This is a genomic window from Photobacterium angustum, assembly GCF_003026365.1.
Classification (GTDB): Bacteria; Pseudomonadota; Gammaproteobacteria; order Enterobacterales; family Vibrionaceae; genus Photobacterium; species Photobacterium angustum.
The window spans coordinates 1-57671 of record NZ_PYOM01000020.1; the positions used below are offsets into that span (position 1 = coordinate 1).

Annotated in this window: 49 protein-coding genes and 1 riboswitch; of the genes, 16 read left to right on the plus strand and 33 right to left on the minus strand. The window is 42.1% G+C overall.

From position 1 onward, the window contains the following. Window positions 1–553: 553 nt before the first annotated feature. A complete protein-coding gene (locus tag CTN01_RS18090; RefSeq protein WP_045128881.1) occupies window positions 554–1024 on the plus strand; it encodes an RNA recognition motif domain-containing protein in 471 nt (156 codons plus the stop codon). Here the strand turns inward: CTN01_RS18090 and murI are convergent. Next, window positions 987–1799: a glutamate racemase gene (gene murI / locus CTN01_RS18095; RefSeq protein ID WP_045150021.1), complete on the minus strand. Its 813-nt coding sequence runs from the start codon at window positions 1797–1799 to the stop codon at window positions 987–989. The two genes, CTN01_RS18090 and murI, sit on opposite strands and share 38 nt — an antisense overlap. A 240-nt stretch (window positions 1800–2039) precedes the next feature. Beyond that, window positions 2040–3884, minus strand: coding sequence for a TonB-dependent vitamin B12 receptor (gene btuB, locus CTN01_RS18100; RefSeq protein ID WP_045150022.1), 1845 nt, complete (start codon window positions 3882–3884; stop codon window positions 2040–2042). Window positions 3885–3916: 32 nt separating this feature from the next. After that, window positions 3917–4157, minus strand: a riboswitch (cobalamin riboswitch). A 147-nt stretch (window positions 4158–4304) separates the two neighbouring features. Between btuB and trmA the strand changes: the two genes are divergently transcribed. Continuing rightward, window positions 4305–5411, plus strand: a complete 1107-nt coding sequence (trmA, locus tag CTN01_RS18105) for a tRNA (uridine(54)-C5)-methyltransferase TrmA (RefSeq protein ID WP_045150023.1) — start codon at window positions 4305–4307, stop codon at window positions 5409–5411. Window positions 5412–5478: 67 nt separating this feature from the next. On the opposite strand, the gene CTN01_RS18110 is transcribed toward trmA, so the two are convergent. Then, a complete protein-coding gene (locus CTN01_RS18110) occupies window positions 5479–5859 on the minus strand; it encodes a YijD family membrane protein (protein ID WP_005372564.1) in 381 nt (126 codons plus the stop codon). A 27-nt stretch (window positions 5860–5886) separates the two neighbouring features. Then, window positions 5887–6519 carry an HTH-type transcriptional repressor FabR gene (gene fabR / locus CTN01_RS18115; protein WP_005372563.1) on the minus strand — a complete coding sequence of 211 codons (633 nt, stop codon included), beginning with the start codon at window positions 6517–6519 and terminating at the stop codon, window positions 5887–5889. A 305-nt stretch (window positions 6520–6824) separates the two neighbouring features. Between fabR and sthA the strand changes: the two genes are divergently transcribed. Beyond that, complete coding sequence (sthA, locus tag CTN01_RS18120) at window positions 6825–8240, plus strand: Si-specific NAD(P)(+) transhydrogenase (protein ID WP_045150024.1); 1416 nt, start codon at window positions 6825–6827, stop codon at window positions 8238–8240. Window positions 8241–8304: 64 nt separating this feature from the next. Here the strand turns inward: sthA and cysQ are convergent, their stop codons facing one another. From cysQ to gspC, 14 genes are all read right to left on the minus strand, one after another. After that, window positions 8305–9138, minus strand: coding sequence for a 3'(2'),5'-bisphosphate nucleotidase CysQ (gene cysQ / locus CTN01_RS18125; RefSeq protein WP_045150025.1), 834 nt, complete (start codon window positions 9136–9138; stop codon window positions 8305–8307). Window positions 9139–9141: 3 nt separating this feature from the next. Beyond that, the gene (gene nudE, locus CTN01_RS18130) at window positions 9142–9699 is read right to left on the minus strand and encodes an ADP compounds hydrolase NudE (RefSeq protein WP_005372560.1); all 558 of its coding nucleotides are present in this window, start codon (window positions 9697–9699) and stop codon (window positions 9142–9144) included. A 160-nt stretch (window positions 9700–9859) separates the two neighbouring features. Then, window positions 9860–10618, minus strand: a complete 759-nt coding sequence (locus CTN01_RS18135; RefSeq protein WP_045150026.1) for a type II secretion system protein N — start codon at window positions 10616–10618, stop codon at window positions 9860–9862. Between the two features lie 2 nt (window positions 10619–10620). After that, on the minus strand, window positions 10621–11103 hold the full coding sequence (locus CTN01_RS18140) for a type II secretion system protein M (RefSeq protein WP_045150027.1): 483 nt from the start codon (window positions 11101–11103) through the stop codon (window positions 10621–10623). Further along, entirely contained in the window at window positions 11103–12398 is a 1296-nt protein-coding gene (gene gspL / locus CTN01_RS18145; protein ID WP_244156099.1) for a type II secretion system protein GspL, read from the minus strand. Before gspL ends, CTN01_RS18140 begins: the two co-directional genes overlap by 1 nt. Continuing rightward, a complete protein-coding gene (gene gspK / locus CTN01_RS18150; RefSeq protein ID WP_045150029.1) occupies window positions 12367–13380 on the minus strand; it encodes a type II secretion system minor pseudopilin GspK in 1014 nt (337 codons plus the stop codon). The genes gspL and gspK overlap by 32 nt, the downstream gene beginning before the upstream one ends. Beyond that, entirely contained in the window at window positions 13377–14027 is a 651-nt protein-coding gene (gspJ, locus tag CTN01_RS18155; protein WP_045150030.1) for a type II secretion system minor pseudopilin GspJ, read from the minus strand. The genes gspK and gspJ overlap by 4 nt, the downstream gene beginning before the upstream one ends. Further along, window positions 14014–14373 (minus strand): type II secretion system minor pseudopilin GspI, encoded by a 360-nt coding sequence (gene gspI, locus CTN01_RS18160; protein ID WP_045150031.1) that lies wholly within the window; start codon window positions 14371–14373, stop codon window positions 14014–14016. Before gspI ends, gspJ begins: the two co-directional genes overlap by 14 nt. Then, window positions 14363–14950, minus strand: coding sequence for a type II secretion system minor pseudopilin GspH (gene gspH, locus CTN01_RS18165; RefSeq protein ID WP_005372552.1), 588 nt, complete (start codon window positions 14948–14950; stop codon window positions 14363–14365). The genes gspI and gspH overlap by 11 nt, the downstream gene beginning before the upstream one ends. Window positions 14951–14959: 9 nt before the next feature. Next, window positions 14960–15403 (minus strand): type II secretion system major pseudopilin GspG, encoded by a 444-nt coding sequence (gene gspG / locus CTN01_RS18170; protein ID WP_005372551.1) that lies wholly within the window; start codon window positions 15401–15403, stop codon window positions 14960–14962. Between the two features lie 19 nt (window positions 15404–15422). Next, window positions 15423–16649, minus strand: a complete 1227-nt coding sequence (gspF, locus tag CTN01_RS18175) for a type II secretion system inner membrane protein GspF (protein WP_045150032.1) — start codon at window positions 16647–16649, stop codon at window positions 15423–15425. Further along, complete coding sequence (gspE, locus tag CTN01_RS18180) at window positions 16649–18151, minus strand: type II secretion system ATPase GspE (RefSeq protein WP_045150033.1); 1503 nt, start codon at window positions 18149–18151, stop codon at window positions 16649–16651. Before gspE ends, gspF begins: the two co-directional genes overlap by 1 nt. Then, window positions 18151–20178, minus strand: coding sequence for a type II secretion system secretin GspD (gene gspD, locus CTN01_RS18185; RefSeq protein ID WP_045186340.1), 2028 nt, complete (start codon window positions 20176–20178; stop codon window positions 18151–18153). The genes gspE and gspD overlap by 1 nt, the downstream gene beginning before the upstream one ends. 47 nt (window positions 20179–20225) lie before the next feature. Further along, window positions 20226–21113, minus strand: coding sequence for a type II secretion system protein GspC (gene gspC / locus CTN01_RS18190; protein WP_045150034.1), 888 nt, complete (start codon window positions 21111–21113; stop codon window positions 20226–20228). 281 nt (window positions 21114–21394) lie between these two features. On the opposite strand from gspC, the gene hslR reads away from it, so the two are divergent. The 4 genes from hslR (at window position 21395) to CTN01_RS18210 (ending at window position 26981) form a co-directional block, all read left to right on the plus strand. Next, window positions 21395–21805, plus strand: coding sequence for a ribosome-associated heat shock protein Hsp15 (gene hslR, locus CTN01_RS18195; protein ID WP_005372542.1), 411 nt, complete (start codon window positions 21395–21397; stop codon window positions 21803–21805). Window positions 21806–21973: 168 nt separating this feature from the next. Then, a complete protein-coding gene (gene hslO / locus CTN01_RS18200; RefSeq protein ID WP_045150035.1) occupies window positions 21974–22852 on the plus strand; it encodes an Hsp33 family molecular chaperone HslO in 879 nt (292 codons plus the stop codon). A gap of 315 nt (window positions 22853–23167) precedes the next feature. After that, the gene (pckA, locus tag CTN01_RS18205) at window positions 23168–24799 is read left to right on the plus strand and encodes a phosphoenolpyruvate carboxykinase (ATP) (RefSeq protein WP_045150036.1); all 1632 of its coding nucleotides are present in this window, start codon (window positions 23168–23170) and stop codon (window positions 24797–24799) included. A 184-nt stretch (window positions 24800–24983) separates the two neighbouring features. Continuing rightward, window positions 24984–26981 (plus strand): AsmA family protein, encoded by a 1998-nt coding sequence (locus tag CTN01_RS18210; RefSeq protein WP_045150037.1) that lies wholly within the window; start codon window positions 24984–24986, stop codon window positions 26979–26981. Here CTN01_RS18210 and CTN01_RS18215 read toward each other — a convergent pair. From CTN01_RS18215 to CTN01_RS18225, 3 genes are read right to left on the minus strand one after another with little or no spacing between them, the layout of a single operon-like run. After that, window positions 26933–27856, minus strand: a complete 924-nt coding sequence (locus CTN01_RS18215) for a bifunctional GNAT family N-acetyltransferase/hotdog fold thioesterase (RefSeq protein WP_005372529.1) — start codon at window positions 27854–27856, stop codon at window positions 26933–26935. The genes CTN01_RS18210 and CTN01_RS18215 overlap by 49 nt on opposite strands. A 58-nt stretch (window positions 27857–27914) precedes the next feature. Then, complete coding sequence (dtd, locus tag CTN01_RS18220; RefSeq protein ID WP_045084559.1) at window positions 27915–28352, minus strand: D-aminoacyl-tRNA deacylase; 438 nt, start codon at window positions 28350–28352, stop codon at window positions 27915–27917. Continuing rightward, the gene (locus CTN01_RS18225) at window positions 28349–29260 is read right to left on the minus strand and encodes a virulence factor BrkB family protein (RefSeq protein ID WP_045128865.1); all 912 of its coding nucleotides are present in this window, start codon (window positions 29258–29260) and stop codon (window positions 28349–28351) included. Before CTN01_RS18225 ends, dtd begins: the two co-directional genes overlap by 4 nt. A gap of 177 nt (window positions 29261–29437) precedes the next feature. Here CTN01_RS18225 and CTN01_RS18230 point away from each other — a divergent pair, with 177 nt between their 5' ends. Next, window positions 29438–30076 (plus strand): DUF2959 domain-containing protein, encoded by a 639-nt coding sequence (locus CTN01_RS18230; protein WP_005372513.1) that lies wholly within the window; start codon window positions 29438–29440, stop codon window positions 30074–30076. A 172-nt stretch (window positions 30077–30248) separates the two neighbouring features. Here the strand turns inward: CTN01_RS18230 and typA are convergent, their stop codons facing one another. Beyond that, entirely contained in the window at window positions 30249–32075 is a 1827-nt protein-coding gene (typA, locus tag CTN01_RS18235) for a translational GTPase TypA (RefSeq protein ID WP_005372512.1), read from the minus strand. 579 nt (window positions 32076–32654) lie between these two features. On the opposite strand from typA, the gene glnA reads away from it, so the two are divergent. The 5 genes from glnA (at window position 32655) to add (ending at window position 38525) form a co-directional block, all read left to right on the plus strand. Then, the gene (glnA, locus tag CTN01_RS18240) at window positions 32655–34064 is read left to right on the plus strand and encodes a glutamate--ammonia ligase (RefSeq protein ID WP_005372511.1); all 1410 of its coding nucleotides are present in this window, start codon (window positions 32655–32657) and stop codon (window positions 34062–34064) included. Window positions 34065–34210: 146 nt separating this feature from the next. Further along, on the plus strand, window positions 34211–34792 hold the full coding sequence (locus tag CTN01_RS18245; protein WP_045150038.1) for a DUF4124 domain-containing protein: 582 nt from the start codon (window positions 34211–34213) through the stop codon (window positions 34790–34792). 126 nt (window positions 34793–34918) lie between these two features. After that, window positions 34919–35968 carry a nitrogen regulation protein NR(II) gene (gene glnL / locus CTN01_RS18250; protein ID WP_080896233.1) on the plus strand — a complete coding sequence of 350 codons (1050 nt, stop codon included), beginning with the start codon at window positions 34919–34921 and terminating at the stop codon, window positions 35966–35968. Window positions 35969–35988: 20 nt separating this feature from the next. Beyond that, window positions 35989–37404, plus strand: coding sequence for a nitrogen regulation protein NR(I) (gene glnG / locus CTN01_RS18255; RefSeq protein WP_045150039.1), 1416 nt, complete (start codon window positions 35989–35991; stop codon window positions 37402–37404). A 116-nt stretch (window positions 37405–37520) separates the two neighbouring features. Beyond that, window positions 37521–38525, plus strand: a complete 1005-nt coding sequence (add, locus tag CTN01_RS18260) for an adenosine deaminase (RefSeq protein WP_045128862.1) — start codon at window positions 37521–37523, stop codon at window positions 38523–38525. Between the two features lie 83 nt (window positions 38526–38608). On the opposite strand, the gene hemN is transcribed toward add, so the two are convergent. From hemN to CTN01_RS18290, 5 genes are all read right to left on the minus strand, one after another. Then, a complete protein-coding gene (hemN, locus tag CTN01_RS18265) occupies window positions 38609–39982 on the minus strand; it encodes an oxygen-independent coproporphyrinogen III oxidase (protein ID WP_045150040.1) in 1374 nt (457 codons plus the stop codon). Window positions 39983–40122: 140 nt separating this feature from the next. Next, a complete protein-coding gene (locus CTN01_RS18270) occupies window positions 40123–40602 on the minus strand; it encodes a DUF2489 domain-containing protein (protein WP_005372498.1) in 480 nt (159 codons plus the stop codon). A 3-nt stretch (window positions 40603–40605) separates the two neighbouring features. Further along, complete coding sequence (yihI, locus tag CTN01_RS18275) at window positions 40606–41151, minus strand: Der GTPase-activating protein YihI (RefSeq protein ID WP_045084567.1); 546 nt, start codon at window positions 41149–41151, stop codon at window positions 40606–40608. Next, window positions 41151–41792, minus strand: coding sequence for a class I SAM-dependent methyltransferase (locus CTN01_RS18280; RefSeq protein ID WP_045150041.1), 642 nt, complete (start codon window positions 41790–41792; stop codon window positions 41151–41153). Before CTN01_RS18280 ends, yihI begins: the two co-directional genes overlap by 1 nt. Window positions 41793–42741: 949 nt before the next feature. Further along, on the minus strand, window positions 42742–43365 hold the full coding sequence (locus tag CTN01_RS18290) for a c-type cytochrome (protein WP_045150043.1): 624 nt from the start codon (window positions 43363–43365) through the stop codon (window positions 42742–42744). Window positions 43366–43522: 157 nt separating this feature from the next. On the opposite strand from CTN01_RS18290, the gene yihA reads away from it, so the two are divergent. Then, complete coding sequence (gene yihA / locus CTN01_RS18295) at window positions 43523–44197, plus strand: ribosome biogenesis GTP-binding protein YihA/YsxC (protein ID WP_045150044.1); 675 nt, start codon at window positions 43523–43525, stop codon at window positions 44195–44197. A 711-nt stretch (window positions 44198–44908) separates the two neighbouring features. Here yihA and spfP read toward each other — a convergent pair. From spfP to recQ, 5 genes are all read right to left on the minus strand, one after another. Continuing rightward, entirely contained in the window at window positions 44909–44956 is a 48-nt protein-coding gene (gene spfP, locus CTN01_RS23285) for a small protein SpfP (protein WP_438616993.1), read from the minus strand. Window positions 44957–45148: 192 nt separating this feature from the next. Then, window positions 45149–47920, minus strand: a complete 2772-nt coding sequence (polA, locus tag CTN01_RS18300) for a DNA polymerase I (RefSeq protein ID WP_045150045.1) — start codon at window positions 47918–47920, stop codon at window positions 45149–45151. 962 nt (window positions 47921–48882) lie between these two features. Continuing rightward, window positions 48883–49593 (minus strand): 7-cyano-7-deazaguanine/7-aminomethyl-7-deazaguanine transporter, encoded by a 711-nt coding sequence (locus CTN01_RS18305; RefSeq protein ID WP_045150046.1) that lies wholly within the window; start codon window positions 49591–49593, stop codon window positions 48883–48885. 133 nt (window positions 49594–49726) lie between these two features. Beyond that, on the minus strand, window positions 49727–50032 hold the full coding sequence (locus CTN01_RS18310; RefSeq protein WP_005372488.1) for a DUF3630 family protein: 306 nt from the start codon (window positions 50030–50032) through the stop codon (window positions 49727–49729). A gap of 317 nt (window positions 50033–50349) precedes the next feature. Continuing rightward, window positions 50350–52200 carry an ATP-dependent DNA helicase RecQ gene (recQ, locus tag CTN01_RS18315; protein WP_107342200.1) on the minus strand — a complete coding sequence of 617 codons (1851 nt, stop codon included), beginning with the start codon at window positions 52198–52200 and terminating at the stop codon, window positions 50350–50352. Window positions 52201–52404: 204 nt separating this feature from the next. Here recQ and rarD point away from each other — a divergent pair, with 204 nt between their 5' ends. After that, window positions 52405–53310, plus strand: coding sequence for an EamA family transporter RarD (rarD, locus tag CTN01_RS18320; protein WP_045150047.1), 906 nt, complete (start codon window positions 52405–52407; stop codon window positions 53308–53310). A 134-nt stretch (window positions 53311–53444) separates the two neighbouring features. Beyond that, window positions 53445–55208, plus strand: coding sequence for a gamma-glutamyltransferase (ggt, locus tag CTN01_RS18325; RefSeq protein WP_045150048.1), 1764 nt, complete (start codon window positions 53445–53447; stop codon window positions 55206–55208). A gap of 98 nt (window positions 55209–55306) precedes the next feature. Here ggt and uvrD read toward each other — a convergent pair whose 3' ends face one another. After that, window positions 55307–57478: a DNA helicase II gene (gene uvrD / locus CTN01_RS18330; RefSeq protein WP_045150049.1), complete on the minus strand. Its 2172-nt coding sequence runs from the start codon at window positions 57476–57478 to the stop codon at window positions 55307–55309. Window positions 57479–57671: the final 193 nt, after the last annotated feature.

Here is a 57671-nt window from a genome sequence, read left to right on the forward strand (position 1 = left end):
ATATTTGAATTGACTGTGCCAAATAACCGAAGTTATTTGTATTGGTCACTAGTATCATTGATAAATCTTTCGACTTAACTTTTCAACGAGTGCCCACACAGATTGCATGGTCAAATTGTTAAAGAACGTTGACTCAATGCTTTGCATTGGTCAGGGATGCGTATTTTACTCAGCCCTTAACTGTAGTCAAGAAGAAATTCTAACTTTAAACTTTCTTATTGACTACCCTTGGTAAAACCAAAGATTTAATCGTTATTAGATATTATCAATTCGAAAAGTTTGAACTCGATCATTTGTTTGGTCGTGTTCCCTTTCGATGGAGCGGCATTATAGAGACTTCGATCACTCTGACAAGTCTTTTTTGAAAAAAATAATGTATTTGCTCGTTATTTCATCTACTGTGATTGATATGCTTGTAATTACAACATTTGATGAACTGATGGTTCACTCGCTAGTAATTACAACTCAATGAAAGTAATATCATTGTGAGTTCGATGTTAAAAGAAACAATACGCATTCTTCCTTCCATTTTGACGATGTAGTTTAATTAAATATGAAATCAAATAATCAAACCATAATAACCGCTATAGCAATTGCTATTGTCGGTGCATTAATTCTTACCCTTATTCCTACTCTTCCTTCTTCTATTAGCTTTGCTTTAGGTGCTATCGCTGTCGGTGCTGCACTTTACTTCATGCAAACACCTAAAGAAGCTACCCCTATTGATAATACTGAAACCTCTCAAAGCAGCAAAACCCTTTACGTTGGTAACCTTCCTTATCGCGCTAATGAGACCGATGTTAAAAATCTATTCGCTGAACATGGCGATGTTTTTGCTGTACGTCTAATGAAAGATAAACGTACAGGCAAGCGAAGAGGCTTTGGCTTTGTTGTGATGAGTAGCTTAGATGCCGATAGTGCTATCGAGCAATTAAACAATAAAGAATATGGCCAACGCACATTAAAAGTACGTGAAGCTAATGAACCTAAAAACGCAGATACGGATATTTCAGAAACTGAATAGTACCCAACCCTATCTGACGTAAACTTTTATTCAGCGCCGCTACACTTTGTGTTGCGGCGCTGCTGTATGTAAGGTTATTTATTTTATTACAGGGTTGTTTTTCTTGTTCAGACAATCCTAACAAGGACGATACTCGCAGAGCTATCGCTTTACCTGAATCCACAACACTCACTTCATTACGAAGAACGGCTTTTATCTCTTCTTTAATTAGTGGGAAATGCGTACAGCCTAAAATAATACTATCTACTTGCTGTTGCCATGGCGCTAAAATCTCACTGAGTTCATTAAGAGAAATAGATTCACCACGCAGCTTTTGCTCAGCCATTTCTACTAATCGGGTTGAACCGATCATTTTAACTTCGCAATCACTGGCAAATTGATTAATTAACTGCTGCGTATATTCACGCTTAACCGTTGCAGGCGTTGCTAATAGGCCAATGACTTTGGTATTACTTAACTTCGCAGCAGGTTTAATCGCTGGAACAACGCCAACAATAGGAATATTAAGATTTTGGCGTAGGGTCGGTAATACAATTGTACTTGCGGTATTACACGCAATAACAACTAAGTCTGCTTTATATTGTTCAACTAACGCAGAGACAATATGATTGGTACGCTCAATAAGTATATTATCGGGTAACTCACCATACGGGAAAGCGGCATTATCGAAGGCATAGATATATTGCACTTGCGGTAAAAGATCGTAGATTTCTTTATAAACAGATAAACCACCTACACCAGAATCAAAAATAACAATCTTTTTCACTCTTACCATACCTAATAAACATTACTCATCTTATGATACTGCGATCTTCAGCTCTCGCAAACAACCCAGTTAGTTAACTGATACCGCTGATAATAAAATCGCTCAGTTCTCTATATTTATCCATGTAACATCTAATGAACATTGAAAAAACGACGCATCAACCACCAAGGCTATTACTTAGTCTTTCCCGTTATGTACAAGCTTTATTAAAAAGGCCGCTGTATTAGCGGCCTTATTCTGCGTTTTCATTTAGAATTGATAATTGATACTGGTGTAATAAGTTCGCCCTGGCATTTGATAGCCACCAGCAGTCTCATAATCTTCATTGAGAAGGTTCGCAACTCGCCCTTTTAACGAAAGTTTTGGCTGTAGCCAATATGTTAATGCCAGATCCCAAGTATCATAAGCAGCTAACTCCCCCGTTGGACCATATTGATCTGGGCGCTTGCCATGGTATTGATACGTTAGTGCGCTATCGAGATCACCAATACTTGCGGTACCTACCCACTTAAACGAGAACTTCTCACGGCGATCTAAACGCTGACCCTGGCTATTACGGGGATCTTTAAAGTCAAAGTTTAGCTGGTGAGATAAAAAGCCCGTATCAAAATCTGCTTCAACTTCAATACCTTTGATTTTGCTTTCACCTGCAACATTTTGATAAGAAGGCGTACCATCAGTATAAGCAATCAAATCATCAATGCACATTTGATACGCAGTTACCGCAAAATTACCAATGTCGTAGTCAGCATGTAAAGAAACATCGATATTTTTTGAAGTTTCAGGATTTAAATTAGGATTTCCTGTTGACCAAGCACTTTTTACATAAAGTTGATAGAGATTCGGTGCTTTAAATGCAGTCCCGTATGAGCCTCGTAATTGAATACTGTCATTTAAATACCAACCACCAGCAATATTATAAGTCGAATGGGTTCCATATTGCTGATTTTCATCAAGACGAATACTGGTTTCGATACTAACAAGCGAATAATCCCATAAGCCAATCGCATAGTAGCCGGTATTATCACGTTCTTTATTACCGGCAAAACCGGTTAAATCGTTCCATTGCTCTTGACGCCAATCAATACCGCCACTCACCGACAGTGTAGATAACAATTGGTATTGGTTATGCCATTGAACATTACGCTGATGATATTGGTCTTGGCGATTCACTACATTGGTTTTATCAACATAATCAAAATTATCTTGTTTTTGGTAATCAAAGATCAGTGATGATTTATAGCTATTTTGAGCATATTTTAAACCTGCAGAATAATCATTAAATTCTGTTTCAGCTCTTACGTATTGATGTCCAGTGTAGATACTTGAGCCATCATATTGGTATTGGTTTTTATACCACCGGGTTGCAACATAACCTGAAACTTGATCACTAAATTGGTGATGCAGTGCTAATGATGCATTACGACTATCGAAACCATGTTTATCACCGTCATTAAGCCCAGGTTGTGGGCGAACATTATAGCCATCATCACTTTCATAACCTGCAGCCAACTGTAATACGGTTTTATCACCAATGTTATAAGCGCCTGAAGCATTAGCCTCTTGGTAATTATGGCTACCAACACCTAAATCTAACTTCGTTTTTGATGGCGTATCATTACCAGTAAGTGTGATGATATTGATAACCCCACCAATGGCTTCAGAGCCATAAATTGCAGCACGTGCACCTCGAGTAAACTCAATGCGCTCAACTTGAGTTAATGGAATTTGGTTAAAATCAACATTACCCGCGACAGAGCGAGCCATACGAATACCGTCAACCAAGACTAAAACTTGATCAGAGTTAGCTCCACGAACAAATATACTTGAACTTTGACCACGACCACCATTTTGAGTTACTTGTACACCAGGTAGTAAACTAATCACTTCTGTGAGTGTTTTTGCTTGTATATTATCGATATCTTGGCGAGTCACGATATTAAATGGAGCAAGTACTGAAGTCACTGGTTGTTCAAACCGATTGGCAGTGACGACCATCACATCATCGGCTTGGGTGTTATCTTCTGCTGCTATGATAGAAAAAGAAGGGAAATACACCGACGTGGCCGCCAGCGCTAAAAGTGTTTTTTTCATTTGAGGATCCTAAGTCGCGTATATAACAAAGCAAAAGTGCTTTACCGCTGGTTGGTATTCGGACTTAAGAGCATGACCTGAAGAAGGTCGCCTAGGCATCAACTTCCCATCTCAACAATACATCATTCAATATTTATTGATTAAACATATTGTTAAAACAGTGTTTGGAATACATCCGTGTGCGTTCGTTCTCTATTACCGCTGCGCGTCAGTTACGGACTTTCACCGTATTCCCGTACCATCCCATGGTTAACCAGCGCAGGGCAGATGCTAGTGATGTATCGCTTTTATGTCTAGTTTTGTTTGCTATTAGTTATAAATAATTCACTTTAATAAGAACATTTATTCCACGAAGACTGGACATCACTGTGCAATGCAATAAAATCTGCGCTCTTATTTTGAGCAGTCGAGGCATACACTATGACATCTACCATCCTTAACACCGCTGATTATCAGCAACAGTTGGATGAAAAGGCAGAGCGTATTCAAAACATTTTTGTTGATTTTGATACCCCTGAACTCGAGGTGTTTGCCTCTCCTGCAGAGCATTACCGTATGCGTGCAGAATTCCGTGTTTGGCATGAAGGTGAAGATCTTTTCTACATCATGTTTAACCAAGAGACACGTGAAAAATACCGTGTTGATCAATTTCCTGCGGCAAGTCGTTTGATCAATGATTTAATGCCAATGCTGGTTGATGCGATCAAACCCATTAAAGTGCTACGTCATAAATTATTTCAAGTCGATTTCTTATCAACCCTTAGTGGGGAAATCCTTGTTTCTATGCTTTATCACCGTCAACTTGATGATGAGTGGACAGCAGAAGCTGAGCAACTAAAACAACGTCTAAATGATGAAGGCTTTAAGCTAAATCTTATTGGTCGTGCTCGTAAGATGAAAATCGTGCTTGATCAAGACTATGTTATCGAGCAATTGAAAGTCCACGATCGCACCCTAACCTACAAGCAAGTTGAAAATAGCTTTACCCAACCTAACGGTGAAGTTGCACAAAAAATGCTTGAGTGGGCGGTTGACTGCACTCAAGACAGCGAGGGTGATTTACTTGAACTCTACTGTGGTAACGGTAACTTTTCGCTGGCGCTAGCACAAAACTTCGAACGCGTATTAGCAACAGAGTTAGCAAAACCATCTGTAGATTCTGCGCAATACAACATTGCGGTTAATAATATTGATAACGTACAAATCATTCGCATGTCTGCAGAAGATTTTACTGATGCAATGGAAGGTAAACGTGAGTTCCGCCGCTTAAAAGATCAAAATGTGGATCTTCAAAGCTACAACTGCAATACGATCTTTGTCGATCCTCCACGATCGGGAATGGACGAGGGAACTTGCCGTATGGTGCAAAGCTATGAGCGTATCATGTACGTCTCTTGTAATCCTGAAACACTCAAAGAGAATTTAGATATCCTGTGTGAAACACACAAGATCACACGTTTTGCCTTGTTTGACCAATTCCCATATACCCACCATATGGAAGCTGGCGTATTACTTGAACGTAAATAATACAGCCAAGTAACACCTAATAAAAAAGGCGCTGAATGCGCCTTTTTTATTCTAGGTATTAATGAAATTATTTCGCTTCTGCTTCTGGCTTAGCTTTTTTATTCATTACACCCATTTTGTAACTCACCCAGAATAACAGTGCTAGTGCAATCATTAGTGGCAGGAAGTTCGAGCCCATTTCTGGCACTGCTGCACGAAGAAATGCTGAGTAACCAAATGCGCCAACAAAGAAACATGCCGTTGCAATCGCAGGCGTACCTTCTGTCATTGGTTTACGTAGGTATTCTTGGTATAGGCAGTAAACTGCCAATACAAATGCAAGCACAGGGAAAATAGAGAATGCCACGCTGCTTGACGTTAGTACTGCTAATGTTGCGTTACCGCATACACCTGCTAGTAATGATAAAACTAGAGTTTTACGTTCTGCTTTAACTTGTTGCTTGTCCATATCCTTCACCACAAAATCGAAATAAGGTTATAGTTTTTGCCTGAGCTCTCGACGCTCACGCTCTTTTCGGTACCAATAAGCACCCTTTGCAATCATTCTTAATTGCATAATCAATCTTTCTGCATGCTCAGCTCGAGCATGGCTATCCAGATCTAACGCTTCTGCCCCTGAACTAAAGACTAAAGTAACGGACGCCTCGGCTTGGGTATACGCTTCTTCGTGCGTCACCCCTGTTTTGGCCTCAAGATACTCACTTAGTTCAGCAACAAAGTGTTGTATTTCACGAACGACAGCAGCACGAAATGCTGTTGATGTGCCTGAACGTTCACGTAATAGTAAACGAAAGACATTAGGACTACTTTCGATAAACTCCATAAACGTCTCAACCGAGGTACGGATCACACTACCTTCGGTCGCAATACGTTGACGAGCTTGTCGCATTAGCTGACGAAGGATCAATCCACCTTCATCCACCATGGTTAAGCCTAATTCGTCCATATCTTTAAAATGACGATAAAACGATGTTGGGGCAATCCCAGCTTCACGAGCGACTTCTCGTAAACTTAAATTAGAAAAACTTCTGTCTGCACTTAACTGGCTAAACGCAGCATCAATAAGCGAGCGACGGGTTTTTTCTTTCTGTTGAGCCCTGATCCCCATGGACATCTGCTTCTCTATAGTTTTCTGATCATAATACGCGACTAAATGAAGATAAACCGTCACGTAAGAATAGCTCTATACTACTGGCTCTACCGCCTTCACGCAAAGCCAGATTAACATCATTTATTCACACACTTCACAATCTACTACCTCACCGTTCAGGGTGATTATTCGCATTTATTCTTCCAACTCAACGATAGAGCGTGATCCCTCGCTAGCTCTGACCATCAATTGATTCTCCTATTGATTACAAATCGTTACACTTACGATGCGAAAATGTTACCAATACAAATAGGAATAATGTGATGACGGATACGCAGTGCAGTAATAACAGTCATTTTGATGTGATTATTATTGGTAGTGGCCCTGGCGGTGAAGGTGCTGCTATGGGATTAACTAAAGCCGGCTTCAACGTTGCGATTATTGAGCGCGAAGACAGTGTTGGTGGGGGCTGTACGCACTGGGGAACGATTCCATCGAAGGCTCTGCGTCATGCTGTTAGTCGTATTATTGAATTTAATCAAAACCCACTTTATTGCAAAAACAACTCAACACTTCACAGTACCTTTAGCCAAATCCTCGGCCATGCTGAAGTCGTTGTTAATAAGCAAACACGGATGCGCCAAGGGTTTTATGACCGTAACCAATGCCAGATTATTCATGGTGAGGCACGCTTTATTGCCAGTCACGATGTTGAAGTAAAAAGCACTGACGGTAGCGTTGAGCGCTACAGCGCTGATAAATTTATAATTGCGACAGGCTCTCGTCCTTACCATCCTGACGGCGTCGATTTTGATCACTCCCGCGTGTATGACAGTGATTCAATTTTACGTTTAGAACACGATCCTCGCCATATTATTATTTACGGCGCAGGCGTGATTGGTTGTGAATACGCATCTATTTTCCGTGGACTTGGCGTTAAAGTTGATTTAATTAATACCCGTCAACGTTTACTGGAATTTCTTGATAATGAAATTTCGGACTCACTGTCTTATCACCTATGGAACAATGGAGTGATGATACGTAATGATGAGATCTTTGAAGAAATTGAAGGGACTGATGACGGGGTGATCCTGCATTTACAATCTGGCAAAAAAATGCGTGCAGATTGTATTTTATATGCCAATGGCCGTACTGGTAATACCGATAAACTCGCGCTCGAACATGTTGGCTTAACTCCTGACTCTCGCGGACAACTCAACGTTAACCGCAGCTATCAAACCGAGGTCGATCATGTATATGCGGTGGGAGATGTGATTGGGTATCCAAGCCTTGCTAGTGCAGCCTATGACCAAGGTCGATTTGCAGCGCAAGCGATCAGTAAAGGAAAAGCTCAAGGGCAATTGATTGATCATATTCCAACAGGAATCTACACCATTCCTGAAATTAGCTCGGTGGGGAAAACAGAGCAGCAATTAACCGCTGAGAAAGTACCGTATGAAGTGGGGCGTTCCCAATTTAAGCATCTAGCACGCGCGCAAATTGCAGGCACAGAAGTGGGCAGTTTGAAAATTTTATTCCACCGAGAAACAAAAGAAATTTTAGGTATTCACTGTTTTGGGGAGCGTGCCGCAGAAATTATTCATATCGGACAGGCGATCATGGAGCAAAAAGGTGAAGGTAATACGATTGATTATTTCGTCAATACCACCTTTAACTACCCGACAATGGCAGAAGCTTATCGAGTGGCGGCTCTCAATGGTTTAAACCGTTTGTTCTAACCATTAGCTAAAACTCATAGAAATAAAAAACGGAGCCACTTAGCTCCGTTTTTTATGCAACATATCAGTCAGCATTCATCATCCGATCGTCTGGCTCTAAAATATCAGCCCAAGGCAGACCTTCATCACCTAAAGTAATAAAGTTTGGATTCTCTAATGTATTACGCTCGTTATAAGACAGCGGCGTTAAATGCGTATTAAGAATCCGACCGCCCGCCTCTTCAACAATACACTGAGTGGCTGCGGTATCCCATTCACCTGTAGGTCCCAAGCGTAAGTAACAATCTACCGCACCTTCTGCCACCAAACATGATTTTAATGCTGCAGATCCTAATGGTACGAGTTCATAGTTGTAGCTTGGATCTAATCGCGATGTGATGGAACTGATCTCTTGGCGACGGCTAATAGCAACCACAATAGACTTAGTATTCTCTTCATGATGATGAGTTGCAATTTTGACACTTTCACCTTCAGCGGTAATCTTATACGCACCTTTTCCTGCATAGGCATAATACGACACCCCAGATACGGGTGCATAAACCACTCCCATGATCGGGCGGTTATCTTCAACTAACGCAATGATTGTCGCAAAGTCACCGCTACCTGCGATAAATTCTTGCGTACCATCTAATGGATCAACTAACCAATAACGTTTCCATTGGCTACGCTCTGTTAATGGAACGCTAGCATCTTCTTCAGACAACACGGGAATATCAGGCGTTAGTTGTGTCAATCGCTCCATCACTAACTTATGAGCTGCAAGATCAGCACTTGTCACTGGCGTATTATCATCTTTGATCTGTTTCTCAAACTGACCACGTTGATAAATATCTAAAATCAATTGACCTGATGCTCGAGCAATCTCAACCACATCGGGCAGTAAATGCGAATAGGCCATTAGTTACTCCTCTCGTGCTAATTGCTTCAATGCTAAAAACAATGCGGTAATACTCCGCGCTTCGGCAAAATCAACATGCGTCAGAAGCTCTTCTGCTTGGGCTAATGGCCAACGAATAATGTCTAACGGCTCAGGCTCATCACCTTCAAGTTTTTCAGGATACAGGTCTTGCGCTAAAAACAATGTCATGCGACTAGAAAAATAAGAAGGGGCTAATACCACTTCTTTTAATGGCTGCAGCTGATGGGCACCAAAACCAATTTCTTCTTTTAATTCACGATTAGCCGCTTCAGTAGGTGTTTCCCCCTCATCAATTAAGCCTTTAGGAAAGCCTAATTCATAACGTTCGGTACCAGCTGAATATTCGCGGATCAACAATAAGTCACCTTGCTCAGTCACAGGGACAATCAGCACCGCATTGCGACCACTTGGCTTCATACGTTCATAGGTACGCTCAACACCGTTAGAAAAACGTAAATCCAATGATTCAATTTTAAACAGTCGTGATTGAGCAACAACCTCTGCAGATAAGATTTGAGGTTTATCTTTACTTATCGCCATCTTAAAGCCCTATGTCATGTTATCGCGAAGAAAACTTTTGTTTATGCCTATGCTTCATTAAAAGCTAATCGCGTAGATAAATAAAGAGGCAGTCTACTTAGACTGCCTCTTACTATTCACTTTGTGATTAATAACCACTCAAATCGCAACGATTAGATAATTACAAACGCCCTGAGTAATTAATTTTGTATTGCCCTTTTGAATCAGGATCGCCTAACCATTTTAATTGTTGAGACAATTGCTCAGGGAATGTTGCCCCCGGCTTAAACCACCCCGATAGGCTGTAACTACTATTTTTAGCTAAATTTGCTTGCCAATCACTGCTAACATCATCAGATGACTGTGAAGCTTTTGCTAAAATAGCGCCTTCTTGACAACTTAAATCGGCAAAAACAGGGCCTGGATTAATATTCCCCATTGGCGTTGACGCATTACCTTGTGCCCAAGCCAACGTTGCATTCAAGGTTTTACAATACGGCGCAGCATACACATAATCACGTACCGTAAGTTCAAGATTACCCGTTAATGTCAGCGGCACAGGTAACTTGGCATACTGCATGGCATTCGCTGCTGGTACTGAGACTAAGAGTTTTTCAGCAAACGGTCCCGAGGTGCTATAACCGACAATACCACTACCTTGTAGTTGCATATCACTGCCACGGCCAAATCGGACATCAAACGCGAGGTTACCTGTAAATAGGCTACCCAGTTTCATGTCCCATTGAATTTGACCTAAACTTTGATTTTGCCACATAACGGTCTTAGCAGAGCCTTGCCATAGGGTTCCTTGAATACCACTTAATGATAAACCCTGAACCTTTGGTGCTTGTTGCCATGACCAATTAGCCGGTAAATGAGCAATAGCGCTGGCAATAAATACCACCCAAAATGTTGCGCCGATAGCGAGTTTAAATTTCACCTTTACCCTCGTCCTAACTGTAATCGGTTTACTTCAACCATACCGTTTTGATCTGTTTTTGAGATATCCATAAATTGTGTTTCAATCCCAAAGTTATCTTGCAGGTAAGAGAGCCAATTGAGTAATGCATTGAAGGGTACAGGCTTTACCCATACTTGAATCGCATCATTACGTGGTTGCATACGGATCAATTCAATCTTAAAACGTTCCGTCGTTTCATTTACCACTTGGTTAAGTCCTTTGTCACTGACATTTACCGTACCACCAGCACGCTTAAACGCCGTGATCTTATTTGCTTTACCTTCAACCCAAGACAATAGCTGACGTTCACTTTGAATACGTGTTTGTGCTAATTCAGTGCGTTGAGTTAATGGTTGCCATAGCCCCCAGTACAAGATAGCTAGCAATAAAGCACCGCCAGCACCCATAACAAGATACTGCTCTCGCTGGCTTAATGCTTTCCACCATGCCTTAATTTCTGCCATTATGCTTTTCTCCTTAGCACGACGGCACCACTGACTAAGCCATCTTCTTTGCTTAATTGACCTTGCTCAACAGTAAAGTCTTTCGTCAACACACTGCGTAATTTCTCAAAATCTTGGAAGTCAGAAGCCGTTGCTTGTAAACGTAGCTCGCCTCGCTTTTGATCGTATTTTAGATTAACGATTTTCACGCTCGGTGCTTTTGATAATGCCGGCTTTAACTCGCTTAACCACATTAAAATACCATTATCCGCTCCCTGTCCACCTAAGCTTTTCAATGCTGCGTTCATTTGATTTTTCAAATAACTCTGTGACGGAATACGTTTAAACTGAGGTAAAACCTGACGGAAGATCCGCTCACTTTCAGCACGGTACGCTTTGGCTTGATGCTCTAACTGTTGTAACTCCATTACGTGTTCTCCGACTACCGCTGCAAGTACTAAACTTGCGGCAATCGCGACTTTACGCCATGGTTTTAAATGCTTACGCCAAGCAGCTTGTGGTTTATAAGCCCCTGATAGTAAATTGACTTTACTTCCCGCAGCCCCTAGCGCTAACAGTTGCATCACGAGCTCAGGTGCATGAGCTTGCCAACGCCCACTAACACCTTGAGGTGCTGATGTATAATGGTGTATGACAACTTGGCTTGGATTCGATTCAACATCAGCCACCGCAGATTCAATTGCAGCTTGCTCTGCCTCTTCGTCGTCGTCCTTGTCATCATCACTTGCTGCTAACACAATTGGCGCTTTTTGGGCACTGATCCATGCATCTAACCAACTCGTTTCTGCACAAATACCCATAAACTCTGATTGACGGATCAACCATTGCCCTTCAATTTCAGCAGCACTATAACCATCATCAAACAGCGGCAAACACAAACAGTCTGGAATAACTTTTTTCAGATCTAAACCACATTCTTTAAATGCAGATAACCATTGCAGCATCTTTTGATGCTCAATAAGCGCTACCGTTGCAACATCATCTTCCCGATGAAGCAACTGAACATGTAAATTTTCAACATCCTGCGCCAATTCTTCTTCTAAGAGATAAGGTAAAACAGCGGTCAATTGGCGGCTACTGCCGGTAGGAATAGTAACTTGTGTTAATAGCATCTCACTGGTAGGCACTAAACCATATACTGGCCGAGTACCCGCATATTCCACTAGCTGATCTAATTGCGTGATATCAGCTAACTGACCTGATGCAATCACTTCGTTCTGCTGTGGCGACCAGACAAGCCATTGCACCGGCACCTCAGGCCGACTACTCAGTCTTATCGTCAGAAATTCGCTCACGGATTCCTCCATACTGGCGACGTACAACCGTCACCTTGTTATTATCATCTCGTTTAAATAGCGTTACCGCTCGTAATCTGGCGTTATCTATTTGTATTTCAGCATCTAATGAAAAATAGTTACTGCTGACCGTTAAGTACTTTTTCTGTTGTTCTTGTTTATCAGCTTGATCGCCTTGTGGTAGCTCTTTCATGAAATCATCAACGCTGTCCCACCCTTTACGACGGGCATCGCGATCTTTAATAATTTTTTTTGCAGCATCTAATGAAAGCTCTGGCGAAAATAAGGCTGACAATAATACTGCCTGCTTTTCAGTGATCGTATTTACATTGAGTTTAAAATCATCGGTTGGCAATGCACACACCAAGCCTTTTACTTTCTCATAAATATCAGCCGTCACCCCGTTAATCGCACGTAATTCACTGCGATCCGCTAACCAACCATTAGGGGGTAAGTAAGGCGGTTGAAATGCTTCATACGTGCTGTCTTCACCACCATAGCTTGATTGCACCGTGGTATTCTTATCAATAAATTCCCAGCTAGAATCTGCGATTTGCTCTGCAGAATAATCATCAACACCACTGTCGATCATGATGTTTTGAAAGTAAGTCACCAAAAATGGCTGCTTACTGCCATCAGCGATGGGTTTTACAGCACCAAGCGCATTAATGTTAAAGCAAGCTTGCTTATCAAACATGCTACCGGTGACTACCGCACCATCAATCGGATAGGTTTGATCTTCTATTGCCCATGGCTGAGTTAAATCAATAATCTTGCTGTCTTTAAACGTTAAAGCGAGACCTTTTTCGGCTAATGCTTCAACCCCTAAACTGTACCAATACGCCTGCTGATGCTGAATTTGGTTCTCAACACGATGAAAGTTATGTTGTAAACGTCCCGTCATTTGTACGGCGATCAAGCTCATTAACGCGACCAGCAAGAGCACCACAATTAACGCGACCCCGCGCTGTTTTTTCATCATTGTGATTGCTCCGAATCAGCAGAAGCAGATAATGCAGATGTGGGTACAAGATAAATACGCTCAATTTCACCAAAATCTTTCAGTGTCATCGTCACTTTAATACCTTCTGGTAATTTATCTGCGGTATCCCATTTATCTTGCCATTTTTTATCGGCGAAGAAGGAAAACTGCAATTTAGTCACGCCGTCTAATAACACTTTAACCAGTGGCTTTTCACCAATAACATTATCTGGATAGCGAAACCAAACACGCTCTAATTGATCGTCAACTACACGATAGCCAACGCGAGTAACATCACCGCGTGGAAACATGGCTTGAGGATTTTGCCAGCCTGTTCGCACGAACATGATCCCATCGCTACTCGAATCCAAAAGGTACTCACCGGCTTGTAACACTTTATCGTTAGGCTCTTCGCCATTAAGTCTGCTTTTACGAGCAACAATTTGACGAAAATCGTTATCCATCATAATCGTGGCACGCTGTATTTCTTTTAATCTTTGGTTATGATCTTTTGATTGCGCATCACTACGCATCACGTTATTCATGACTTGATAAGCGGACAAGCTCAACATGGCAAAGACAGCTATCGCAACAAGTACTTCCAGTAACGTAAAACCGTGCTGGCGGGAATGATTAATTGACGACATAAGTCTTTACCGTTATTACTGAATGTTCACGCTGTGGATCGCTTGCTACCGAAATTTCAATTTGGCGTAATAATTTCTGCTGCGTTTTGATACTTTTTACCGTCCAATACCACTCACGATCGGCTAATGTTGATTTACCTGTCTTACTTGAGGTTGGATACTGACCACTTAAATGTAATTGAGCGAGTTCATTATCAGCCACCATCGCAGCAAAGGTTTTTTCTTCTAAATAGCCCAACGTATTTAAGTGTTGGCTGACCGCTTTCATAATACTCAGCGCAGCAACAGCAAAAATGGCTAATGCAACTAACACTTCTAATAAGGTAAAGCCTTGTTTACTTCTCACGTTTTGTTGCCTGTTCTAAGGTTTCACCTGGCTTAAGCAAGACTAAATTACCCACCTCATCGGCGCTGACTCGCCAAAATTGATTTTCACCGTCGACCTCAAAACTTAGAGTAAACGGCGTGTATTCACCACTGGCCATAACCACAATTTGAGGTTTGATCTTTTTCTTTTCTTCGTCTGACTTTGTAAATAAGTCTTCATCTTTAAACAGTGAATCTGATTTAAAAAGTCGGTCTTTATCTTTCCATGCTCCGCCAATTTCAACCTGAGTTGTAATAGCGTTATCTAACTTCACATCAGTATAAAATTTGGCACCTTCTAACGGTTGCCAGCCATCTTGAGTTAATTGCAAAAAATTATATTGGTGTGGCTCAACACGAATGCCGTAGTCCACACCATTAAGCATTGCATCCTCACCCAATAGTTGGGCGAGATGATGAAAACGTACAGCTTGCTCTTTTACCTCATCTCGTTTGTTATCCGGTAAAGTTGAGATCACCGCAACTGCGCTGGTTGCGAGTAACACCAGCACCAACATCATTTCAATGAGAGTAAAACCTGCACTACGTTTCATCATAAATACTTATTACTTCTTGTTGTAATCCAACATGTTCCAGTTGCCGATGTCGGTATTCACACCATCACCACCTTCTTGACCATCTGCGCCCAAACTAAAGATATCAATCGCGCCGTGCTCACCTGGTGCCACATAATGGTACTCATAACCCCAAGGATCTTTAGGTAGACGCTTAATGTAACCACCATCACGGTAATTACGTGGCTCAGGAGAAGATGACGGCTTAGTCACCAATGCCTCTAAACCTTGATCGGTTGTTGGATATACGCTGTTATCTAACTTGTACATTTCTAAAGACTGTTCAAGCGCACTAATATCCGTCACAACTTTTTGTTGGTCAGCTTTTTCTTTGTTACCTAATAGATTGGGAACGACTAAACTCGCTAATACGCCCAAAATCACAATTACCACCATTACTTCTAATAGGGTAAAACCACGTTGTTTTTGTTGCATTAAAACCTCCGAAGAAAAACTACATCCCAACCATGTTGTTCAGTTCAATAATTGGCATTAAGGTTGCGATAACAATAAACATTACCACCCCAGCCATAGCGACAATTAATAATGGCTCAAAGACCCCTAGTGCCATATTAACAAGTGATTCAAAATCACGATCTTGGTTATCTGCTGCACGGGTTAGCATTTGCTCTAACTCGCCGCTTCGTTCACCACTCGCAATCATGTGTAGCATCATCGGTGGGAACAATTTTGTTTGCTCAAGGGATACTCGTAGACTTCCCCCTTCACGTACATTATCTGCAGCAGATAAAATTTTCTTATTCACATACGTATTGGTCATGACATCAGAAGCGACCTTCATCCCATCTAGTAATGGAATCGCACTGGATGTACAAATCGATAATGTTCGCGCAAAACGTGAGGTATTTAACCCTCGTGCGACTTTACCAATCACTGGTACATGTAATATGCCGCGATCCCACTTCATCCGATACTTTGGCTGCTTGAGGGCTGTTTTGATCAAAGTGATGATTGATATAATCACTATCACGACCACTAATCCCCAATGCTGAACAAAGTTACTTGCAGCCAATAACACTTCCGTAATAGTTGGTAATTGTTGCCCCATTTGTACAAATTGATCGACAATTTTAGGTACAACTGTTGCCAGCAAAAATGCCACCACAGACACCGCGACAAGCGTTAACATGATGGGATAAATCATCGCTTGCTGTAATTTACTGCGCATTTGTTGACGGTTTTCAGTGTAATCTGCCAAACGATTTAAAATCGTATCAAGGTGGCCCGATTTTTCCCCCGCCGCCACCATGGCGCGAAAGAGTTGATCAAAAATATGGGGATATTCCGCCATACTGTCGGCTAAGGTATACCCTTCCACTACCCGTGAACGTACCGCCAATAAAATGTTTTTTAAACGTGGCTTTTCGTTTTGCTCCGCTACCGCCTTAATACATTCTTCTAATGGCATTGACGCTTGTACAAGTGTTGCTAACTGACGGGTGATCAAGGCAAGCTCATTGGTACTGATCCCACGTTTAAAGCTGAACTGTTTACGCGTCGAGGTTTTACTGCGACTTTGACCTGAGGTTTGAGTAACCTCTATCGGCACCATGCCTTTTTCACGTAATTGTTGGCGTACTTGACGGGCTGTATCCCCCTCAATCACCCCTTTTTTCTGTCGGCCTTTGGCATCTAAGGCTTTGTATTCAAATGCCGCCATTAGCCCTCCTTCGTTACACGCATCACTTCTTCAAGTGTGGTGATCCCTTGACGTACTTTCGCTAAACCATCATCGCGAATACTTGGCGTATATTGACGCACGTATTTCTCAATCGCTTGCTCACCCGCCTCACCATGGATTAACTCTTGTACCCGTTCATCCACCAGCAATAGTTCATGAATACCCGTACGACCACGATAACCTTTTTGGTTACAGTGCTCACAACCAGTTGGGCGATATAATGTCAGTGATTCAGATTCGGCTAAATTAAATAGCTTTTTCTGCTGGCTATCCGCTTCATAAGGCTGACGACAATCTTTACATAGCGTTCGCACTAATCGTTGGGCTAGTACCCCAAGTAGTGAAGATGACACTAAGAAGGGTTCAATACCCATATCACGTAAACGGGTGATTGCACCGACCGCAGTATTAGTGTGAAGAGTTGATAACACCATATGGCCTGTCAGTGATGCTTGAACAGCTATGGCTGCGGTTTCTAAATCACGGATCTCACCAATCATCACTACATCGGGATCTTGACGAAGAATGGCACGTAAACCACGTGCAAACGTCATATCAACTTTGCTGTTAACTTGCGTTTGTCCAATCCCATCGATATCAAATTCAATCGGATCTTCCACGGTTAAAATATTGCGCTCAGCACTGTTAAGCTCTTGTAAACCCGCATATAAGGTCGTGGACTTACCCGAACCAGTCGGACCTGTGACCAAGATAATACCGTGTGGACGCTCGATGATTTTTCTAAACGCTTGGTGGTTTTCCGGCGTCATACCTAAGCTATGCAAATCAAGACGTGTCGCGTTTTTATCTAATAAACGCAATACCACTCGCTCGCCATGAGAAGAAGGCATGGTTGATACACGCACATCGACCGCACGACCACCTATTCGCAGTGAAATACGACCATCTTGAGGAATACGTTTTTCTGCAATATCAAGCTTTGCCATAACCTTAATACGTGAAACAAGCAGCGGTGCTAATTTACGGCTTGGCTGTAAGACTTCACGTAACATGCCATCGATACGAAAACGGATCGATAGTACTTTTTCAAAGGTTTCGATGTGAATATCAGATGCCCCTTCTTTGATCGCTTCGGCCAACATGGCATTGATCAATTTGATAATCGGAGCATCATCTTCCGATTCCAGCAAATCTTCTGTTTCAGGTAAGTCTTCAGCAAGCGCAAAGAAGTCATCACTATCAGAGCCCAAATCTTGCATTAACTGACGGGCTTCTGATGAATCACGTTGGTATGCTTGTGTTAACTTTTGCTCAAACTCACTGTCACTTAATGCGATGGGCGTAAAACAGCAACCTAGCACTCGACGCACTTCAGCAAGTACTGCAGCAGATAATTGTCCGCTGAAATAGAGTTGCCATCCTTGCTCACCTGCCTCTACCACCACATGATGGCGCTTGGCAAAAGAGAAAGGTAATCGAAACGTTACCGTTGATTCTGTTTCTAAAAACCCATCAGCCATTAGCGTTGCTCCAACTGAGAAACAAAGGCACGCACTTCAGCCGGTAAATCCATATCTTCACCGTACTTTGGTAATACAGGCATATCAGCGTCCAACAAACGCATACCTTGCTCTGCTTGGTATAACTGCTGCGCACGAATATAGTTGTACTTGCGCTGCGTTATACCATCAGCGCTCATCCCATCACGCAAAATGGTTGGGCGAATAAAAACCATTAGATTGGTTTTTTCGGTTGTGTTATTGGTAGAGCGGAATAACGCACCAAGCACGGGAATATCACCTAAAATCGGTACTTTTTGCTCAGACTCAAGGGTCTTCTCTTGCATTAAGCCACCTAGCGCGATCATGTTACCGTCTTTAACCAATACCGATGTGGTTAGCTCTCGCTTATCAAAACGAATATCAACGGCCCCATTAGCATCAGCCACTTGCGAGACAACCTGTTCAATATTCATTTGAACCGAGTCCCCTTCGTTGATCTGTGGGGTGACTTTAAGTTGAATACCGACATCCTTACGCTCAACCGTAGTAAACGGATTATCGTTATTAGAGCCTGTTTGTGAACCGGTCGTCACAGGGACTTCCTGACCGACTGATAAATTCGCTTCTTGGTTATCGAGTACGGTAATGTTCGGTGTCGAAAGCACATTAACATTACGGTTTTTCTTAATCGCGCTAACCAGTGCCGTCCAATCGCCCATACTGATTGCCGCACCAACACCTTGAATCCCCCCTAAGAAGGCCGCCATTGGTGCTAAATCACCGCTTTCAGTAACCGTACGGAACTTGCCAGGTATTGGATTACCCGAAGCATCAAGAATGTCTGTTTTAGTTTCTTTATCTTTCGCAGCCTCTTGTGCGGACAATAACCCGCCAATAGGTGCGCCGGTGTTACCAAATTGGATCACCCCCCCCTCTTGTGAGCCCCATTGAACGCCAAAGTTCATACCGTCACCTTCTTGTACTTCTACAATCATGGCTTCGATATGGACTTGGGCACGACGAATATCTAATCCAGAGATAATCGCCGCAAGTTTATTCATCACATCACTGGGTGCGGAAATAATCAGAGAGTTAGTTGCCTCATGAGCAGCAACCTGCACATCATCTTTGCTTGAAGTGCTCGATTGAGGAGCATTGCTCTTATTGGCCGCTTGGATGTTTTCAGACACACCTTTTAGCACATCAACCATATCGGCGGCTTTGGCGTATTTTAGGTAGAAAACGCGACTATTACCGCTTACTGCCATCTCTTTATCAAGCTTATGAATCAAGGCTTTTAAACGTTCCCGAACTTTAGGATCGCCTGAAATTAATACTGAGTTGGTTCGCTCATCTGCCACCGCTTTCGGGATCAAAAATCCTGGGGTTGATTTCGCATCAGCACTTTTATTTAACGACTCAACAATACGCACCATTTCAGGTGCCGACGCATTATTTAGCGACACGACGGTCACATCTTTATTACCAGCGCGATCGACACGCTCAATAATATCCGCTAAGCGGTTAACCACCGCTGCACGACCAGTGATCATAATGATGTTGGCAGGATCATAGTGAACAACATTACCTGCACCCGCATTATCGTTAAGTTGGCGCAATAATGGGGAAAGCTCTCGCACTGACACGTTTTTGACTGCGATCACTCGTGTAACCACAGCATCGCCAGGCACATTACTGTCGTTCGAACCCACAACTGGGATCGCAGAGGTTTTGGCATCTTTATCACGAATAACTTTTAGTACGCCATCTTCCATTTCAACAACAGCAAAACCATAGACTTCCAATACGTTAAGAAAGAAACGGTAATATTGCTCATCATTAAGAAGATCATAACTACGCACATTTACCTGACCACGAACCGCAGGATCAATAATGATAGTCTTATGTAATGAGCGTCCAACAATATTGATGAACTCTTGAATATCTGTCCCTTTGAAATTGGCACTTAGATCATCTGCCACTGCCGAACTACAAAGCAAGCTACTTGCTAACCATAGGGCACTTTTACCCATTAATTTTTTCACAAAAAACTCCTGCGTTTTCGTCTTTTTTGTCACGCAATGCACTGCTATTATTGCAGCTCAATGTGAATATCATGAACTTGACCGCCGCGTTCAACCGTCAAAGTAAAATCAGTTGCTGAAGAAAGCTCAGCCCAAAGTTTTGCCATCACACTTGGATCAGTCAAGCTATTACCGTTAATCGCTACCGCTAAGTCATTCGCTTTCAGACCAACAGAATCAAATAAAATTCGGTCTTTACCCGGATTAACTCGATATCCCTGTACTTCGCCATCCTTCTTCACTTGAGATAAGCGAATATAACTAAATAGAGATTGAGGTTGAGCTAAAATTTTCTTTTTGATCTCTGCTAATTTAGAGCTGTCGACATTTGGTTTAGTCGCGTTATTTGAAGCTGATTTTTGATACGCTGGCTGGGCTGATTTAGAGAATTTTAACCCTTCAAGCATCACGGTTTCATCACGACCACTATTACTAATAATAACGCGATCGTTATACACCGCTTTTAATGTCACACGGGTACCATCAACAACTTCATTAATACCATAAGTATTTTGCTTACCATTATTTGTGATAACGGCAAAGGCGGATTGGGGATCACTGCTCGCGACAACCCCAACCAACTTTAAATTCAATCGCGTTTGTGGCGCGTCTTTTTTGACAATGGCTTCAACGGCCTTTGGCTGCGCGTTATATTGCCCAAATAGATTCATGGACAATAAGTTACCTACATTTATATCAGAGCCTGATGTAGCCACTTTTACTGACTTCGCTTGCCAAGGTGCCACTGTTGTTGTTGGCGCTAATAACATCCACACCATTCGGCCAGAAATCCACGCTAAAATAACCACTAATAGCCACGTTAGTAGTCGAGTAAGTGTGCGCTGAGACATTGGGCGCTTTGTGGTCATCATGGGCAGCCATGTAGGTACTTGCATAGTGGAAATCCATTTAATGAATATCAGGAGGTATATTACTTTTCCCTATATAATAGAGGGATATTGTAACTAACTATTATGATCTCTTTTTAACACTTTGAATGCTATTCATTATTAAAAAAAAAAAGCAAATTACTCAAAAGACTACCGATAATTTGTAATAAATTCTTGGTTGATGATTGAAAATCCTGATTAACATCACCATTTATTAGTAATACGTGGTAGCTGACGCTATTAAAACAATGTGATATTTTATCGCCCCTTTGAATAAAGGAACCGTTATGGGTCAAGCGACATCCGAACTAAAACAGGTTCGTCTTGATAAATGGTTATGGGCTGCACGTTTTTATAAAACTCGTTCTATTGCTCGCGCGATGATTGATGGCGGCAAAGTACAATATAACGGGCAACGCTCAAAACCGAGTAAAATGGTTGAAGTTGGCGCAGAAGTAAAATTGCGCCAAGGTAACGATGAAAAAACCGTTACCATCGAAAAAATCTCTGATACCCGCCGTGGTGCACCGGAAGCACAATTGCTATATCAAGAAACAGCACAAAGTATTGAGTTACGGGAACGCCATGCACAAATGCGCAAACTCAATGCTTTTGATAGTCCGAGTCCGATCAAACGACCTGATAAAAAACAGCGTCGTGACATCATGAGATTCAAAAACATCAATACATCAGAATAAAAGGTTGCCAGCCTTAATCCATTCATTGTTGGTAATAGCAGAGTGCTTTATATCAAGTAAGCCAAATGCTGAGCCACATGAGTTCATTGGAATACTGGGTATAACGCATTTAAATGCACTACCAAATATGATGGCAGGGTTGGCGCCACAGCTGGAGAGAAAGAGAACATGACACAAGATTTTTTAAACCGTTACCTATTTGATAGCGTTTCTGTACGTGGTGAATTAGTACAGTTAGGTGATACTTACCAACAAATTATCTCAAGCACTGACTACCCAGCACCGATCAAAACACTACTTGGTGAATTGTTAGTCGCAACAAGTCTATTAACAGCCACGTTAAAATTTGAAGGCTCAATCACCGTACAAGTACAAGGCGATGGTCCTGTTAGCCTTGCTGTGATTAATGGCGATCAAAACCAAAAGCTACGTGGTGTGGCTCGCTGGGAAGGTGATATTAAAGACGATAGCACTATCCATGACCTAATGGGCAAGGGCTACATGGTGATCACTATTCTTCCTACCAAAGGTGAGCGCTACCAAGGTGTCGTTGGCCTTGAAGGTGAAACTATGGCGGAATGTTTAGAGGCTTACTTTAGAAACTCTGAACAGCTAAAAACACGTATCTGGTTGCGTACCGGTGAGTTTGAAGGCCAACCAAAAGCCGCAGGTATGTTATTACAAGTAATGCCAGATGGTCAGGGTAGTGAAGGCGATTTCGAGCACTTAGAAACAATTACTGATACGGTAAAAGATGACGAGCTATTTAGCTTAGACGCACAAGATCTACTTTACCGTTTATATCACCAAGAAGAAGTCAAAGTATTCGAGCCACAAGCAGTCAGCTTTGAATGTAGCTGTTCACGCGAACGTAGTGGTTCAGCGGTTATTAGCCTTCACCCTGATGAGATTGAAAAGATCTTAGCGGAAGACGGAAAAGTATCACTCCATTGTGATTACTGTGGTACTGACTATGACTTCGATAGTATTGATATTGCAGCACTTCGCGAAAATGCAGGCAAGGCTGACGACAGCAAGGTTCATTAATTCTCGCCTCGTATTAAGCCTGAAATATAATTACAAAGCCGGCATATATGCCGGCTTCTTCATATTAAAAAACAACATTTCAACTAAAACTTGAAAGTGAATCACTAAAAAACGCTTCTTTTTTCACCAGAAATAATAATTCAACCCTCTAGATTTCTGCTTTAACCGCCCTGTAAACTAAATAAAAACATCTAATTCACACGCCCGTTAGCCTTATATAGGTTAGGGTTATTTTATGATGTATATCCCTGATTTAGCCCGTTATGGTTGCTAGCATGGTTAATAGTTAAACAACATCTTACCCAAGGAGCGCCAATGAGCACAATGTGTGTCGATAATAAGGTTGCAACGAACATGGATTTGTCCCAATACGGAATACTCAATGTTGCAGATGTGATTCGTAATCCTTCTTACGAAATACTTTTCGCAGAAGAGACGAAAACAGAATTAAAAGGGTTTGAAAAAGGCATTGTCACCGAACTTGGTGCAGTTGCTGTTGATACAGGGATATTTACCGGTCGTTCACCACAAGATAAGTTTATTGTAAAAGACGACACTACCCAAGATACCTTGTGGTGGTCAGATCAAGGCAAGAACGATAATAAGCCACTTAGCCAACGAGCATGGCTTGATCTGAAATCTCTCGTAACAGCACAACTCTCTAACAAGCGTCTTTTTGTGGTAGATGGCTATTGTGGCGCTAATCCTGATACACGTATATGTATTCGGGTGATCACTGAAGTCGCTTGGCAAGCACACTTCGTTAAAAACATGTTTATTCGCCCAACAGAAGCTGAGTTAGCAACATTTGAACCCGACTTTGTGATCATGAATGGCTCGAAGTGTACTAACCCTAAATGGCAAGAGCACGGTATGAACTCAGAGAACTTCACGGTATTTAACCTCTCTGAAAAAGTGCAGCTTATTGGTGGTACATGGTATGGCGGCGAGATGAAAAAAGGGATGTTCGCGATGATGAACTACTTTTTACCTCTCAAAGGTATAGCCTCTATGCATTGCTCTGCCAATATTGGGGAAAATGGTGATACCGCTATCTTTTTTGGCTTATCTGGCACAGGTAAGACAACCTTATCGACAGATCCTAAACGTGCATTAATTGGTGATGATGAGCATGGCTGGGATGATAATGGTGTGTTTAACTTTGAAGGTGGATGTTACGCAAAAACCATTAACCTTTCAAAAGAAGCTGAACCTGATATTTACCATGCTATTCGTCGTGATGCGTTACTGGAAAACGTAACAGTACGTAATGATGGTTCTATCGATTTTAATGATAATTCAAAAACAGAAAACACCCGTGTGTCTTACCCGATTTATCATATCGATAATATTGTAAAACCTATCTCAAAAGGTGGTCATGCCAATAAGGTTATTTTCTTATCTGCAGATGCTTTTGGTGTATTACCTCCAGTATCCAAGCTAACCCCCGAACAAACTAAATATCATTTCTTGTCAGGTTTTACTGCAAAACTCGCGGGGACTGAACGTGGTATTACAGAACCAACGCCGACCTTCTCTGCATGCTTTGGTAATGCCTTCCTTACACTACACCCAACACAATATGCCGAAGTGTTAGTGAAACGTATGGAAGCGGCGGGAGCTGAAGCCTACTTAGTTAATACAGGCTGGAATGGCACAGGTAAACGTATTTCGATCCAAGATACTCGTGGCATTATCGATGCTATTTTAGATGGCTCGATTGATAGCGCACCAACAAAGCAAATTCCTATTTTCAATTTAACCGTACCGACAGCATTACCAGGTGTCGCCCCTGAGATCCTAGATCCTCGTAATACCTATACAGACCCGCTGCAATGGGAAAGTAAAGCCAAAGATCTTGCCAGTCGATTTATCGCAAACTTCGATAAATATACCGATACCACAGAAGGCGAGTCTTTAGTCAAAGCTGGCCCACAGCTCGATTAACTCTCAAACAACCAAGCCCCTATTTATAGGGGCTTTTTTTATATCTTGAATCACTAGACTAGTGTTAATTCAATAACCATAGCGTGCCTCAAATCCGACTCACATACCTTGCCAAGTACTGATATTTGCGCCAATCTCATCATATAAATAATAAAATGTATTAATAGCTTTCAGGGAATGGATTATGCGTAGGGCTGCCAAACTTATTACTTCTGTATTACTGCTTGGCGGACTGAGTATCGTGGTACTTATCGTCTTGCTTCAAACCCGCTATGCTACTCCCATACTCAACCATACCCTCGCCTTTTTCTCACACTACCAGTTAGCTGAAACACAATTACACTATGATATAAAACAACCACTACAAATAACGCTTCAACCGCTAACCGTAAAAAAGGCGGATAAAACCTTATTGTCAGTTCACAGTATCACTCTCGAACTTTCATCCCGATCATTACAAACACAACATCTAATTTTTTCCAACGTCATTATTGATGGGATCAATTTAAATCATCAGCAATGGGATAAATTTGAACATCTCTCTGCATTTTCTATTAACCGTTTAGCGATTAATGATCTCTCGATAGCCACTCCAGCGATAACAATCAACCATGCGCAGCTTCAAATTGATAATTGGCAATATAGTGATCATCAACAACCTTGGTGGCAGCAATTTAGTGGACAGTTTCAATTAAGTGTTCCACAAATAACATGGCACAATCATACGCTAGAAAATTTGTTATTAAACGGGACAAAACAGCACCAACAGTGGCAACTGACAGGGTTTTCAGGAAAATGGCAACGAGCGAACTTTAATGGTACCGCAGACTATAACAGTGACACTCAGTTATTAACGTTAGATCAGTTCACGCTAACTAACCTTCGCATCCAACAATCACAACCATTGACCGCATGGCCGCAATGGTTAACTGATGCCACCCCCGTTCGTCATATAATGATTAAACGCGCAGACATTCTAGACAGCAGTATTGAACAACCTAGTTGGGCTGCTGATGATATTAGTTTGTCATTAGAGAATTGGTCATGGCCTAACAGTTACTGGCAACAAGATAACGCCCATTTATCTGTCAGTGCCAGTAATGCGAAATGGCACGATATCGTATTTGAACAACCTATCGTTGAGCTGAATTTCATGCCAGAAAAGATCAACAGTCAGGGTCTTTCGGCTCAGTTACTCAGTGGTTATATGCGTATGGATGGCGAAATTTCACCTGACAAGGTCAAACTAAAAAAATTGTTGATCTCAGGTATAAAAGGCTTTCTTCCTCCACAGTGGTTCCATACGACAAAAACATTAACCTCAAGACTATCAGAGCTAACTATCGATAAACTTGATATCAATAATATACAGTTAACATCAACTGACACTCAGCTACCGTTTCAACTCGCAGGAATATATATTGACGGTAACGATGTGGTAGTAAAGCATCAACATCAATGGGGACTATGGCAAGGTAATCTTGATACTAGCCTAAGCTTTGCCAGCGTCAACCAAATTGTTTTTGTCGATCCGATTGTAGAAATGACCAGTTTTAATGGCGATTGGGTCATCGATAAATTTATCTTACCTTTTACTGATGGCATGTTAACAGCTGACGCGAACATTCAATTAGCGCAACAAGGTCAGCCTTGGTCCCTTTCTATCTCCAATGATAGTATTCCCGCCGCTCTCATTTATCGTTGGTTCAAATTACCATTACCCTTGAAGGGTAAAATTGACGGAACAATACACGCACAAGGATTAGCGAGTAATCGCCAAAGCTTCAATTACAGTTTATCTGGGCAAACCGCTCTCACCTTTAGAGAGATTCATTTAAATAATATTGCACCAACACAATTACTCGATAACTGGAAAACGAAAGGAAAGTTATTTGGTATGGTATTAGATAACAACAAGGAAAGCAGCGATAGTCACACCCAAGCCTTAACGCTATCACCACTTAAAATCACCACAGAAAGAGGGAAAATCACTATCCCAACTTGGCTTGTAAGTAATGAAAATTTTAGCCTATCTCTTACCAGTCATTGGGATCTGGCGATCCCAAAACAGCAACAACTAGAATGGGTATTAAAAGAAAACTGCCAACAAGTCGAACGTCGTTGGCATGCCGATCAAACAGAAGTGAATTCGTTTTCAACGTGTAGCGGTAAGATCAAGTAAGTACCGGTAAAACTAGAAGCGACTTTACCGCCGCTATACACATTCACATCAATGCTGATACGCCCCTTACGACCTTTCGCTAAGCGATCAATATCACCGCGTAAATCTTCTATGGTGCTCACCGCTTTAGGTCGCTCTGTCACAGGGGCTGAATAACGGATATGGCTATCAACCAAAATGATATTACCTTCTAACCCTCGCTCTTTCAGCAATAACCAAATAAAGCCCCAGCCCGCTAAGGTTGCCATGGTAAAAATGCTACCCGCAAACATAAACTCATTAGGATTTAGATTGGCATTGAACAGCGCACTAACTTCAAAGCGATAACCTGTATATTGGTTGATTTTTATCCCCATTTTATCGCTGATCGGGATCTGTTGTTGCCAAAGTGTCTGTAGCTCCTGACACCATTCAGGGTGACGCACAACTTCATTTAATGGCTCAAGATGTTTAAGCATTTGCTGGTGACGAACAGGACCTCGCTCATCACTCAGTTCACCTTCACTGGCAAAGCCATTTTTTAAATAAAACGGGATAGCATCTTCACGAGCGTTACACACCATGCGCTTAGCACCGTCTTGCCTTGCTAGTGATTCAAGGGCCATTAAAATTAAGCCGCCTAAACCATGGTGACGAACATCAGGGTCAACCGCCATATAACGTACTTGTCCCTCATTATCAGGCGTTAAATATAAACGCCCAATCGCCACCACCTGATCACGATTATTGATGATCATACGATGTTCACTCAGTTCATCATACGCATCTCGTTCAGAGCCCTGCGGCATTTGCCAAGGTTCACGCAACATCCGCCAACGAAAATGGTAATAGCTCGCCAACTGCTCATCTGTTTGAGGCGTCACTAATCGAAACATGAATTCCCTCTCTTTCCATTCTCGGTTTATGGAGTATCTCTAATGGTCATGTGATTTTCTAGACTTGCAGCCAGAACGTCACTGGACCATCGTTATTTAGTGCTACTTGCATATCGGCAGCAAAGATACCCGTTTCTGTTTGAATTTCTTTTACCTTACATTGTTCGACAAAATATTCATAAAGACGTTCAGCATCAACAGGAGCAGCCCCACTCGAAAAACCTGGGCGCATACCCTTTTTAGTATCTGCCGCTAATGTAAATTGCGATACAACCAATACACTGCCACCCGCCTGTTGCACGTTTAAATTCATTTTTCCATCGTCATCACTAAAGACACGGTAACCTAGCACTTTATCACGCAGTTTTTGTGCTTTTGCTTCATCATCACCTTTTTCAACGCCTAATAGCACTAACAAGCCTTTGCCAATGGCGCCAGTGATCTGTCCATCTACCGTCACGCTAGCCTCAGTAACTCGTTGGATTAGTGCAATCATTTTTCTTCCTCTTTCATATTCTGTGACTTGTCATCCGATTTTTGGTCTGTCGGTAATGATAACTGATTCGCCTGCTCCCAAAAACCACGCTCACCTAAACTGGCCGTGATCTCTGCGCCCAGTAAAACAATGCACCAACATAAATAAATCCAAACAAATAAGATAGGAATTGCAGCTAAGGCGCCGTAAATCATCTGATAAGAATGAAAATGCGCGAGGTAAATCGCAAAACCTTTCTTACTTAGCTCAAATAAAATACTCGCACTTAGACTACCAATCAGTGCATGACGGAACGTCACTTTACAATTCGGTACTAATAAGTAGAGCAATAAAAATGCCAAACTCGACATTAGAGAAGGAAACCAGCGTAAGGACTGCTGTAAAAGACCGTGTAAAGCTTGATGCTCAAGTAATGCCAGTGAACCAAGGTAAGAACTAACCGCAATACTAGAACCTAACAGGATCGGTCCTAACGTTAAAATCATCCAATAGATTGAAAACGAAATAATCCAACGACGTTTCTTTTTAATTCGCCAGATATAATTTAACGAGGTATCTATTGATGAAATCAACATCATGGCAACCACAAACAAAGCCGCAATACCGACAGCCGTCATTTTACCAGCATTAGAAACAAACTCATTTAAGTAGGTTTTAACGACCGCACCAGCCGCTGGTACAAAATTCTCAATCACAAAGTTTTGTAATTGCTCACCGAGTCCTGCAAATACAGGCACTGCTGATAACGCCGAAATAACAACAGTAATGAGCGGTACCAATGATAATAAAGTGACATAAGCCATTGAGCCTGCGGTAACCGTTAAACGATCATGATTCACTCGCTGGATTAAATACGAAAAATAATCCATCATCAGATGGATTTTGGGACCTAATTGCAACTTCGCCATTGGTTTGTTGTCAGCCTTATAACTTTGTTCTATTAATCTTATACACATTGTGAAAAGGCTTTCATTTTTTGCCTTCTCTCAACTCTTTATTTGCGTCTTATCAATCAATTCTCTCTTGTTAGAACAAACGTTAAGATTGATTTATTTCAGCGCAGCATGTCTTACTAGGAGCATAACATGCCTTATTTTCTTGCTATTTTACTTAGCGTTAGCTTACTTTCAGGCTGTCAATCAGCCTATTACTCAGCAATGGAACAAGTCGGCGTCCATAAACGTGACATCATGGTTGATCGGGTAGAAGACGCCAACGCGGCACAAAAAGATGCACAACAGCAATTTACCAGTGCGCTTGAAGGGCTTAAAGCATTAAATAATTTCAATGGTGGTGAGTTAGAAGCCGCATACAATGACGTTAATGATCAATACAAAGACAGTGAAGCGGCAGTAAATAAAGTAAAAGATCGTATCGCTGCTATTGAAGATGTGGCTGATGCGTTATTTGATGAATGGAATGACGAGCTTGCGCTTTATAAGAGTGCAACACTGAAACGTGATAGTGCAAACAAACTCCGCGCAACCAAAGTACAGTATCAAAAAATGCTCTCTGCGATGAAACGTGCAGAGCAAAAAATGGAGCCTGTGTTAGATACTTTGCGTGATAACACGTTATACCTAAAGCATAACCTAAATGCTGCTGCAATTGGCTCACTACAAGGTGAATTCAACTCACTGCAACGAGAGATCCAACAAGCGATCCGCGATATGAACAGCGCTATTGCAGAATCTAACCGTTTCATTGGTCATCTAAAGAAATAAACTATCGACAAGGTGAGTCAGCGCCAGCGGCTCACCATTGCTTTGCCCTAATGACCACACTTATCTTCAGCCATTCGCCACTATCCCCCATATTTCCACCCTTCAGATACAACAATCCCCCGATTGTTACCAACCGAGGGATTGTTTAATAACTAATGAAATTAATCAGTAATTACTTAGTACGGCTTGCACGCTTACGATCGTTTTCAGTAAGAAGTTTCTTACGAATACGGATGTTTTCAGGCGTAACTTCTACTAGCTCATCGTTGTCGATGAATTCTAGAGCTTGCTCAAGTGTGTACTTGATAGCAGGAGAAAGAGTTTGCGCTTCGTCGGTACCAGAAGCACGAACGTTTGTAAGCTGCTTACCTTTCAGACAGTTAACTGTTAGGTCGTTAGAACGGTTATGAATACCGATGATCTGACCTTCGTAAACTTCATCTGCGTGCTCAGCGAATAGACGACCACGCTCTTGTAGGTTAAACAGTGCGTAAGTCAGTGCTTTACCTGTTGCGTTAGAAATCAATACGCCGTTGTTACGTTGACCGATAGTACCGCCCTTGTGTGGACCGTAGTGATCAAACGTATGGTAAAGAAGACCTGAACCTGAAGTCAGTGTCATGAACTCAGTTTGGAAACCGATAAGACCACGAGAAGGCATCATGAAGTCCATGCGAACACGGCCTTTACCATCTGGTGCCATATCAGTAAGCTCACCTTTACGAAGACCGATGTTCTCCATGATACCGCCTTGGTGCTCTTCCACCACGTCGATAGTCACAGTTTCAAACGGTTCCATTAGCTGGCCGTCTTCTTCTTTGATGATAACTTCTGGACGTGATACTGCTAGCTCGTAGCCTTCACGACGCATGTTTTCGATCAGGATAGATAGGTGAAGCTCACCACGACCTGATACACGGAATTTATCTGGGTCTTCAGTTTCTTCAACACGCAGTGCAACGTTGTGTACTAGTTCTTTTTGAAGACGCTCAAGGATGTTACGTGAAGTAACGTACTTACCTTCTTTACCAGCAAACGGAGAGTTATTTACTTGGAAAGTCATGGTAACTGTTGGCTCATCAACAGAAAGCGGCGTTAGCGCTTCAACACAGTTCTGATCACAGATAGTGTCAGAAATCTTAAGTTCACCAAGACCTGTGATTGCAATGATGTCGCCCGCTTTCGCTTCTTCAACTTCATGACGCTCAAGACCTAGGTAACCTAGAACTGTACCTACTTTACCGTTACGCTTAGAACCGTCAGCACTTACGATCGTTACTTGTTGGTTAGTTTTCACTGTACCACGAGTAATACGAGCAACACCGATAACACCAACGTAAGAGCTGTAATCTAGCTGAGAGATTTGCATCTGTAGCGGGCCATCAACGTCTACTGAAGGCGCTGCAACATTATCAACGATAGATTGGAACAATGGTTCCATGTTCTCGCCAGTTTCACCTTCTTCTAGTGTTGCCCAACCGTTTAGTGCTGATGCGTAAACCACTTGGAAGTCTAGCTGTTCGTCAGTTGCACCAAGGTTATCGAATAGGTCAAATACTTGATCCATAACCCACTCAGGACGTGCACCTGGACGGTCAATCTTGTTGATTACAACGATTGGCTTAAGACCGTATGCAAACGCCTTTTGCGTTACGAAACGTGTTTGAGGCATAGGGCCGTCAACTGCATCAACGATAAGCAATACAGAGTCAACCATAGACATGATACGCTCTACTTCACCACCGAAATCGGCGTGTCCTGGGGTATCTACGATGTTGATGCGGTAGTCATTCCAGTTGATTGCTGTGTTCTTAGCAAGAATGGTAATGCCACGCTCTTTCTCGATATCGTTAGAATCCATCACACGTTCTTCGGCTTCGCCGCGACCCTCTAACGTGCCAGACTGCTGTAGAAGTTTATCAACCAGGGTAGTTTTACCGTGGTCAACGTGAGCAATAATTGCGATATTTCTTAATTTATCGATCGATTGATTAGACATTAGTTTCACATTCACTCAGAACATGCAGCATCTTCACTAGAGGCTACTTGATTAAAAAAACGGCTCATAATTTAACAGATTTTACGCTAAAACCCACGAAATATGTGATTTATATCACCAGCTTTTTTATGACCATGCTCTAGAGCCGCATTTTTACTCGCTTTTTGGCCTAATTTTATTTTTTTGAACCCTTCTATTCAGGCCATAAATACCCTCTTAACCCTGCTTTCTCACTCCCTACGGATAAAAAACATCATTAAAGGTACACAGCTCTCATTTAACAATAAAAAAACACTTTTTTAAGGAGATTATGAATTGACAATAATTTTTAACATCGCGATAGTAAGCATGTTCTATTATTGTTAACGACACACTATCGCACCAAAACAGTGCAAGTGTGCATCAAGATAGTGCAGAAATGGATTAATTAAGCTTTAGCAATGCGTAAAAACCGCATTCTTAAAGCTTTTAAAAATTGGCATGGTTTTCGCTTAAGAACATTCAGATCTGCTCATTCTCAGAAATGAGCAATACTAGATTTGCGGCCATGCCCTTATATAACACCGGAGGTTACTCAAGATGTCAGTAGAAAACGTACTAGCGCTGATCCAGGAAAATGAAGTTAAGTTTATTGACCTACGTTTTACCGATACAAAAGGTAAAGAACAGCATATCTCGATCCCATCTCATCAAATTGATGCTGATTTCTTCGAAGAAGGTAAAATGTTTGATGGCTCTTCAGTTGCAGGTTGGAAGGGTATCAACGAATCAGACATGGTAATGATGCCTGACGCGTCAAGCGCGGTACTAGACCCATTCACTGAAGACGCTACGCTAAATATCCGTTGTGATATTTTAGAGCCGGCAACGATGCAAGGTTACGACCGTGATCCTCGCTCTATCGCGAAGCGTGCAGAAGAGTTCATGCGTTCAACAGGTATCGCAGACACGGTTCTTATCGGTCCTGAGCCAGAATTCTTCCTATTTGACGATGTTAAGTTTAACACTGACATGTCAGGCTCTTTCTTCAAGATTGATGACGTAGAAGCAGCATGGAACACAGGTTCTGATTTCGAAGGCGGTAACAAAGGTCACCGTCCTGGCGTTAAAGGTGGTTACTTCCCAGTAGCACCTGTTGATTCATCACAAGACATCCGTTCTGCTATGTGTTTAATCATGGAAGAAATGGGTCTAGTTGTTGAAGCTCACCACCACGAAGTAGCAACAGCAGGTCAGAACGAAATCGCAACACGTTTCAACACGCTAACAACAAAAGCAGATGAAATTCAGATCTACAAGTATGTAGTTCATAACGTTGCACACGCATTTGGTAAAACAGCAACCTTTATGCCTAAGCCACTAGTAGGAGATAACGGTTCTGGTATGCACGTTCACCAATCACTAGCAAAAGACGGTGTAAACCTATTCTCTGGTGATAAGTACGGCGGCCTTTCTGAAATGGCACTTTACTACATCGGTGGTATTATCAAGCACGCACGTGCAATCAACGCATTTGCTAACCCTGCAACGAACTCATACAAGCGTCTAGTTCCAGGCTTTGAAGCTCCAGTAATGCTAGCTTACTCTGCACGTAACCGTTCAGCGTCTATCCGTATTCCTGTAGTACCAAGCCCGAAAGCACGTCGTATCGAAGTACGTTTCGGTGATCCAGCGGCTAACCCATACCTAGCATTTGCTGCAATGCTAATGGCTGGCCTTGACGGTATTCAGAACAAGATCCACCCAGGCGAAGCGATGGATAAAGACTTGTACGACCTACCAGCAGAAGAAGCAGCTGAAATCCCAACAGTTGCAGAATCGCTACAAGGCGCACTACAAGCACTAAGCGACGACCGTGAGTTCTTAACGTCTGGCGGCGTATTCTCTGATGACTTCATCGATTCTTATATCGCACTGAAATCTCAAGACGTTGAGAAAGTAAATATGACAACTCACCCACTAGAGTTTGAACTTTACTACTCTGTTTAAGTAATCACTTAATTACTAAACATTAAATACTTAGGCCTGCTTCACAAGCAGGCCTTTTTGATCTTGTTGTCACTCACAAACCAACGACAATGAAGTATCTTATTCACGACCACTGTGGATCGTGCACACAAACTTGGAGTTAACGGATGAAACTCTCTCGTTTTTTTAAGCCACTCAGCCCAATCTTTATTACCCTAATATGGACAGCTGCGAGTTCAGCCCAAGCCTCTACCATCTACTCATGGACAGATGAGAATGGCGTGGTGCACTTTACCGATCAACCTCAAACCCCCGATGCCACCGCTTACCCTTTAAGCGTGACAGAAGTCAGTGGTAATATTAAACAAACCGCAGATACCATTGACACTCAAACCAGCGATATTACCGTGGTAGAAGAGCCTGCAAAAACTATTACAACCGTCAGTTTAGTCTCACCAATGCATGAGCAAACCATCCGCAATAACGAAGGTATCATCAATATTCATGCGGTCACCAACAGCAAACTCAACAACCAAACCCAAGCGCAATTAGTTGTCGATGGCGTAGTTAAAGGCGAGCCTCAAACAGAACTCACTTGGACATTAGATAACATTGATCGTGGTAGCCACCAGCTACAAATTCAACTAGTTAAAGGCGGCAAGGTTATTGCATCGTCAGACAGTATTACCGTTTATCTGCATCGAGCCACAGTGAAGGCAAACAAGCCAATACCAGTACAGACTCGCTAATCCACAGTTTCACCAATTAATAGTGCCCGATCAGCAATAAACAGGTTACACTCAGATGCACCAATTTGGTGCGTTTGACCTAAATAAGCCTATTGATGGTTTAGGTAATCAACAAGGATGCTGATTGTGACTACCGCTTTTACCCCTATAATTATTGATAACCTTGTTACTGCGATCATTCTACTGGATGAACACTTAACGATTCGTTATGTCAATCCCGCCGCAGAACAACTGTTATCGTCGAGTAAACGCCGTTTGCTGGGCATTACGTTACCAGAGTTATTACAGTACTCATCTCTTGATCTCGATTTAATCGCAGCCACATTACAAAGTGGTCAAGGCCTAGCTGATAGCGATGTCGCTTTTGTGATTGATGAACAGCGTCAACTTCTCAGCTTGAATGCCAGCCCTATTTCATGGCAAAAAAATCTTTTCGTGATGCTGGAGCTTAAACCTATCGATCAACAACGTCGTATTAGCCAAGAGCTCTCTCAATTAGCTCAGCAGCAAGCGGCGAAAGAATTAGTGCGAGGGTTAGCTCACGAGATAAAAAACCCACTAGGTGGCTTACGAGGCGCTGCACAGCTACTTGAAAAAGCGCTACCCGATCCTAGTTATGTCGAATATACCCAAATGATTATTGAGCAAGCCGACCGATTACGTAATTTGGTCGATAGGCTATTAGGCCCGCAACGCCCAGGCATCAGAAAAACCGATAATATTCATCTCGTATTAGAAAAAGTACGTCAGCTGATCATTCTGGAAAACGACAGTAATCTTGTGATTGAGCGCGACTACGATCCAAGTCTGCCCGAGATTGACATGGATACAGAACAACTCGAGCAAGCCTTACTCAATATTGTCAGTAACGCCGCTCACGTTCTAAAAAAACAAAATGGCGGAATAATTAAGCTCAAAACCCGTACCGCCCATCAAGCCTTAATCCAAGGTAAATACGCCCGAATCGCCGCAAAAATTGAGATTATTGATAATGGTCCAGGGATCCCAGCAGCGATCCAAGACACCTTATTTTATCCTATGGTGACAGGTAATGCTGATGGTACAGGGTTAGGACTATCGATCTCGCAAAACTTAATAGACCAACATAACGGCAAAATTGAAGTAATTAGCTGGCCAGGACACACCAACTTTACGATCTATTTACCAATACAATAATAACGATAGGAGAGTAACGTATGAGCAAAGGATTAATTTGGGTTGTCGATGACGACAGCTCTATTCGCTGGGTAATGGAAAAGACACTTATTACAGCTGGCATGAAGTGTGAAACCTTTGCCAATGCCGATAGTGTACTTGAAGCGCTAGAGCGTAATGTCCCAGATGTATTGGTCTCTGATATTAAGATGCCGGGAACAGATGGCTTAACGTTACTAAAACTATTACAACAAGATTACCCACTATTACCTGTGATAATCATGACGGCACATTCTGACTTAGATGCCGCTGTGAACGCCTATCAACGTGGTGCATTTGAATATCTTCCTAAACCATTTGATATTGATGAGGCCGTGAGTTTGGTCGAGCGTGCGGTTAGTCATAGTCAAGAGCAAAAACGTCAACAACAACCAGAAACAGAAGTAAAAGCAGTACCTGAAATTATCGGTGAAGCTCCTGCCATGCAGGAAGTTTTCCGTGCTATTGGTCGTCTTTCTCGCTCATCTATTTCGGTATTGATTAACGGTGAATCCGGTACAGGTAAAGAACTTGTCGCTCACGCTTTACATCGACATAGCCCACGCAGTAAAAATGCCTTTATTGCCCTGAATATGGCGGCCATCCCCAAAGACTTAATTGAATCAGAACTGTTCGGGCATGAAAAAGGGGCGTTTACTGGCGCCAACAGTGTTCGCCAAGGTCGATTTGAGCAAGCCAACGGTGGAACACTGTTTCTCGATGAAATAGGTGATATGCCATTAGATATTCAAACCCGTTTACTGCGTGTCTTAGCAGATGGGCAGTTCTATCGTGTCGGTGGCCATTCTCCTGTTAACGTCGATGTCCGTATTATTGCGGCAACGCATCAAAACCTAGAGCGCCTTGTTGCCAGTGGTGATTTTCGTGAAGATTTATTTCACCGCCTAAACGTTATTCGGGTGCATTTACCATCTCTAAAAGATCGCCGCCAAGATATCCCCCAGTTGGCGCGTCACTTCCTGCAACGCGCGTCCAACGAGTTAGGAGTAGAAGTAAAAACCCTACACCCAGATACGACCGAACAGCTAGCAGCACTGGATTGGCCGGGTAATGTTCGCCAACTAGAAAATATTTGTCGCTGGCTTACTGTCATGGCAAGCAGCAGTGAGGTCTTACCTAGCGATCTACCACCTGAGTTGCTCGAAAATAATCAAAGCACTTTATCAACTCAGCAAGAGAATCAACATTGGCAGCAAGGCTTACAGCTGTGGGCAAAACAAGAACTGCAGAAAGGTAATGAAAACTTATTGGCAGAAGCCCTACCTGAGTTTGAAAAAATCTTGCTAGAGACTGCGCTACAACATAGCCACGGTCATAAGCAAGAAGCGGCTCGATTATTAGGCTGGGGAAGAAATACCCTTACCAGAAAGCTCAAAGAGCTGGGTATTAACGACTAACTATCACAACATAAATCGGGTTGCAGGTGAAGTCGATCACATTTAGCTGCAACGATTATGTTCACGTTATACACTTTACTTATACTTAACGCTCAGTTTTCATCGGAATAATCATAATGATCAACAAGCATCTTCCTTTAACGGATCTACACCGTCACCTTGATGGCAATATTCGCCCTCAAACTATCTTAGAACTTGGCCAGCAATTTAATATGGCGCTACCGGGCCATGATCTAGAAAGTTTACGCCCACACGTTCAGATCGTTGAAGCTGAGCCAAGTCTTGTGGCTTTTTTGTCAAAGCTAGACTGGGGCGTTGCAGTATTAGGCGATCTCGATGCTTGTCGTCGTGTCGCTTATGAAAACGTTGAAGATGCCTTGCATGCACAAATTGATTATGCCGAACTACGTTTCTCACCTTACTACATGGCAATGAAGCACAACTTGCCGATCGCAGGTGTGGTTGAAGCTGTTATTGATGGAGTAGAAGCAGGTTGTCGTGACTTTGGTATCAAAGCGAACTTGATCGGTATTATGAGCCGTACTTTTGGTGTTGAGGCTTGTCAGCAAGAGCTTGATGGCTTACTCGCTCACAAAGATAAATTGGTCGCGATTGATTTAGCTGGTGATGAATTAGGTCAGCCTGGCGCGCAATTTAACCCACACTTTAAACAAGTTCGTGATGCAGGCTTACGTGTAACCGTTCATGCTGGTGAAGCGGCTGGCTCTGAAAGTATGTGGCAAGCAATTAATGAGCTTGGCGCGGTACGCATTGGTCACGGTGTAAAAGCTATTCAAGATCCAAAACTGATGGACTACCTAGCAGAGCATAAAATTGGTATTGAATCGTGCATTACCTCAAACATTCAAACCAGTACTATTAGCAATATCAAAGATCACCCTATCAAGCCATTCCTCGAGCATGGCATTTTAGCCTGCCTCAACACTGACGACCCTGCCGTTGAAGGTATTGAATTACCTTACGAGTATGAGGTTGCAGCACCAGCTGTTGGATTAAGCCAAGCGCAAATCGAACAAGCACAACGCAATGGCTTAGAGATCGCCTTTTTAAGTGAAAGCGAGAAACAAGCACTTCGCGAGATGGCTGCACAACGCAGTTAATCACTCACGCGATAAAAATCATATAACAAAAAGCCCCATTCCAGCATTACTCGAATGGGGCTTTTTCATTTAATCCAATAAGATTAAATCACTCGTGAAAACTGCTGTTGACGAGCACGATCACGTAAGTATTTATCGAAACACATACAAATATTACGGATCAATAAACGTCCCTTCAGCTCAACGAAAATATGTTGCTCATCTACCGATACTAACTCATCATCAATAAAGGTTTTTAGAAGTTCTAAATCTTCAGCAAAATATTGATCAAAATTGATATTAAATTCCGCTTCAATCGCTTTCTTATCAAGCTGAAAATTACAAATGAGAGCTTTGATCACTTCACGACGCAGTAAGTCGTCCGCATCGAGCGAAACCCCTTTCCACAGTGCGTTTTGTTTTTCTTCAATATCGCGGTAGTAATGCTTTAACTCTTTTTGGTTTTGCGCATAGCAATCGCCAATCATAGAAATCGCTGATACACCCATACCTAATAAATCACACTCACCTTGAGTGGTGTAACCTTGGAAATTACGATGCAAAATCCCTTCACGCTGAGCAATTGCTAATTCATCATCCGGTTTTGCAAAGTGATCCATACCAATAAATTGGTATCCTGCCGCCGTCAACGTCGCAATTGTATCTTGTAAGATACCTAACTTTTCTTTGGCACTCGGTAATAGCTCTTCGCTGATCTTACGCTGTGCCGCAAACAATTTAGGCATGTGGGCGTAATTAAACACCGATAAACGCCCCGGATTCATCGCCAGTACTTGCTCTAATGTTTTCGCAAACATTTCACGATTTTGTAGCGGTAAACCATAAATCAAATCAAGGTTCGTTGAACGGAACCCCAACTCACGTGCACGCTCAACCATCGCAAAGATAAACGTTTCGTCTTGCTCACGATTAACCAGTTTTTGCACGTCTTTATTGAAATCTTGCACACCGATACTTAAACGATTAAAGCCTTCACTGCGAAGGTGATCAAGAATATCGAGTTCAATTTCACGCGGATCGACTTCTATACTGATCTCAGCATCATCATCAAAATTAAACGCCGCACGCAAGCTATTCATTAAACGACTGATCTGCACTGCAGTAAGAAACGTAGGTGTACCACCGCCCCAGTGCAATTGACTCACTTGGCGATCGCCCAATAAAGTCGCACGTTGTTTAATTTCTTGTTCTAGCTTATCCAAGTAGTCATCCGCTTTATGCTGATGACGGGTAATGATTTTATTACAGCCACAGTAGTAACAAAGCTTATGACAAAATGGAATGTGAATATAAAGCGATAGCTTACGATCAGGGTATTGCTTACATGCCATCTCAAATTCAGCAGACGTGAACGCTTCATTAAACTCTAATGCAGTTGGGTAAGAGGTATAACGCGGACCTGAGTAGTTGTACTTTTCAATCAGGGCCTGATCCCAAATAATCTGCTCATTTGACATGACATATTTCCAATATTGTAGGGAGAATAAAGAGTTAAACGTGTAATGATGGTAAGACGAATAACACTTATAGTTTATAAGACAATACAGCCATCGCCTAATCAGATTAGACGATGACTGTAATAGTTCAGATCAAGTCATTAAGACTTCGTAGACAGGATGGCGTCTAGCTCGACAGCAATAGCTTCTTGTAATCGAGTTTCAGCCTTCATTCGCTCCAGATCAAAGCGCATTCGAGCACGTTTCTCTGTTTGTTGACGCGCTTCACCGCGAGGCATATCTTTTACTACCTCATACAGCTCTGTAATAGCTGGATAAGTGGCTGCAAAATCAACACTCTTATCAGCCTGTAGCGCTTCCATCAACTTATACAAACGAATCGCCGCTTCAGACAAATCACATTGTCCTTGCTTGGTCGCTGCGGCAATCACATAAACGCTCTCTAAAATCGTATTATTACGCGTTTCTATCGCCTCTTTTTGCTGTTGTTCAGCACGGGCTAAAAAAACTTTATGGCGTTGATTTTGTTGGTATAGCTTAACAAGTAACGTTCCCGCATAAATACCAAGCGCGGTTACAATTGTGCCACCAATAACAAGCAGAAGCGTCAAATCCTGCAACGGTTACTCCTTACCGAATTTATCTAAATCCATCTTTTCAAATTGATCGAGTAAATCATCATCAGACTTAACCGCTGGGCGGTACTCATCTTCCTCGAACAATTCAACTTCATCTTCTTCCATCAAACCAAGCTGCTTCATAAGCTGCTCAATACGATCAAGTTTTTGGTCGACTTGTTTCTGCAAGCCTGCACCTAACTTTTCACCAGCATCTAAGCGATCAAGAAGAACCATCAGCTGCGCATCATTTTCAAGCATTGCTAATTCTTGCTCTGCTGACATACGACGTTGCTGTTTGGTCATTGGCTTTTTCGGCTCAACGATCAAAGGAATTGGTTTTTTACTACCAAGACGTGGGTCTTTTTTCTGCGCGGCATTACGCTGCTTAGTTTCTTCAACGGCAGAATGGCGACTACCAGTTTTTAAGCCTTTACGCTTTTTCGCTTTCTGGCGCTGGCGAGATTCGATCTCTAATTGGTTCGGCGTTTTATCACGGTATACCGCTGGGCCTTCAGAACCAATCTTACGGCCTCTTTTTTTACGGGTCATTACTGGGTTTTCCTCAGCAAAATCACATCATTTCCAACAAACTCAACTTCTAAGCCATCACGTTGCGCTAAAAAGCGGAACGTATCGCGACTAAAGAAACTGACGTGGGTTGGATCGTTCTTATAATGCCAACGTGTAAACGCTTCGGCATCGGTTGCTAGCTTTGTCATTAACCCTAGCCATCCGCCAGGTTTAATCATACTCAGCAGCAGCCCCCATTCCTTCGCAGGCTGATTAAAATGTTCTATGGCTTCGGTACACGTAACAAAGTCATATTGACGCGTTAATACACTAGGATTAGGTGCAAAATATGGATCATAGATCGCCATATTATATCCCATTTCCTCCAACATAATGGAAAGTGTTGGACCGGGACCGCTGCCAAAGTCTAAACCATCTAATGGCCCAGCCGGTAAACGTTCTACTAATGGTGTAGCTAAACGACCTAAAAATTGGCGATAACCCATATCATCTGGATTATTTTGATGTTGATCATAAACGGCTTTTTCTTGCTCTGGCGATAACTGAGCCTCAGGATCGGCAAAAATTAACACACATTGCTGACAACGAAAATAACAGCGATTTTTATCTTCAACAAATACTCCATGCTGTTCACTATGGCACAGTGGACATGGCTGCATGATCACTTCTCCGGTGTTGCCGATTATTAGCAAAATCGGAACTGGTGTAAAATCGAGCGGGCTATTCTATACCCAATCGCGGTCAAGATGTAGTTTTGCCGACAAATTGTGCAAGTTTATCTGTAAATACGATAAGGATAGATAAAAGATCAACAAGTTAACTTGTTTATAATGCAGATAAAGAAAAGAGAGAAAAAGAAAAAAGCGATAGGCTTGCACCTATCGCTCTATATGTAAGCCAGTGGCTTATATTCTGTCTAGTCATCCTAACTAGCGTGTAACGTCCCGGTTAAGCAACGTTCCCTTTGTTATTAGTGCTTTCCTTGCGAGCTTGTTGTTTGTCATCATCCTGATGAGTTTTGCTCTTCCGTGTCCTGTCCATAGCAATTCAACTCGTCCTGAGTTGGCGTTCCATTTCGCTTACTATCATCCTGATAATAATGCCACCATCCTTGTGAGCACGTTATCCGTAACGTACCACTTATTGCGTCGACATCATGTCGTTGCAAAATCTTATCCGTAAGTGTCTTCCTGACATTCCAATACGCTTCTTGCGTCAACCCTAGTCATCCTAACTAGACGTCCTGTGATCCTTCGAGCTCCTGCTCATGTCATCCTAGCGCTTCCATCCGTTGTCGCTCTCCCTGTCGACACGAGATAATTTACAGTAACCAAAGACTGAAACAATGTACCGATATCACATTTTTAAAAACACAAGTAACCACAAGAATTTAAGTCATTGTTATTAAAGGTTATTGTGTTTTTAGCTACAAAATTTCGAGCTAAAACACCCCTCACAAATGGCAGATCTCTTACAAGCTGTTGAGCAAATAAGACAGAAGTAAAAATCGCCTTACTGAATAAAGCACCAAAAGATATAAAATGATGATTATTAGACAATAAAAAAGCAGCCTAAAGGCTGCCTTTTTCTATTGAGAGCGAACTATATTTAATGCAAGCCGCCAACATATTGCGACAACGCATTAATTTCATCATCACTTAATTTTGCAGCAACCGAGCGCATCATCGCGTTCATATCATTAGCACGAGCACTTGAACGGAATTCTTCAAGTTGAAGTTTTACGTATTCCGCATTTTGACCAGAGATTTTAGGGAATCCAGATAAACTCATACCATTACCACGAGGACCATGACACGCAATACAGGCAGCGATACCACGTTCAGTATCACCAAAACGGTAAAGTTGTTGCGCGACTTCAACGGATTCTTTTGGGGAAGTATTATCTGAAATAGGCAGGGAAGCATAATATACTGCGATATCTGCTATATCTTGGTCAGAAAGAGCCATGGCCATTCCTCCCATAACAGTATTATTACGTCCTTGTTTTCCGCCAGTAGTCATTGCCAGTTTGTATTCTTTTAATTGCTTTTCAAGATATTTAGGATGCTGCCCAGCAAGCTTGGGATATTGCTGCATCAACGCTGCATTGCCATCTGTACCATGGCAGGCGGCACATGTTGCAGCTTTCAATTTACCTGCTTCGATGTTGCCTTCTTCAGCCGTGGTCGAATAACTAGCAAGAAGGCTTAATATTAATATTAATTTCTTCATGACATTCCATTTATAATTATAGGGCTTCCACTACCACAAGTAATGCTTACTTACTTAGTATACAATACGATCCCAAACCAAGCTCGGTTTAACATATTTTATACATCTTCACATAAAAGCAATCAGTCGACTACTTGAAGACTAGACGGAGTTAACAGTGAATCAACCTCTCAACTACAGAAATACAAGTTTTATCACAAGTGCGCCAGATATTCGTCACTTGCCGCAAGATGCAGGCGTTGAGATTGCATTTGCTGGTCGCTCTAACGCGGGTAAGTCGAGTGCCCTAAACCGCTTAACCGATCAAAAAGGGTTAGCACGTACTTCAAAAACGCCTGGTCGTACTCAGCTGATCAATATGTTTGAAGTAGTTCAAGGTTGTAACCTTATCGATTTACCGGGTTATGGCTTTGCACAAGTTCCTCTTGAAATGAAATTAAAATGGCAGAAGTCGCTAGGAGAATACCTTCAGCGTCGAGAGTGCTTACAAGGCCTTGTGGTATTGATGGATATCCGTCATCCGATGAAAGATCTTGACCAGCAAATGATTAATTGGGCACTTGAAAGCCGTTTACCTGTAATGGTTTTACTGACTAAAGCAGATAAGCTAAAAAGTGGTGCTCGTAAAGCACAGGTGCTAAAAATCCGCCAAATGACTAAAGAGTTAGAAGGTGACGTACAAGTTGAAGCTTTCTCTTCATTAAAAGGCATTGGCGTCGATCAAGTTCGCCGTAAGTTGGATGAGTGGTACGCACCAGAGCTAGAGCGTCAACGCGTGCTTGCCGGTGGTGATGATGTTTTCCCTGAGCAAATAGAAGAAGACAACGAGTAAAATACGTTGTTTATATAGCTCTAAGGATTGGAGCTATAAAAATTCCCCACCATCTCGGTGGGGCAAATTAAGAGAGAAACAGGAGGTATTTTAGTTTTGTGCAACACACAATAATGATTTCTACTCTTAGCGCAATCCCTTCCCTTTATCTGACTCAATTTACATGTTTTTTTGCGACTCCCGACCAGATCACCCTCTAAAATCCGATATAAATATTACTTACCCCAACCTTGATCAGCACATTATTCTCTTAACAAAATAACAACATGAAATGTTAATAAACCATATTTAGTTCTGGAAGTTTATTACAACCACATTTAACCAAAAAAAGAGCAAAAAAAAACCACTCCCAATAGTTTAGGAATGGTTATTTCATGGATTTGTTGAACGGCTAATAATGTCATCAGCACTGACAGCAAATATGAACAAGAAGCTGTTTTTAGTATAGCGGCTGTTGTTATTTTTTAAAGTATTTACTCTAAAAAATAACAACTAAAAAGAAAATAAAGATAAAAAAGGCCAACAGATGAGCCAAAAAGTTCAAATAGACCAATGAACGACCATAATTTGATTAGTAATTAGTTAAATAGAGAGAAAGCGAAAAAGAAATAAATGATCAACAGATAAAAAGAAAGGTATAAACGGAGAGAAAAAATTTTCGAGCGCACAATAAAAAACGCCCCGGTCCAAAGTGAGACCAGGGCGGCTGAATCAGCCAAATCCAATAACGTGAAACAAAAGGTCTGAAAGATAGAACATCTTACCTCTGTACCCTACACCTGTAACTGTATATCAAACGTGCAGTTTTTGGAACCCCTAAATGTAGTTTTTTTTCACTTTGTTGTAAGTAAATTTTACATATTGGTTTTTATTTGTCGCTTATTTTTAACAAAAAAAATAGCCAGCATCGTGCTGACTATTTTTGATTATTTTTATTATTACCAATAAATATTAGTGCGCTTGATCCCAGTTATCACCGTAACCTGTATCAGCGATAAGTGGTACATCCAGCGTTGCTGCTTGTTCCATTAATGCTTTAACTGATGCAGTTACCGCCTCAAGTGCTGATTCTTTCACTTCAAACACTAATTCATCGTGTACTTGCATTAATAAACGTACATTACCTTCCGGTTGTTGCTGCACCCAACCATCAACCGCAATCATCGCCAGCTTGATAATATCAGCCGCAGTTCCTTGCATTGGCGCATTGATTGCTGCACGTTCAGCTGCTTTTCGGCGTAAACCATTACGTGATTTAATGTCTGGTAGATACAGGCGACGACCAAAGAGCGTTTCAACGTAACCTTGCTCTGAAGCTGCATTACGCGTGCTTTCCATGTATTCTAAAACACCTGGATAACGCTCAAAATATACATTCATGTAGTTTTGCGCTTCATTACGTCCCATATCTAGCTGCTTTGCTAAACCAAACGCACTCATACCATAAATCAAGCCAAAGTTAATCGCTTTAGCACGGCGACGCTGCTCACTGCTCACATCTTTAATATCTAAACTAAGAATTTCAGCAGCCGTTGCTGCGTGGATATCTTTACCATGACGGAAAGCATCTAATAATGCTTTATCACCAGATAAATGCGCCATAATACGTAGTTCAATTTGAGAGTAATCGACCGCAAGGATCTTATAGCCGCTTTGCGCAACAAACGCTTGGCGAATACGACGACCTTCTTCATTTCGTACTGGAATATTCTGCAAATTTGGATCGCTTGATGATAGACGTCCAGTTGCAGTCACAGCCTGATGGTAAGAAGTATGCACTCGACCCGTTGCAGGATTCACCATCTTAGGCAACTTATCGGTGTAAGTAGATTTCAGTTTTGCAAGTCCACGATATTCTAAGAGTAACTTAGGCAGTGGGTAATCAAGCGCAAGCTCTTGCAATACTTCTTCATTGGTTGACGGTGTACCTGATGGTGTTTTCTTTAAAACAGGTAATCCCATTTTTTCAAATAGGATCGCTTGAAGCTGTTTTGGCGAGCTTAAATTAAATTCTTGCTCGGCGATTTCAAACGCTTTTTTCTCAATTTCATCAAGTCGAGCAGCGATCTCTGTTGATTGTGCGCCAAGCAACATACTGTCGACATAAACACCCATGCGTTCCATACGTGAAAGTACTGGCACTAATGGCATTTCGATAGTTTCAAAGACATGCTTAAGTTTGTCGTCAGCTTCTACTTTAGGATATAACGTATTGTGCAAACGCAAAGTAATGTCAGCATCTTCAGCAGCATAAGGACCCGCTTGCTCTAAATCTATTTGATTGAACGTTAGCTGCTTTTTGCCTTTACCTGCAACTTCTTCAAAACTGATATTCTTGTGCTCTAAATAACGTAGGGCAAGGCTATCCATATCATGACGCCCAACAACGCTATTAAACACATAAGATTCAAGCATGGTATCAAACACAATCCCCTGCATTTCAATGCCATAACGAGCAACAATGCTGGCATCAAACTTAAGGTTTTGACCAATTTTCGCTTGTTTAGGATCTTCAAGTAACGGTTTTAACTGCTCAAATACCCAATCACGATCAAGCTGCGCTGGCGCATCAAGGTAATCGTGAGCCACAGGGACGTAAGCCGCTTTACCTTCTTCAATAGCAAAAGACACACCGACGACATTCGCCGTCATGTAATCTAAACCATCAGTTTCGGTATCAAAGGCAAACGCCTTTGCCGCTTTTAATTGTTCAAGCCATGTAGCAAAGCTTTCTTTATCTAAAACCGTCTCATACCCACTACGATCGATCGTTGGTGCAACAGCTTTTTTCTCCGTTGGCACATCACCTGATTTTTCGTCAGCAACAATACGACCATCGCTTCCATCAAGCATTTCAGTTAACCAACGACGGAACTGTAACTTACCAAACAGCTCGGTGAGAGCATCTGTATCTGGTACGCCTTTACGCAGTTCATCAGGTTTTACATCTAGCTCAACATCCAATTTGATGGTGGCAAGCTTATATGACATGTAAGCCGCTTCTTTATTATCAATCAGCTTTTTCGCCATGGTTTTTGAACCACGGAAACCGAGAGCAGCAATATCATCTAAATTATCGTATAAGGCATCTAACCCACCGATACCGGTTAGCAATGCTTTTGCTGTTTTCTCACCAACCCCAGGCACTCCTGGAATGTTATCCACTTTATCGCCCATCAGAGCAAGGTAGTCGATGATCAACTCAGGACCAATCCCAAACTTATCCACAACACCAGCGGGATCCATCACAACATCAGTCATGGTATTGATCAAGGTAACATTTTGATCCACCAGCTGCGCCATATCTTTATCACCTGTACTGATAAGTACTGGCATACCTTGTTGTGATGCTTGTGTGGATAACGTGCCAATCACATCATCAGCTTCAACCCCAGAGATCGCGATCAATGGTAGCCCCATCGCTTTGATCACTGCATGCAATGGTTCGATCTGACTGCGAAGATCGTCCGGCATCGGTGGACGATTGGCTTTATATTCAGGATACATATCATCACGGAAGGTTTTCCCTTTCGCATCAAAGATCACTGCGATATGTTCGGTTGAAAATTGACGTAACATGCTACGTAGCATGTTTACAACACCATAAATTGCACCCGTCGGCTCACCGTCAGAATTAGTGAAATTCGGTGCAGCATGGTAAGCGCGATACAGGTAAGAGGATCCATCAATCAGGATCAATGGATTTTCTGGAATAGTTGCCATAGGGTTATTCTTATATCCAAGCGTTTGTCGTTCAGGTTAGTAGCTCTATTATCGACCATATTAGGCGTTGAGCGACAGGAAAAATGCAATAACCATAGAATGCCACGCCCTGTCGCAAGTGTTAACCAATGTTTTATTCTATTCTCACTTTTTCTGTGGATAACTTTGTTAGTATTTAATTTACACCAGTTGATCGTTTTTTGGGTAATTAGGCAAACAAGAAACTATTACAAACACAATCAAAGACTTAACTATAAACCTTGATTTCTATCCTCGATCCCTATTTGATCATTAATTGTGGAAAACCTCATAGTGATAAAGCCAAATGCGGTAATAACACCATAAAAATCAGACGATTTGTTTAGTATCAAAACCAAAAATAACTAAACTGCGGTAATTTTAGCCGCTTCTACGCTATTTAATGGCAGAGATACCTATCAGTAAAAATTTATCTTCGATAAAAAACTAAAGCATAGAAAGTTGATCTCTTTTTTATCTTAATAGTGATCAATAAATACGCTTCGATCGTGGCGCAGTAAAATCACACAGAAAGACTATGCCATCGTGAATGCAATAGAAAAAATAAACGGCTTAACGATAACGGATCAATGGAAGATAAGCAGAAAATAGGCAGGTCTTAAAAAAGAAAAAGCGACGCTACTATTAGTAGCGTCGCTCAGCAGAAGTGGTGTTCGGTTATTAGCCCTACACTAATAACACGCAACCGGAGCTGTAGTACACTGGAAGCAATGTGAGCAATGTCGTGCCATCAAGACGATATGATTATGTTCCATCCCTATCGCCTGAGTGCCTGTTAATAATAACCATTCTCACTTGAGATGCAAGTACTTTATTGAGAATAATTGTCATTTAAAAGATATTTTTTAACCAGTGCCTTCACAGCATAAAAAAACCGATCCTAAGATCGGCTTCTTCTTTCACCCTTATCACTAGTAACAAAACTATTGATTAGTCTTTGCTGCCACTAACGTTTGCGGTGATAACGTTGTCAGCTTATCAATTAAGTAATTAAGTAATACCCCATAAATAGGCACAAATAGTCCGAGACTAATAATTAACTTAAAGCTGTAATCCACCAACGCAATTTCCGTCCAATTTGCTGCCATAAACGGATCGGGGCTGTGGTAAAAAGCAATACCAAAGAACGCAATGGTATCAATCGCATTACCAAAAATAGTGGAAGCCGTAGGGGCTATCCACCATTGTTTTAATTGGCGTAGACGGTTGAATACCGACACATCTAAAATTTGCCCTAGCAAGTAAGCCATAAAACTGGCAATCGCAATACGAGCAACAAACAGATTAAATTCCGTTAAATGTCCTAACCCTTGGTATTCGCCTTGGAAGAACAAGACCGATAATAAATACGATACGAGCAGTGCAGGCATCATGACACGGAAAATAATTTTACGCGCCATTCCAGCCCCAAAAATACGCACAGTTAGATCGGTGGCTAAAAAGATAAACGGAAAAGTAAATGCTCCCCAGGTGGTGTGATAACCAAACACGGTAAAAGGTATTTGTACTAAGTAGTTACTCGATGCAATCACGAGTAAATGAAATAGCACTAAATAACCTAGGGCTTTACGTTGCTGTTGCGGAGTAAAAGAGGGTGAAGCTATAGTATTAGATTGAGATAAAGCAGTCGTCATGTGAGACCTTTTTGTCAATGGGGGGAGGGAACCCAAAAATATATGTTGCTCGCCATTTTATATGCCAACAACAACCAGGTCGGCGATTATACAGAAATTCACTTTGTTGCCTAGCTCTTGATAAATATCAATCTCAATTTAATAAGCCTGCGACAAATGCCAGTGTATCAAGATCATCCTCACTCATGGCCTCTAACCATAACGTGCTACTGTAATGTTCACCTTTGAGCAACAAGCGACAACCTTCAAAATCGACTAACCAAATATGCAGATCAGCACTGCATTCTTTTTCAATCACAGTAGCATCGAGTGTCTTTAAAAGTTGTAAAGCAACTGAATCAAAACTATCAAAGTCAAAATCAGGGCTAATAATGGATAAGTAACGTGCATTGAGATCGAGTTGACGAACGCTAAATGGTTGGCTTTTAAGTGGGGTCATTGTCATTCCTTTTTATAACCAGAAAGATAAATAGCGCTTACTCACACCATGATGTAAGTAAGTGTTAATTAAGATTACAAAGATTTAGTACACGCTAGTATTTCGTATTTCATCATGGTCTTATTAGCTCGCTATCAAAGACGTTATCGTGAGTCCCGTCGCGTTAACTTGATGGCCGGTGAAATGAATATTCCACCAAATACGCAAGCTGTTTTGTCGTGGCAAACTCCATAATGGTGTTTCTTAACGCATTCTATACCGAGCTTACCATGAGCTCGGTTTTTTTATATCTATACTAAATTTGCTAGCTAGATATTTTAATACGGCTCTTCAATTGCCAATAAATGATCACGGATCAAACCTAAAAAAACCTCTCCGTATTTTTCTAGTTTACGCTGCCCTACTCCGTTCACCGCAAGAAAGTCGCCATTTGACGTCGGTAACCGCTCTGCCATTTCCATTAAGCTAGCATCGTTAAACACCACATAAGGCGGTAGATCTTCTTCATCAGCAATCGCTTTTCGCAATTTACGTAACTTAGCAAACAATTTTTTATCGTATTGGCGATTCGCGAGTTTATTCACTTTCATGTTACGAGCAATATTATCAAGTCGCGGAACAGCAAGTTCTAAACTGATTTCAGCACGTAATAGTGGGCGGGCTTTTTCTGTTAATTGCAGCACGGAGTTACGACTAATATTTTGAGTTAAGTACCCTAAATGAATTAACTGCCGTAATACACTCACCCAATATTCATGACTGTATTCACGCCCAATACCATAAGTACTCAATTTATCATGTCCATGCTCGCGGATACGTTGGTTTTGCATCCCACGAAGCACTTCAACGATATAGGTAATACCGAAACTTTGGTTAACACGGTAGACACAAGACAAGGCTTTTTGCGCCACTTCGACCGCATTAAACCGTTGTGGCGGATCTAAACACACATCACAGTTACCACATGCCTCATCACGATGCTCACCAAAGTAATGCAGCAATACCTGACGACGACAAGTTTGTGCTTCAGCAAAAGCGCCCATCGCATGCAATTTATGACGTTCGACGTCCTTTTGCTGCCCTTCTTCTTTTTCATCTAAGCAACGGCGAAGCCATGCTAAATCAGAAGGATCGTAAAACATTACCGCCTCAGCAGGTAAACCATCACGCCCTGCTCGACCGGTTTCTTGGTAATACGACTCGATATTACGAGGAATATCAAAATGCACGACATACCGCACATTGGGTTTATTGATCCCCATACCAAAGGCAACAGTGGCTACCACGATATGAATATCATCCCTTTGAAATGCCTCTTGTACATTGGCTCGCTCAATATGATCTAACCCCGCATGATAGGCCTCTGCACGTATGCCTTTATCTCGCAGTTTTTCACTGATCTGTTCTACTTTATTACGACTATTGCAATAAATAATACCGCACTGCCCACGCATACCTTCAACATAGCGAATAATTTGTGTTAGCGGTTTATGCTTTTCCCACAAGGTATAACGAATATTCGGACGATCAAAACTGCCCAGGTACTCATGAGGGGTCTGCAATCCTAGGCGGCTAACAATATCATGGCGGGTTGTTTCATCTGCCGTTGCAGTTAATGCCATTATCGGTAGGTTTTCAAACGACTGCTTCAATCGCCCGAGTGCGGCATATTCTGGTCTAAAATCATGTCCCCATTGGGAGATACAATGCGCTTCATCAACCGCGACCATCGCCAGCGGTACGTCACGCAAACGATCAATAAAATCATACGTTAATACGCGCTCTGGCGAGACATAAACTAGCTTTACCGTAGCGTCTTTCATCGCATCAAACACGGCGAGGATCTCATCACGCTCCATTGTTGAATTGATATAGGCGGCAGCAACACCATTGGCTTTAAGCTGATCGACCTGATCTTTCATCAATGAAATAAGCGGTGAAATAACTAGCGTGATCCCTTCTTTTAACAAAGCAGGGATCTGATAACACAATGACTTACCACCTCCCGTTGGCATAATCACCAAGCAATCTTCGTCACGATTGACGGCATCAATCACATCCAGTTGACCTACACGAAATTGCTGATAACCGAAAATTTCCTGTAAAACAGACTCGCTCGTAGACGCTGATAATGCAGAACTAGGTCCATGATGGCAGACGGATGACATGGTAAGTCTCTTGGCTAAACGGGGCGTTCATTCTATACCTAAAGCCCCCTTTGATGCGAGGTAGTAACTTGGCAATCAATTAAAAACTCAGTGCTCTTATTTTCTATTTTCTCTTTAGCGATAAAATAAAGACTGGTAAATCAAGCCATCTTATTTATATACTGCTTTAGAATAAAAATTAACCAATGTTAGATTTGGAGTTTCATGGAAGATAACAACAATCTCGCTAAGCGTGGGATCATTCTCGCTATTTCTGCCTATACCATGTGGGGTATAGCGCCGCTCTACTTCAAATCCATTGCCAGCGTTACTCCACTCGAAATACTGAGTCATCGTGTGATTTGGTCGTTCTTCTTCCTAGCACTCATTATTGCATTCAGTCGCCAGTGGGTGCGTGTCAAAGCCGTTTTCACTCAACCAAAAACACTTTTTCTACTCACAATCTCTGCGTTACTTGTCGGTTGTAATTGGCTTATTTTCATCTGGGCGGTCAATAACAATCACCTTTTGGATGCCAGTTTAGGCTACTACATTAACCCTTTGTTAAATGTGCTATTAGGCATGCTGTTACTAGGTGAGAGACTACGTCGCTTACAGTGGGGGGCGGTTTTAATCGCTGCGGTCGGTGTTATTGCCGAGCTCATTCAATTTGGGTCATTACCTTGGATTGCCTTTGCGCTTGCGACCAGTTTTGGGTTTTATGGTCTATTACGCAAAAAAATCAATATTGATGCTCAAACCGGCTTATTTATTGAAACCTTTATGTTGTTACCATTAGCCGCTATTTATCTATTTTTTATCAGTAGCAGCCCAACAGCTAATCTGACAGATAATTCTTTAGATCTCAATTTACTGTTAGTCGCAGCAGGTATTGTCACGACCTTGCCTTTACTGTGTTTTACGGGTGCCGCAACGAAATTAAAGCTGTCTACCTTAGGTTTTCTACAATATATCGGCCCTAGTTTGATGTTCGTATTAGCGACTTTTATTTATAAAGAGCCGTTTAAATTAGAACATGGCATTACCTTTGGCTGTATTTGGTTAGCGCTGTTGTTATTTAGTATTGATGGGATCCGAACTCATCAACAATCATCGAATAATAAAAATTAGCGGCTAGCTTGTTTGCCTTTAGATAATCATTCGACATGTATGATAGAACTCTCATTTTTATTATCTAACTCAAGTAAATAAAAGTATAAAATAGCGTTCAGTTAGCGACATTACTCCACTCATAAGGATTGACGATGCCAAGGTTTACCTCCGCTACAGCCTTTTTATTGAGTGTTTGTTGTTTTTCATTTCCAGCATTAGCCAATGAAGCTCAACAAGCCTCTGATCATATTGAACCAGAGCCGAGTGTTAACCAACAATCACAACCGTTGGTTTCAGGTACAGAGTGGATGATCGCCACAGCCAATGCCTATGCCAGTCAAGCTGGGGCTGATATTTTACGTCAGGGTGGCAGTGCTGTTGATGCAATGATCACCGCGCAGCTAATATTAGGCTTGGTTGAGCCACAGTCATCCGGGATCGGTGGTGGCGGATTTTTGGTGTATTGGGATAATGATAAACACCAAATGACGACATTTGATGGTCGAGAAACGGCTCCTTTTGCTGCGACTCCCCGTTTGTTTCAAGACAATCAAGGTCAGCCACTAAAATTCTATGATGCCGTTGTCGGCGGACGATCTGTAGGTACTCCAGGTACGATTAAACTGCTTTGGCGCAGTCATCAACAATACGGAAAATTGCCGTGGAAAACGCTGTTTCTTCCTGCGATCAAATTAGCCAAAGAAGGATTTATTGTCAGCCCTCGGCTTGCTGCAATGGTTGAAAATGATGCAAAAAATCTTCGTCGCTATCCAGAAACTAAAGCCTACTTTTTTGACGCACAAGGTAAACCGCTTCAAGCAGGGAGTAAGTTAGTTAATAACGCTTATTCAAACACCTTACGTCAAGTTGCTGATTATGGCCCAAAAGCCTTTTATCAAGGCGATATTGCGCGAGATATTGTTAATACCGTACAGAACGCAGAAGGTAATCCAGGGGTGTTAAACACGATGGATCTCGCCAGCTACAGCGTTAAACAACGTGAGCCTATTTGTGCACCTTATCGTCAGTATCAAATTTGTGGAATGGGGCCACCCAGCTCTGGCGCATTAACCTTGGGGCAAATATTAGCCATGCTCAATCATTATCCCTTGGATAAGCTCGGTGCTGATAACGTCAAAAGTTGGCAATTAATTGGTGATGCCTCCCGTTTAGCTTTTGCTGATCGCGGTCGCTATATGGCAGACAGTGATTATGTGCCGATGCCGGTCCGTGGCTTACTCGATCCCAACTACCTTGCCGAGCGTGCTAAATTACTCGATGGAAATAAAGCATTAACCCAAGTAAAAGCGGGGATGCCACCTTGGAATCATGCCAATAACCGCGCCAGTGATGAAGCTATCGAACTGCCTTCTACCAGCCATTTATCCATTGTAGATAAAGAAGGTAATGTGGTTTCACTGACCTCGACGATTGAAAACAGGTTTGGTTCACGTTTAATGGTCAGGGGATTTCTACTCAATAATGAATTAACGGACTTTTCATTCCGTAGCCAAATTGATGGTATTCCTGTTGCTAACCGAATTGAACCGGGTAAACGACCTCGCTCGTCAATGACACCCACGATTGTCATGAAAAACAACCAGCCAGTGCTAGCCATCGGCTCACCCGGAGGAAGTCAGATCATTGGTTATCTCGCAAAAACCTTAGTCGCGTATATTGATTGGGGGATGGATTTACAACAAGCGATCAACTTACCGAATATGAATAATCGCTTCGGTACCTTTGAACTTGAAATAAACACGCCTGCGGCAGAGTGGGCGCCAAAGCTTGAGAAGCTAGGTTATAAAATCCAAATCAAAGATCTAAATTCAGGTATTCAAGCGATAAGTATTGCGCCAAATAAGCTTATGGGAGCAGCCGATCCTCGTCGAGAAGGTAAAGTTATCAGCCAATAATCGCGCGCAAATACACAAATAAAAGCAAAAAGCCCAGCACTCAAGATGATTGCTGGGCTTTATTTTTAAGTATTACGATCAATTAAGAATGCATGTAATTACATTGGTGTAAGCTTGGCGTACTGAGTCACCAACCACTTAATACCTTCACCATTAAACGCTACTTGCACACGGCTTTGTGCGCCACTGCCTTCAAAGTTAATGATGGTGCCTTCACCAAATTTTGGATGTTCAACACGCTGACCTAGGTTAAAACCTGTCTCATTAAAGTTGTTATTCACCTGTGTTTGGCTAAAACGACCACTGCTTGCTGGTCGTGACACTTGCGCTTTCATGCGGACTTCTTCGACGAACTGGTCGGGAATTTCGCGGATAAAGCGTGAAGGTTTATGGAAGTTATCTTTACCGTATAAACGACGCATTTCAGCATACGTGATATACAGTTTTTGCATTGCACGGGTCATCCCCACGTAACACAAACGACGCTCTTCTTCTAAACGTCCCACTTCCTCTGTGGTACGTGAGCTTGGGAACATCCCCTCTTCTACGCCCACCATAAACACCACTGGGAACTCTAGACCTTTAGCACTGTGCATCGTCATCAGCTGCACCGCATCTTCAAAGTCATCCGCCTGACCATCACCCGCTTCTAATGCTGCATGAGCTAAGAAGGCCGCAAGTGGCGTCATGCTTTCAGCTTCTTCTGGAATTTCAAACTGACGAGTTGCTGTGACCAATTCTTCTAAGTTTTCAATACGGGCTTGGGCTTTTTCGCCTTTTTCTTGCTCGTACATTGCACGTAAACCAGAATTTCGAATGACTTCATCGGTCTGTTGGTACATTGGCAAGTCGGCGGTATCGTCTTCAAGAGCATTAATCAGCTCGATAAAACGACGTAATGAATTCGCCGCACGGCCTGCTAAAACTTGCTCTTCAAGCAAGGCAATACTCGATTGCCACATGGTTAAACCACGATCGCGAGCAGCTAAACGAATCGTCTCTAACGTGCGATCGCCCAAACCGCGCGTCGGGGTATTAACTACACGCTCAAACGAGGCATCATCATTACGATTGGAGATTAAGCGCATGTAAGACAACGCATCTTTTATCTCTTGGCGCTCGAAGAATCGCATACCGCCGTAGATACGGTACGGCAGTCCAGCTTGAATTAATGCTTCTTCTAATACGCGAGATTGGGCATTACTACGGTACAAGAAAGCCGTTTCGTTTAGGCTGCCACCTTGATCGCGCCATTCTTTGATTTTACCCACCGCAAAACGTGCTTCATCGAGCTCGTTAAACGCAGAATAAAGCGAAATCGGCTCACCTTCACCACCGTCAGTCCAAAGTTTCTTGCCCATACGCTCGTTGTTATTGGCAATCAACTCATTGGCTGCATTTAGAATATTGCCGGTCGAACGGTAATTTTGTTCAAGGAAAATCGACGACGCATCTTTAAATTCATTTAAGAAACGCTGAATATTTTCAATTTTTGCCCCACGCCAACCATAAATAGACTGGTCGTCATCACCCACGATCATCACATGGCAATCAGGTCCAGCCATTAAGCGTAACCACGCAAACTGAATGCTGTTGGTATCTTGAAACTCGTCAACCAGAATGTGCTTAAAGCGTGCTTGGTAATGTTCACGGATATGCTTGTTATCGCGCAATAACTCGTAAGATCGCAGCAATAGTTCAGCAAAATCGACCATACCCGCACGATCGCACGCTTCTTGATAAGCGGTGTAAATACGCAGCCAAGTTTGCTCTACAGGATCGCTATAGGTTTCAGCGTGTTTAGGACGTAAGCCTTCATCTTTCTTCGCATTGATATACCAAGCAGCCTGACGAGCAGGCCAATGCTTTTCATCTAGATTCTGAGCTTTGATCAAGCGGCGCAATAAACGCATCTGATCATCAGAATCTAAAATATTAAAATCTTCCGGCAAACGCGCATCAAGGTAATGAGCACGCAGCATGCGGTGACATAGTCCGTGGAATGTACCATTCCACATCCCCGCACTTGAGCCATGCATTAACTCATTAATACGCCCACGCATTTCTGCGGCCGCTTTGTTGGTAAAGGTCACCGACATGATCGAATACGGTGATGCTTGCTCTACTGATAACAACCAAGCAATGCGATGAACCAGCACTCGTGTCTTACCACTACCGGCGCCAGCCAATACGAGGTGGTTACCCAACGGCGCTGCCACCGCTTCTCTTTGTTTATCATTGAGCCCGTCTAATAGGAGTGAAACGTCCATCGCTATCTACTGGTTATTTATACAATGGTGATGATTATAACAGCACGAAAAAAGATTGCCTCGATATCTTCACCTTTCCTTGGTGCTGAAAATTGTTTTAATTTTAATCATTTTTTCGCAATAAATCTCAGCCTTCCCCTTTCCTATTAAACAGAGCGTTTAATGCCACATAAAAATCAGCCAACTACGTTAT

What these genes read in the sequence shown, in the direction of transcription:
- gspJ (WP_045150030.1), bottom strand. Translation starts at nt 14,027, where the DNA reads ATGTCGTCAATTAATCATTCCCGCCAGCACGGTTTTACGTTACTGGAA.
- CTN01_RS18280 (WP_045150041.1), bottom strand. Translation starts at nt 41,792, where the DNA reads ATGCAGCCATGTCCACTGTGCCATAGTGAACAGCATGGAGTATTTGTT.
- CTN01_RS18305 (WP_045150046.1), bottom strand. Translation starts at nt 49,593, where the DNA reads ATGACGACTGCTTTATCTCAATCTAATACTATAGCTTCACCCTCTTTT.
- polA (WP_045150045.1), bottom strand. Translation starts at nt 47,920, where the DNA reads ATGGCAACTATTCCAGAAAATCCATTGATCCTGATTGATGGATCCTCT.
- recQ (WP_107342200.1), bottom strand. Translation starts at nt 52,200, where the DNA reads ATGTCATCCGTCTGCCATCATGGACCTAGTTCTGCATTATCAGCGTCT.
- fabR (WP_005372563.1), bottom strand. Translation starts at nt 6,519, where the DNA reads ATGGGGATCAGGGCTCAACAGAAAGAAAAAACCCGTCGCTCGCTTATT.
- btuB (WP_045150022.1), bottom strand. Translation starts at nt 3,884, where the DNA reads ATGAAAAAAACACTTTTAGCGCTGGCGGCCACGTCGGTGTATTTCCCT.
- pckA (WP_045150036.1), top strand. Translation starts at nt 23,168, where the DNA reads ATGAGCACAATGTGTGTCGATAATAAGGTTGCAACGAACATGGATTTG.
- gspH (WP_005372552.1), bottom strand. Translation starts at nt 14,950, where the DNA reads ATGATGAAACGTAGTGCAGGTTTTACTCTCATTGAAATGATGTTGGTG.
- CTN01_RS18230 (WP_005372513.1), top strand. Translation starts at nt 29,438, where the DNA reads ATGCCTTATTTTCTTGCTATTTTACTTAGCGTTAGCTTACTTTCAGGC.
- cysQ (WP_045150025.1), bottom strand. Translation starts at nt 9,138, where the DNA reads ATGGCCTATTCGCATTTACTGCCCGATGTGGTTGAGATTGCTCGAGCA.
- murI (WP_045150021.1), bottom strand. Translation starts at nt 1,799, where the DNA reads ATGGTAAGAGTGAAAAAGATTGTTATTTTTGATTCTGGTGTAGGTGGT.
- gspG (WP_005372551.1), bottom strand. Translation starts at nt 15,403, where the DNA reads ATGCAACAAAAACAACGTGGTTTTACCCTATTAGAAGTAATGGTGGTA.
- add (WP_045128862.1), top strand. Translation starts at nt 37,521, where the DNA reads ATGATCAACAAGCATCTTCCTTTAACGGATCTACACCGTCACCTTGAT.
- uvrD (WP_045150049.1), bottom strand. Translation starts at nt 57,478, where the DNA reads ATGGACGTTTCACTCCTATTAGACGGGCTCAATGATAAACAAAGAGAA.
- trmA (WP_045150023.1), top strand. Translation starts at nt 4,305, where the DNA reads ATGACATCTACCATCCTTAACACCGCTGATTATCAGCAACAGTTGGAT.
- glnA (WP_005372511.1), top strand. Translation starts at nt 32,655, where the DNA reads ATGTCAGTAGAAAACGTACTAGCGCTGATCCAGGAAAATGAAGTTAAG.
- yihI (WP_045084567.1), bottom strand. Translation starts at nt 41,151, where the DNA reads ATGACCCGTAAAAAAAGAGGCCGTAAGATTGGTTCTGAAGGCCCAGCG.
- dtd (WP_045084559.1), bottom strand. Translation starts at nt 28,352, where the DNA reads ATGATTGCACTAATCCAACGAGTTACTGAGGCTAGCGTGACGGTAGAT.
- CTN01_RS18245 (WP_045150038.1), top strand. Translation starts at nt 34,211, where the DNA reads ATGAAACTCTCTCGTTTTTTTAAGCCACTCAGCCCAATCTTTATTACC.
- glnG (WP_045150039.1), top strand. Translation starts at nt 35,989, where the DNA reads ATGAGCAAAGGATTAATTTGGGTTGTCGATGACGACAGCTCTATTCGC.
- gspC (WP_045150034.1), bottom strand. Translation starts at nt 21,113, where the DNA reads ATGCAAGTACCTACATGGCTGCCCATGATGACCACAAAGCGCCCAATG.
- rarD (WP_045150047.1), top strand. Translation starts at nt 52,405, where the DNA reads ATGGAAGATAACAACAATCTCGCTAAGCGTGGGATCATTCTCGCTATT.
- sthA (WP_045150024.1), top strand. Translation starts at nt 6,825, where the DNA reads ATGACGGATACGCAGTGCAGTAATAACAGTCATTTTGATGTGATTATT.
- CTN01_RS18290 (WP_045150043.1), bottom strand. Translation starts at nt 43,365, where the DNA reads ATGAAGAAATTAATATTAATATTAAGCCTTCTTGCTAGTTATTCGACC.
- nudE (WP_005372560.1), bottom strand. Translation starts at nt 9,699, where the DNA reads ATGGCGATAAGTAAAGATAAACCTCAAATCTTATCTGCAGAGGTTGTT.
- gspE (WP_045150033.1), bottom strand. Translation starts at nt 18,151, where the DNA reads ATGGCTGATGGGTTTTTAGAAACAGAATCAACGGTAACGTTTCGATTA.
- typA (WP_005372512.1), bottom strand. Translation starts at nt 32,075, where the DNA reads ATGTCTAATCAATCGATCGATAAATTAAGAAATATCGCAATTATTGCT.
- CTN01_RS18225 (WP_045128865.1), bottom strand. Translation starts at nt 29,260, where the DNA reads ATGGCGAAGTTGCAATTAGGTCCCAAAATCCATCTGATGATGGATTAT.
- gspK (WP_045150029.1), bottom strand. Translation starts at nt 13,380, where the DNA reads ATGATGAAAAAACAGCGCGGGGTCGCGTTAATTGTGGTGCTCTTGCTG.
- CTN01_RS18140 (WP_045150027.1), bottom strand. Translation starts at nt 11,103, where the DNA reads ATGGCAGAAATTAAGGCATGGTGGAAAGCATTAAGCCAGCGAGAGCAG.
- hslO (WP_045150035.1), top strand. Translation starts at nt 21,974, where the DNA reads ATGACACAAGATTTTTTAAACCGTTACCTATTTGATAGCGTTTCTGTA.
- CTN01_RS18110 (WP_005372564.1), bottom strand. Translation starts at nt 5,859, where the DNA reads ATGGACAAGCAACAAGTTAAAGCAGAACGTAAAACTCTAGTTTTATCA.
- CTN01_RS18210 (WP_045150037.1), top strand. Translation starts at nt 24,984, where the DNA reads ATGCGTAGGGCTGCCAAACTTATTACTTCTGTATTACTGCTTGGCGGA.
- CTN01_RS18310 (WP_005372488.1), bottom strand. Translation starts at nt 50,032, where the DNA reads ATGACCCCACTTAAAAGCCAACCATTTAGCGTTCGTCAACTCGATCTC.
- hslR (WP_005372542.1), top strand. Translation starts at nt 21,395, where the DNA reads ATGGGTCAAGCGACATCCGAACTAAAACAGGTTCGTCTTGATAAATGG.
- gspF (WP_045150032.1), bottom strand. Translation starts at nt 16,649, where the DNA reads ATGGCGGCATTTGAATACAAAGCCTTAGATGCCAAAGGCCGACAGAAA.
- hemN (WP_045150040.1), bottom strand. Translation starts at nt 39,982, where the DNA reads ATGTCAAATGAGCAGATTATTTGGGATCAGGCCCTGATTGAAAAGTAC.
- CTN01_RS18090 (WP_045128881.1), top strand. Translation starts at nt 554, where the DNA reads ATGAAATCAAATAATCAAACCATAATAACCGCTATAGCAATTGCTATT.
- ggt (WP_045150048.1), top strand. Translation starts at nt 53,445, where the DNA reads ATGCCAAGGTTTACCTCCGCTACAGCCTTTTTATTGAGTGTTTGTTGT.
- CTN01_RS18215 (WP_005372529.1), bottom strand. Translation starts at nt 27,856, where the DNA reads ATGTTTCGATTAGTGACGCCTCAAACAGATGAGCAGTTGGCGAGCTAT.